52 protein-coding genes, 1 tRNA gene and 2 pseudogenes (2 of these 55 running past the window's edge) are annotated in these 57671 nt (G+C 68.3%); 8 read left to right on the top strand and 47 right to left on the bottom strand.

Annotated features, from left to right (window positions below):
- The 8 genes from gap to coaE form a co-directional block, all read right to left on the bottom strand.
- A protein-coding gene (gene gap, locus CPY97_RS07210) for a type I glyceraldehyde-3-phosphate dehydrogenase (protein WP_096421426.1) crosses the window boundary here: on the bottom strand, window positions 1-255 show its 5' end (the start). Its footprint begins 750 nt before the window's first position; the window shows 255 of its 1005 coding nt (coding positions 1-255); its start codon is at window positions 253-255; its stop codon lies beyond the left edge, outside the window.
- Window positions 256-361: 106 nt separating this feature from the next.
- Window positions 362-988, bottom strand: a complete 627-nt coding sequence (locus tag CPY97_RS07205; protein ID WP_096421424.1) for a superoxide dismutase — start codon at window positions 986-988, stop codon at window positions 362-364.
- A gap of 168 nt (window positions 989-1156) precedes the next feature.
- Window positions 1157-2137 (bottom strand): DNA-binding protein WhiA, encoded by a 981-nt coding sequence (whiA, locus tag CPY97_RS07200; RefSeq protein ID WP_096421422.1) that lies wholly within the window; start codon window positions 2135-2137, stop codon window positions 1157-1159.
- Between the two features lie 55 nt (window positions 2138-2192).
- Entirely contained in the window at window positions 2193-3065 is an 873-nt protein-coding gene (gene rapZ, locus CPY97_RS07195) for an RNase adapter RapZ (RefSeq protein WP_096423480.1), read from the bottom strand.
- A gap of 49 nt (window positions 3066-3114) precedes the next feature.
- Window positions 3115-4989 (bottom strand): excinuclease ABC subunit UvrC, encoded by a 1875-nt coding sequence (gene uvrC, locus CPY97_RS07190; RefSeq protein WP_096421420.1) that lies wholly within the window; start codon window positions 4987-4989, stop codon window positions 3115-3117.
- Window positions 4990-4991: 2 nt separating this feature from the next.
- Window positions 4992-7889 carry an excinuclease ABC subunit UvrA gene (uvrA, locus tag CPY97_RS07185; protein WP_096421418.1) on the bottom strand — a complete coding sequence of 966 codons (2898 nt, stop codon included), beginning with the start codon at window positions 7887-7889 and terminating at the stop codon, window positions 4992-4994.
- 38 nt (window positions 7890-7927) lie between these two features.
- Window positions 7928-9994 (bottom strand): excinuclease ABC subunit UvrB, encoded by a 2067-nt coding sequence (gene uvrB, locus CPY97_RS07180; RefSeq protein ID WP_096421416.1) that lies wholly within the window; start codon window positions 9992-9994, stop codon window positions 7928-7930.
- Window positions 9995-10040: 46 nt separating this feature from the next.
- Window positions 10041-10652 carry a dephospho-CoA kinase gene (gene coaE / locus CPY97_RS07175; protein WP_096421414.1) on the bottom strand — a complete coding sequence of 204 codons (612 nt, stop codon included), beginning with the start codon at window positions 10650-10652 and terminating at the stop codon, window positions 10041-10043.
- Window positions 10653-10724: 72 nt separating this feature from the next.
- On the opposite strand from coaE, the gene CPY97_RS07170 reads away from it, so the two are divergent.
- Entirely contained in the window at window positions 10725-11348 is a 624-nt protein-coding gene (locus CPY97_RS07170; protein ID WP_096421412.1) for a DUF4126 domain-containing protein, read from the top strand.
- A 42-nt stretch (window positions 11349-11390) separates the two neighbouring features.
- Here the strand turns inward: CPY97_RS07170 and rpsA are convergent, their stop codons facing one another.
- The 4 genes from rpsA to polA all read right to left on the bottom strand — a co-directional run bounded on the left by rpsA (window position 11391) and on the right by polA (window position 18296).
- Window positions 11391-12836 carry a 30S ribosomal protein S1 gene (gene rpsA / locus CPY97_RS07165; protein WP_096421410.1) on the bottom strand — a complete coding sequence of 482 codons (1446 nt, stop codon included), beginning with the start codon at window positions 12834-12836 and terminating at the stop codon, window positions 11391-11393.
- Window positions 12837-12980: 144 nt separating this feature from the next.
- Window positions 12981-13937 carry an epimerase gene (locus CPY97_RS07160; RefSeq protein WP_096423478.1) on the bottom strand — a complete coding sequence of 319 codons (957 nt, stop codon included), beginning with the start codon at window positions 13935-13937 and terminating at the stop codon, window positions 12981-12983.
- 14 nt (window positions 13938-13951) lie between these two features.
- The gene (locus CPY97_RS07155; protein ID WP_096421408.1) at window positions 13952-15625 is read right to left on the bottom strand and encodes a DUF885 domain-containing protein; all 1674 of its coding nucleotides are present in this window, start codon (window positions 15623-15625) and stop codon (window positions 13952-13954) included.
- A gap of 10 nt (window positions 15626-15635) precedes the next feature.
- Window positions 15636-18296: a DNA polymerase I gene (gene polA, locus CPY97_RS07150; RefSeq protein ID WP_096421406.1), complete on the bottom strand. Its 2661-nt coding sequence runs from the start codon at window positions 18294-18296 to the stop codon at window positions 15636-15638.
- Window positions 18297-18362: 66 nt separating this feature from the next.
- Between polA and CPY97_RS07145 the strand changes: the two genes are divergently transcribed.
- Entirely contained in the window at window positions 18363-18788 is a 426-nt protein-coding gene (locus CPY97_RS07145) for a hotdog fold thioesterase (RefSeq protein ID WP_231923872.1), read from the top strand.
- Window positions 18789-18815: 27 nt separating this feature from the next.
- Here CPY97_RS07145 and CPY97_RS07140 read toward each other — a convergent pair whose 3' ends face one another.
- Complete coding sequence (locus tag CPY97_RS07140) at window positions 18816-19445, bottom strand: ANTAR domain-containing response regulator (protein WP_096421404.1); 630 nt, start codon at window positions 19443-19445, stop codon at window positions 18816-18818.
- A gap of 54 nt (window positions 19446-19499) precedes the next feature.
- Between CPY97_RS07140 and CPY97_RS07135 the strand changes: the two genes are divergently transcribed.
- Window positions 19500-19582 (top strand) — tRNA-Leu (locus CPY97_RS07135).
- A 124-nt stretch (window positions 19583-19706) separates the two neighbouring features.
- On the opposite strand, the gene CPY97_RS13715 is transcribed toward CPY97_RS07135, so the two are convergent.
- The 3 genes and pseudogenes from CPY97_RS13715 to CPY97_RS13705 all read right to left on the bottom strand — a co-directional run bounded on the left by CPY97_RS13715 (window position 19707) and on the right by CPY97_RS13705 (window position 20804).
- Window positions 19707-20123, bottom strand: a complete 417-nt coding sequence (locus tag CPY97_RS13715; RefSeq protein WP_231924083.1) for an integrase core domain-containing protein — start codon at window positions 20121-20123, stop codon at window positions 19707-19709.
- Between the two features lie 18 nt (window positions 20124-20141).
- Window positions 20142-20351, bottom strand: a pseudogene (locus CPY97_RS13710) (IS481 family transposase); the annotation flags it as partial.
- 72 nt (window positions 20352-20423) lie between these two features.
- On the bottom strand, window positions 20424-20804 hold the full coding sequence (locus CPY97_RS13705; protein WP_231923871.1) for a helix-turn-helix domain-containing protein: 381 nt from the start codon (window positions 20802-20804) through the stop codon (window positions 20424-20426).
- 159 nt (window positions 20805-20963) lie between these two features.
- Between CPY97_RS13705 and CPY97_RS13700 the strand changes: the two are divergent.
- From CPY97_RS13700 to CPY97_RS07120, 3 genes and pseudogenes are all read left to right on the top strand, one after another.
- Window positions 20964-21230 (top strand): annotated as a pseudogene (locus CPY97_RS13700) (transposase); the annotation flags it as partial.
- A gap of 68 nt (window positions 21231-21298) precedes the next feature.
- Window positions 21299-22456: an IS30 family transposase gene (locus CPY97_RS07125; protein WP_036284757.1), complete on the top strand. Its 1158-nt coding sequence runs from the start codon at window positions 21299-21301 to the stop codon at window positions 22454-22456.
- Window positions 22440-23453 carry an IS3 family transposase gene (locus CPY97_RS07120; protein WP_096421402.1) on the top strand — a complete coding sequence of 338 codons (1014 nt, stop codon included), beginning with the start codon at window positions 22440-22442 and terminating at the stop codon, window positions 23451-23453. Before CPY97_RS07125 ends, CPY97_RS07120 begins: the two co-directional genes overlap by 17 nt.
- Before the next feature lie 308 nt (window positions 23454-23761).
- Here CPY97_RS07120 and CPY97_RS07115 read toward each other — a convergent pair whose 3' ends face one another.
- From CPY97_RS07115 to CPY97_RS07080, 8 genes are all read right to left on the bottom strand, one after another.
- The gene (locus CPY97_RS07115; protein ID WP_096423302.1) at window positions 23762-25012 is read right to left on the bottom strand and encodes an IS256 family transposase; all 1251 of its coding nucleotides are present in this window, start codon (window positions 25010-25012) and stop codon (window positions 23762-23764) included.
- A 207-nt stretch (window positions 25013-25219) separates the two neighbouring features.
- A complete protein-coding gene (locus CPY97_RS07110; protein ID WP_096421401.1) occupies window positions 25220-26572 on the bottom strand; it encodes a type II toxin-antitoxin system HipA family toxin in 1353 nt (450 codons plus the stop codon).
- Entirely contained in the window at window positions 26565-26786 is a 222-nt protein-coding gene (locus CPY97_RS07105) for a helix-turn-helix transcriptional regulator (protein WP_096421400.1), read from the bottom strand. Before CPY97_RS07105 ends, CPY97_RS07110 begins: the two co-directional genes overlap by 8 nt.
- A 236-nt stretch (window positions 26787-27022) precedes the next feature.
- Window positions 27023-27208 (bottom strand): hypothetical protein, encoded by a 186-nt coding sequence (locus tag CPY97_RS07100; RefSeq protein WP_150129218.1) that lies wholly within the window; start codon window positions 27206-27208, stop codon window positions 27023-27025.
- Window positions 27209-27239: 31 nt separating this feature from the next.
- Complete coding sequence (locus CPY97_RS07095; protein ID WP_096421398.1) at window positions 27240-27827, bottom strand: hypothetical protein; 588 nt, start codon at window positions 27825-27827, stop codon at window positions 27240-27242.
- Between the two features lie 31 nt (window positions 27828-27858).
- Entirely contained in the window at window positions 27859-29157 is a 1299-nt protein-coding gene (locus tag CPY97_RS07090) for a type II toxin-antitoxin system HipA family toxin (RefSeq protein WP_161494095.1), read from the bottom strand.
- Between the two features lie 71 nt (window positions 29158-29228).
- Complete coding sequence (locus CPY97_RS07085) at window positions 29229-29528, bottom strand: helix-turn-helix domain-containing protein (RefSeq protein WP_269457815.1); 300 nt, start codon at window positions 29526-29528, stop codon at window positions 29229-29231.
- 112 nt (window positions 29529-29640) lie between these two features.
- Window positions 29641-30447: a metallophosphoesterase family protein gene (locus CPY97_RS07080; protein ID WP_096421395.1), complete on the bottom strand. Its 807-nt coding sequence runs from the start codon at window positions 30445-30447 to the stop codon at window positions 29641-29643.
- Between the two features lie 171 nt (window positions 30448-30618).
- On the opposite strand from CPY97_RS07080, the gene CPY97_RS07075 reads away from it, so the two are divergent.
- Window positions 30619-31512 carry a restriction endonuclease gene (locus CPY97_RS07075; RefSeq protein ID WP_096421394.1) on the top strand — a complete coding sequence of 298 codons (894 nt, stop codon included), beginning with the start codon at window positions 30619-30621 and terminating at the stop codon, window positions 31510-31512.
- Between the two features lie 6 nt (window positions 31513-31518).
- Here CPY97_RS07075 and CPY97_RS07070 read toward each other — a convergent pair whose 3' ends face one another.
- Window positions 31519-31890 carry a helix-turn-helix domain-containing protein gene (locus CPY97_RS07070; RefSeq protein WP_096421393.1) on the bottom strand — a complete coding sequence of 124 codons (372 nt, stop codon included), beginning with the start codon at window positions 31888-31890 and terminating at the stop codon, window positions 31519-31521.
- Window positions 31891-32259: 369 nt separating this feature from the next.
- Here CPY97_RS07070 and CPY97_RS07065 point away from each other — a divergent pair, with 369 nt between their 5' ends.
- Window positions 32260-33507, top strand: a complete 1248-nt coding sequence (locus CPY97_RS07065) for an IS701 family transposase (RefSeq protein ID WP_150129217.1) — start codon at window positions 32260-32262, stop codon at window positions 33505-33507.
- Window positions 33508-33619: 112 nt separating this feature from the next.
- On the opposite strand, the gene CPY97_RS07060 is transcribed toward CPY97_RS07065, so the two are convergent.
- The 22 genes from CPY97_RS07060 to coaBC all read right to left on the bottom strand — a co-directional run.
- A complete protein-coding gene (locus CPY97_RS07060; RefSeq protein ID WP_150129216.1) occupies window positions 33620-33868 on the bottom strand; it encodes a hypothetical protein in 249 nt (82 codons plus the stop codon).
- A 124-nt stretch (window positions 33869-33992) separates the two neighbouring features.
- The gene (pyk, locus tag CPY97_RS07055) at window positions 33993-35450 is read right to left on the bottom strand and encodes a pyruvate kinase (protein ID WP_096421390.1); all 1458 of its coding nucleotides are present in this window, start codon (window positions 35448-35450) and stop codon (window positions 33993-33995) included.
- A 55-nt stretch (window positions 35451-35505) separates the two neighbouring features.
- The gene (locus tag CPY97_RS07050; protein ID WP_096421389.1) at window positions 35506-36963 is read right to left on the bottom strand and encodes a glutamate synthase subunit beta; all 1458 of its coding nucleotides are present in this window, start codon (window positions 36961-36963) and stop codon (window positions 35506-35508) included.
- Window positions 36956-41530 carry a glutamate synthase large subunit gene (gene gltB / locus CPY97_RS07045; protein ID WP_096421388.1) on the bottom strand — a complete coding sequence of 1525 codons (4575 nt, stop codon included), beginning with the start codon at window positions 41528-41530 and terminating at the stop codon, window positions 36956-36958. Before gltB ends, CPY97_RS07050 begins: the two co-directional genes overlap by 8 nt.
- A 124-nt stretch (window positions 41531-41654) precedes the next feature.
- Window positions 41655-42671: a prolipoprotein diacylglyceryl transferase gene (lgt, locus tag CPY97_RS07040; protein WP_419866098.1), complete on the bottom strand. Its 1017-nt coding sequence runs from the start codon at window positions 42669-42671 to the stop codon at window positions 41655-41657.
- Window positions 42672-42737: 66 nt separating this feature from the next.
- The gene (gene trpA, locus CPY97_RS07035) at window positions 42738-43517 is read right to left on the bottom strand and encodes a tryptophan synthase subunit alpha (protein ID WP_096421387.1); all 780 of its coding nucleotides are present in this window, start codon (window positions 43515-43517) and stop codon (window positions 42738-42740) included.
- Window positions 43514-44728, bottom strand: a complete 1215-nt coding sequence (trpB, locus tag CPY97_RS07030) for a tryptophan synthase subunit beta (protein WP_096421386.1) — start codon at window positions 44726-44728, stop codon at window positions 43514-43516. Before trpB ends, trpA begins: the two co-directional genes overlap by 4 nt.
- The gene (trpC, locus tag CPY97_RS07025; protein ID WP_096421385.1) at window positions 44725-45501 is read right to left on the bottom strand and encodes an indole-3-glycerol phosphate synthase TrpC; all 777 of its coding nucleotides are present in this window, start codon (window positions 45499-45501) and stop codon (window positions 44725-44727) included. The genes trpB and trpC overlap by 4 nt, the downstream gene beginning before the upstream one ends.
- Window positions 45502-45732 (bottom strand): DUF6704 family protein, encoded by a 231-nt coding sequence (locus tag CPY97_RS07020; RefSeq protein ID WP_096421384.1) that lies wholly within the window; start codon window positions 45730-45732, stop codon window positions 45502-45504.
- Window positions 45733-45768: 36 nt separating this feature from the next.
- On the bottom strand, window positions 45769-46344 hold the full coding sequence (locus tag CPY97_RS07015) for a Trp biosynthesis-associated membrane protein (protein WP_096421383.1): 576 nt from the start codon (window positions 46342-46344) through the stop codon (window positions 45769-45771).
- Window positions 46341-47882, bottom strand: a complete 1542-nt coding sequence (locus CPY97_RS07010) for an anthranilate synthase component I (RefSeq protein WP_096421382.1) — start codon at window positions 47880-47882, stop codon at window positions 46341-46343. The genes CPY97_RS07015 and CPY97_RS07010 overlap by 4 nt, the downstream gene beginning before the upstream one ends.
- Window positions 47879-48283: a phosphoribosyl-AMP cyclohydrolase gene (gene hisI, locus CPY97_RS07005; RefSeq protein WP_096421381.1), complete on the bottom strand. Its 405-nt coding sequence runs from the start codon at window positions 48281-48283 to the stop codon at window positions 47879-47881. Before hisI ends, CPY97_RS07010 begins: the two co-directional genes overlap by 4 nt.
- A complete protein-coding gene (gene hisF, locus CPY97_RS07000) occupies window positions 48280-49041 on the bottom strand; it encodes an imidazole glycerol phosphate synthase subunit HisF (RefSeq protein ID WP_096421380.1) in 762 nt (253 codons plus the stop codon). Before hisF ends, hisI begins: the two co-directional genes overlap by 4 nt.
- Entirely contained in the window at window positions 49041-49880 is an 840-nt protein-coding gene (hisG, locus tag CPY97_RS06995; protein WP_096421379.1) for an ATP phosphoribosyltransferase, read from the bottom strand. Before hisG ends, hisF begins: the two co-directional genes overlap by 1 nt.
- 49 nt (window positions 49881-49929) lie before the next feature.
- Window positions 49930-50193, bottom strand: a complete 264-nt coding sequence (locus CPY97_RS06990; protein WP_096421378.1) for a phosphoribosyl-ATP diphosphatase — start codon at window positions 50191-50193, stop codon at window positions 49930-49932.
- Window positions 50194-50239: 46 nt separating this feature from the next.
- Window positions 50240-50608 carry an FKBP-type peptidyl-prolyl cis-trans isomerase gene (locus CPY97_RS06985; protein ID WP_096421377.1) on the bottom strand — a complete coding sequence of 123 codons (369 nt, stop codon included), beginning with the start codon at window positions 50606-50608 and terminating at the stop codon, window positions 50240-50242.
- Window positions 50605-51276 (bottom strand): ribulose-phosphate 3-epimerase, encoded by a 672-nt coding sequence (gene rpe / locus CPY97_RS06980; protein WP_096421376.1) that lies wholly within the window; start codon window positions 51274-51276, stop codon window positions 50605-50607. Before rpe ends, CPY97_RS06985 begins: the two co-directional genes overlap by 4 nt.
- A 14-nt stretch (window positions 51277-51290) precedes the next feature.
- Window positions 51291-52673 (bottom strand): RsmB/NOP family class I SAM-dependent RNA methyltransferase, encoded by a 1383-nt coding sequence (locus CPY97_RS06975; protein WP_096421375.1) that lies wholly within the window; start codon window positions 52671-52673, stop codon window positions 51291-51293.
- Complete coding sequence (fmt, locus tag CPY97_RS06970; protein ID WP_096423472.1) at window positions 52670-53590, bottom strand: methionyl-tRNA formyltransferase; 921 nt, start codon at window positions 53588-53590, stop codon at window positions 52670-52672. Before fmt ends, CPY97_RS06975 begins: the two co-directional genes overlap by 4 nt.
- A 33-nt stretch (window positions 53591-53623) precedes the next feature.
- Window positions 53624-55654 (bottom strand): hypothetical protein, encoded by a 2031-nt coding sequence (locus tag CPY97_RS06965; protein ID WP_096421374.1) that lies wholly within the window; start codon window positions 55652-55654, stop codon window positions 53624-53626.
- A gap of 23 nt (window positions 55655-55677) precedes the next feature.
- Entirely contained in the window at window positions 55678-56871 is a 1194-nt protein-coding gene (gene metK, locus CPY97_RS06960) for a methionine adenosyltransferase (RefSeq protein ID WP_096421373.1), read from the bottom strand.
- Between the two features lie 47 nt (window positions 56872-56918).
- Window positions 56919-57671, bottom strand: the 3' portion of a protein-coding gene (gene coaBC / locus CPY97_RS06955; RefSeq protein ID WP_096423470.1) for a bifunctional phosphopantothenoylcysteine decarboxylase/phosphopantothenate--cysteine ligase CoaBC. 426 nt of this gene lie beyond the right edge of the window; 753 of the gene's 1179 nt are visible here — the last part of the coding sequence; the start codon falls outside the window, past its right edge; the stop codon is at window positions 56919-56921.

The following is a 57671-nucleotide window of genomic DNA, read 5'->3' as shown; positions in this document are numbered from 1 at the left end:
CGGGAGGTTCGCGGGGTCGCGGTCGGCGAGCACGGTGATCGGCTTGCCGTTGACCACGATGGTGTCCCCGTCAACGCTGACCTCGGCGTCGAGGCGCCCGGTGATCGAGTCGTACTTGAGGAGGTGCGCGAGCGCCGTCGTGTCCGTCAGGTCGTTGACGGCAACGATCTCAAGGTTGCTGCCCTGGGCGAGAGCCGCCCGGAAGTAGTTGCGGCCGATGCGGCCAAAACCGTTAATACCGATCTTCACGCTCACGAAGAACTCCTGTGGGGGTGCGGGGGCAGCAGACGCTGCGGTGTGGTGGTGGTGGGGTGAACCGCGCGCGGCCGGGGCGCGAGCGCCCCGGCCGCGTCGCCGTTGATTACGACAGTAGCAGGAGGCCGTCCGTCGTCGACCGGGCCGCGGCAAAGCGATCGGCCACGTTCTGCCAATTGACGATGTTCCAGAATGCCTTGACGTAGTCGGCCTTCACGTTCACATAGTCGAGATAGAACGCGTGCTCCCACATGTCGAGCTGCAACAACGGCACGGTGGTCTGTGCGGTGTTGCCCTGCTGGTCGAACAGCTGCTGAATCACGAGTCGGCGACCGATCGGGTCCCACGAGAGGACGCCCCAGCCGGAGCCCTGGATTCCCATCGACGCCGCCGTGAAGTGCGCGACGAACTTGTCGAACGAGCCGAAGAACTCGTCGATGGCGGCCGCGAGCTCACCGGTCGGCTTGTCGCCGCCCTCGGGCGACAGGTTGGTCCAGAAGATGGAGTGGTTGACGTGCCCGCCGAGGTGGAAGGCGAGGTCCTTCTCGAGGCGGTTGATGTTGGCGAAGTCGCCCGACTCGCGCGCGGCGGCCATGCCGTCGAGTGCGGCGTTCGCGCCGGCCACATAAGCGGCGTGGTGCTTCGAGTGGTGCAGCTCCATGATGCGGCCGCTGATGTGCGGCTCAAGTGCACCGTAGTCGTAGCCCAAATCGGGAAGGCTGTAGGTGGTCATCGACGTGTCATCTCCTCCGTGACGGATGCCGGGGCCTCCGGTCGGCGACCCCGCTGACTGGTCGTCAGTCTAGTGACGACAACTCGCCGAACCCCGGCCCTGTTCCCGATACTGCGGTGATGCCCAGGGTGCTTCATGTGCGCGCCCCCGGCTCATGACCACGGCCGCTCAGTCGGCGTCGAGGCCCTCGGGCAGGTTCGCCTCGGTGCCTGGCACGCCGAGCTGTTCGGCACGCTTGTCGGCCATGGCCAGGAGGCGGCGGATGCGCCCGGCGACAGCGTCCTTGGTCATGGGCGGGTCGGCGTGATGACCCAGTTCGTCGAGGCTCGCGTCGCGATGGGCGAGCCGCAGCTCGCCGGCGTAGCGGAGGTGCTCGGGGACGTCGTCGGCGAGGATCTCCAGTGCGCGCTCGACGCGCGAGCACGCCGCGACCGCAGCCTGCGCCGAGCGGCGGAGGTTCGCGTCGTCGAAGTTGACCAGTCGATTCGCGGTGGCGCGCACCTCGCGGCGCTGACGCATCTCTTCCCACGCCCCGACGGTTTCGTCCGCACCCATCAAACGCAGCATGTCGCTGATCTTCTCGCCGTCGCGAATCACCACGCGGTGGACGCCGCGCACCTCACGTGCCTTCGCGGGGATACCGAGTCGACCCGCGGCGCCCACCAGAGCCATCGCTGACTCGTTGCCGGGACAGCTGACTTCGAGGGCCGCCGAGCGACCGGGGTCGGTGAGCTGGCCGTGCGCCAGGAACGCTCCGCGCCAGATGGCGGCCAACTGCTCGGGGCCGCCCGTCGTGAGCTTGTTCGGCAGGCCGCGGACCGGACGCCGGCGTGCATCCAGAAGGCCGGTCTGCCGGGCGAGCGTCTCGCCGCCGTCAACGACGCGTACCACGTACGCGGGGTTCTTGCGGGCGCCCCCGGGCGACAGGATGGCACCGTCGCTGCGCATGCCGTACAGCTCGGCGATGTCGCGGCGAACCCGGCGGGCCACGTTCGGCGAGTCGAGCTCGACCTCGACCGCGATGCGGCCCGAGATCATGTGCAGGCCGCCGGCGAAGCGGAGGATCGTGGCGAGTTCTGCCGCCCGCACCGTCGTCTTCGTCGCTGCCAGTCGAGCCAGCTCCTCTTTGACGTCGGCGGTCAGTGCCACAGGCGAACCTCTCTCTTGCGAATTCATGTCAGAGCCCTCGGGGCGACAGTCGAGCCTACTCGCGTCCGAGGTCGCGATGTTTCACCGTGACCGCGATCGACGGGATGGCGCGCAGACGAGCAGCCAACTGCTCCACCATCGCGACCGAGCGATGCTTGCCGCCCGTGCAGCCGATCGCGAACGTCGCGTGGCGCTTATTCTCGCGTGCGTAGCCGGCAAGGACCGGCTTCAGCATCGCGACGAGACCCTCAAGGAAGTCGTCGGCGCCTTCTTGGGCGAGAACGTAGTCGCGGACGGGCTCGTCGAGTCCCGTCGAGCCGCGCAATTCGGGCTGCCAGAACGGGTTCGGAAGGAACCGGGCGTCAGCGATGACATCGGCGTCCGTCGGGGTGCCGTACTTGAAGCCGAAGCTCTCGATCGTGACCTTGACATCGGCGGTGTCCTGCGGCGCGAAAATGTCGGACACGGTCGTCGCGAGCTGGTGAATGTTGAAGCTGGTGGTGTCGATAACGATGTCGCTGAGCTCGCGCACCTCGAGCATCCTGGTTCGTTCGCGCGCGATTCCGTCGAGGAGCGTGCCGTCCTCTTGAAGCGGGTGAGGGCGGCGGACCTGCTCAAAACGGCGCACGAGGGCATCGTCGGTCGCCTCGAGGAACACGACGCGCAGGTTCGTGCGCGCGCGCAACTCGTGCACGATGTCGACGAGGTCGGCGAACAGCTTGCCACCGCGCACGTCGACCACGGCCGCGAGCGAGGGCAGCTGACTTCCGGGGTGTACGGCAAGGTCGACGAGCGGACGCAGCATCTGCGGGGGAAGGTTGTCGACGACGTACCAGCCCAGGTCTTCGAGGGCGTTCGCGACCGTCGAGCGGCCCGCCCCCGACATGCCGGTGACGATCAGAACATCGTGCGCGGGAGTATCGGTCATCGCCTCAGCCTGCGATCGGGTCGTGGACACTGCCAGCCTACCCGCCACCTCACGCGCCGAGCGCCCGGCGAATCTCGCTCGCCAGCGCCGGCCCGATGCCGTCGACCGCGGTCAGCTCGGCCTCGTCGGCCGCGCGCAACCGGGTCACCGAGCCGAAGTGCGTCAGCAACTTCTGAATGCGGGCGGGCCCAAGCCCCGGCACGTCGGCCAGCTGGGTGCGAATATCTCGCTTGCGCGTCGTGCGCTGGTACCGCAGTGCGAACCGGTGCGCCTCGTCACGCAGGCGCTGCAGCAGGAACAGCGCGTCGGATGCACGGGGCAAGATGACGGGGTACCCCTCCCCCGGTAGCCACACCTCTTCCAGCCGCTTCGCGATGCCGCAGACCGCGATGTCGGTGACTCCGGCGTCGGCCAACGCCCGTGCCGCGGCGTTCACCTGCGGCTCGCCGCCGTCGATCACGAGCAGGCCCGGCCGGTAGTGGAAGGCCGCCCGTGTGCCGGTGGGCGGCGGAGCATCGGGATCCTCGGCCTCGTCGGTCAGGTAGGCGAGCCGGCGACGCAGCACCTGGTAGATCGCGTCGGTGTCGTCGCGCGCATCCTCGATGGCGAAGCGCCGGTACTGGTCTTTCTTCGGCAGGCCGTCTTCGAAGACGACCATCGACGCGACCTGGCCTTTCCCGCCAAAGTGTGACACGTCGAAGCACTCGAGCCGGAGGGGGGCCTCGGCGAGGCCGAGCACCTCCTGAATGTCGGCGAGTGCTTGCGACCGGGCGGTGAAGTCGCCGGCGCGCCGCGTCGTATACTGCACGAGCGCCCCGTGGGCGTTCTGGCGGACGGTCTCGGCGAGCGCGGCCTTGTCGCCGCGCACGGCAGTGCGCACCTGCACGCCCCCGCGCTCGCCCGCCGCGCGTCGACGGTCGCCGAGCACCTGCTGCAACGCGGCCGCGTCGTCGGGCAGGGCGGGCACGATAATCTCGCGGGCCGGTACGAGCTCGTCGTAGGCGTTCTGCAGGGCCGTGTCGACGAGGTCGCCGAGAGACACGTCCAGCTCGGTGTCGACCACCCACCCGCGCACGCCGCGAATGCGGCCCCCTCGGACGGTGAACAGTTGCACAGCGGCCGACAGTTGGTCGTGGGCGATGCCGAACACATCGGCGTCGACGTCCTCCGCGAGAACGACGGTGCTCTTCTCGAGCGCCGTCTCGAGCGCCCCGATTTGGTCGCGGATGCGCGCGGCCGTCTCATAGTCGAACTCGGCGGCCGCCTCGCTCATCTTCTTCTTGAGACCGCGCACGTAGGAGACGTCGTTGCCGGCCATGAAGCTCGCGAAGTCGAGCGCGATCGACTTGTGCTCCGACTTCGATATCCGTCCGACACAGGGCGCCGCGCACTTACCGATGTCTCCGAGCAGGCACGGACGGTTGGTGCTCTCGGCCCGCCGGTACACGGAGTCGGAGCAGGAGCGCATGGGAAACGCCTTGAGCATCGTGTCGACCGTCTCGCGGACCGCCCAGACCTTCGTGTACGGGCCGAAGTAGCGGGCGCCGCGGATGCCGCGCGTGCGGGTGACCATGACGCGGGGCACCGCATCCCCCAGGGTGATGGCGAGGTAGGGGTACGTCTTGTCGTCGCGAAACTTGATGTTGAACGGGGGCGCGAACTCTTTGATCCAGGTGTATTCGAGCTGCAGTGCCTCGAGTTCGGTTCCGACGATCGTCCACTCGACTCCGCGGGCGGTCGTAACCATGCGGCGCGTGCGCTCGTGCAGGGAGTGCAGGGGCTGGAAGTAGTTCGTGAGCCGGGCGCGAAGGTTCTTGGCCTTTCCGACGTAGAGCACGCGCCCCGCCTCGTCACGGAAGCGGTAGACGCCGGGCGCAGTCGGGATCTCGCCTCGCCGCGGCCGCCAGTCGTCGCGCGAGACCACGATTAGGCTCCGACGACCTCGAGCGCGGGCAGAAGTTCGCGCAGGAAGGCTCCGGTGTGGCTCGCATCGACCCGGGCGACCTCCTCGGGCGTGCCGGTCGCGACGATCGTGCCGCCGCCCGCACCGCCCTCGGGCCCGAGGTCGATCAGCCAGTCGGCTGCGCGGATCACATCGAGGTTGTGTTCGATCACGATGACCGAGTTTCCCTTGTCGACCAGGCCGTTCAACACGACCAGAAGCTTGCGGACGTCCTCGAAGTGCAGGCCGGTCGTGGGCTCGTCGAGCACGTAGATGCTGCGGCCGTTCGAGCGCTTCTGCAGCTCGGTGGCGAGCTTGACGCGCTGCGCCTCACCGCCGGAGAGCGTCGTGGCGCTTTGACCGAGCCGGACGTAGCCGAGGCCGACGTCGACGAGGGTCTTCAAGTACCGGTGAATGGCGCTGATCGGCTCGAAGAACTCGGCGGCCTCCTCGATCGGCATGTCGAGCACTTCGGCGATGTTCTTGCCCTTGTAGTGCACCTGCAGGGTGTCGCGGTTGTAGCGGGCCCCCCCGCACACCTCGCACGCCACGTAGACGTCGGGCAGGAAGTTCATCTCGATCTTGATCGTGCCGTCACCCGCACAGTTCTCGCACCGGCCGCCCTTGACGTTGAAGCTGAAGCGCCCCGGCTGGTAGCCGCGCGCCTTCGCCTCCAGTGTCTCGGCGAACAGCTGGCGAATGCGATCGAAGACGCCGGTGTAGGTGGCCGGGTTCGATCGCGGGGTGCGACCGATGGGCGCCTGGTCGACGTGCACCACCTTGTCGAGGTGTTCGAGCCCGGTCACGCGCACGTGCTTGCCCGGCACCTGACGCGCGCCATTGAGCTTGTTGGCGAGCACCTTGTAGAGGATGTCGTTCACGAGCGTCGACTTACCAGACCCGCTGACGCCCGTGACGGCGACGAATGCCCCGAGCGGAATATCGACGGTGACGTCTTTCAGGTTGTTGGCCTTCGCGCCGATGACCGTGAGCATCCGATTCTCGTCAATCGGACGGCGTTCGACGCGTTCAATCACGTGCCGGCGGCCCGCGAGGTAGTCACCCGTGATCGACTTCGGATTCTCGATCAGTTGCGCGTAGGAGCCGGAGTGGACGACGCGGCCGCCATGCTCGCCCGCACCCGGCCCGATGTCGACTACCCAGTCGGCGGTGCGAATGGTGTCTTCGTCGTGCTCGACGACGATGAGCGTGTTGCCGAGGTTCTTCAACTTCACGAGGGTGTCGATGAGGCGGCGGTTGTCGCGCTGGTGGAGCCCGATGGAAGGCTCGTCGAGCACGTAGAGCACCCCGGTCAGCCCCGACCCAATCTGGGTTGCCAGGCGAATGCGCTGCGCCTCGCCGCCCGAGAGGGAGCCCGCGGCCCGCGCCATCGTCAGATAGCCAAGACCGACTTCAAGAAGGAACTCGAGTCGCGCGCGAATCTCGCGCAACACGGCGGCTGCGATCGCCGCTTCGCGCTCGGTGAGCGTCAGGGACTCCATGAACGCGTACGCATCCTGGATGCTCAACTCCGCGATCTCGGAAATCGATCGCCCTGCAACCTGCACCGCCAACACCTCGGGCTTCAACCGGGCGCCGTCGCACTCGGAGCAGGGCACCTCGCGCAAGTACTCGGCGAAGCGCTGCTGCGACCAATCACTCTCGGCCTCGGCATACTTGCGCTCGATGTAGGGGATAACCCCCTCGAAGCCGGTGGAGTACGACACGTCACGGCCGTAGCGGTTGCGCCATTTGACGCGAACCTCGAAGTCGTTGCCGTGAAGGATGGCCTGCTGGGTGCTCTCTTCGAGCTCACCCCACGGGGTGTCGAGAGAGAACCCCAGGTCGCGCGCGAGGCCGGCAAGCAGTTTCTGGAAGTAGCTGTAGAGGCCCTTGCCTTGCTGGTTCCACGGCAGGATGACGCCGTCGTTCAGCGACAGGCTGGGGTCGCCGATCAGCAGCTCATCGTCGACGGCCATGCGTGTTCCGAGACCTGAGCACACGGGGCACGCGCCGAACGGCGAGTTGAACGAGAACGTGCGCGGCTCAATCTCTGTCAGTTGAAGCGGATGGCGATTGGGGCAGCTGAGCTTCTCGCTGAATGTGCGCGTCTTGTCGGTCGCCTTCGCGTCGCGGTCGACGTAGTCGATCACGACCAGCCCGTCGGTGAGGCCGACCGCCGTCTCTAGCGAGTCGGTGAGGCGCTGCAGCAGGTCGGACTTCGCCACGAGGCGGTCGACGACGACGGAGATGTCGTGCTTGTTCTGCTTCTTCAGCGCGGGCGCCTCGGCGAGCGAGATGGTCTCTCCGTCGACCACCGCGCGCGAGTAGCCAGCCTGTGCCAACTCTTTGAAGAGGTCGACGAATTCGCCCTTCTTCTGGCTGACCACCGGCGCAAGAACCTGGTACCGGGTGCCCTCCTCCATCTGCATGAGCTCGTCAGCGATCTGCTGCACGGTCTGTCGCTGGATGCGCTCGCCGCACACGGGGCAGTGCGGGATACCGACGCGCGCCCACAGCAGACGCATGTAGTCGTAGATCTCGGTGATCGTGCCGACCGTCGACCGCGGGTTGCGGTTGGTCGACTTCTGATCGATGGAGACGGCGGGGCTGAGACCCTCGATGAAGTCGACGTCGGGGCGATCAACCTGCCCGAGGAACTGCCGCGCATAGGCCGAGAGCGACTCGACGTAGCGACGTTGCCCCTCGGCGAAGATGGTGTCGAAGGCGAGCGAGCTCTTGCCCGAGCCCGACAGTCCGGTGAACACGACGAGGGCGTCGCGCGGAATGACGAGGTCGACATCGCGCAGGTTGTGCACGCGCGCGCCGCGCACACTCAGGTGGGGGGCTGATTCAAGAGGGGTTGCCGGCACTCGCGTCATTCTAGGCTCCGCCTCCGACACGGATGCCCGGCCGTCTCTCAGCGGACGTGTCCGGCCTCGGACATCTGTCGCAACTCGCGCTTCAGCTCTTGCACTTCGTCGCGGAGGCGCGCGGCGAGCTCGAACTTCAGCTCGTCGGCTGCGGACAACATCTGCGCCGTCAGATCGGCGATGATCGTCTCGAGCTCGGCGGCGCCCTCGGCCGCTTTGCCCTCGCGTCGCTTCACTGGAGTAGCTGCCCGTTTGCCGGAATCCCGGCCAGCGAGGAGTTCCTTCGTGTCCTCACCCTCGCGAATGAGCTGGTCGGTGATGTCGGCGATGCGCTTGCGCAGGGGCGTCGGGTCGATGCCGTGTTCGGCGTTGTAGGCGAGCTGCTTGTCGCGGCGCCGGTTGGTTTCGTCAATGGCGTGGGCCATCGAGGGCGTCACGACATCGGCGTACATGTGCACCTCACCGGACACGTTGCGGGCCGCGCGACCGATTGTCTGGATGAGCGATGTCGACGAGCGCAGGAAGCCCTCCTTGTCCGCGTCGAGAATGGCGACGAGCGACACTTCGGGGAGGTCAAGGCCCTCGCGCAGGAGGTTGATGCCGACGAGCACGTCGTACACGCCCTGACGAAGCTCACGCAGCAGCTCGACGCGGCGCAGCGTGTCGACGTCGGAGTGCAGGTAACGCACCCGCACGCCGGCCTCCTCGAGGAAGTCGGTGAGCTCTTCGGCCATCTTCTTGGTGAGCGTCGTGACGAGCACGCGCTCGTCACGCTCGACGCGTTGCCGAATCTGTTCGAGGAGGTCGTCGATCTGCCCCTTCGACGGCTTCACGACGATCTGCGGGTCGACCAAACCGGTCGGGCGGATGATCTGCTCGACGACGCCGTCGGAGACCCCGAGCTCATACTTGCCTGGCGTCGCCGACAAATACACCTTCTGCCCGGTTCGCTGGAGGAATTCCTCCCACCGCAGGGGACGGTTGTCGAGGGCGCTCGGCAGTCGGAAGCCGTGCTCGACAAGGGTGCGCTTTCGGCTCGCGTCGCCCTCGTACATCGCGCCGATCTGCGGCACGGTGACGTGACTTTCGTCGATGACGACGAGGAAGTCGTCGGGGAAGTAGTCGAGGAGGCAGTGCGGCGGCTCACCCGGAGCCCTCCCATCGATGTGCCGAGAGTAGTTCTCGATGCCGTTACAGAAGCCGATCTGCTCCATCATCTCGAGGTCGTACGTCGTGCGCATGCGCAGCCGCTGCGACTCGAGCAGCTTGCCCTGCCGGTCGAGCTCTGCCAGGCGCTCGTCGAGCTCGTCGCGGATCGTGCCGATGGCCCGCTGCATGGTGTCGGGCGACGCCGCGTAGTGCGTGGCGGGGAACACGGAGACCGACTCGAGGGTCTTGATGACGTCTCCGGTCAGGGGATGCAGGGCGTACAGCGCTTCGATCTCGTCGCCGAACATCTCGATGCGAATCGCGAGTTCTTCGTAGACCGGGATGATCTCGATCGTGTCGCCCCGCACGCGGAACTTTCCGCGCGAAAAGTCGACGTCATTGCGCTGGTACTGCATCGCGACGAACGCGCGGATGAGCTGGTCGCGCGAAATGGTCTGCCCCACCTGAAGCGCAACCATCGCCTCCAGGTACTCTTCCGCGGCGCCCAGGCCGTAGATGCAGGACACCGTCGACACGACGACAACGTCGCGTCGGCTCAGTAGCGCGTTGGTTGTCGAGTGGCGCAGCCGCTCGACCTCGGCGTTGATCGAGCTGTCTTTCTCGATGAAGGTGTCGGTCTGCGGCACGTACGCCTCGGGTTGGTAGTAGTCGTAGTACGACACGAAGTACTCAACCGCGTTGTGCGGCATGAGCTCGCGAAACTCAGTCGCGAGCTGCGCGGCGAGCGTCTTGTTGTGGGCCAGCACGAGGGTCGGCCGTTGCACCTGCTCGATCAGCCAGGCGGTCGTGGCGCTTTTGCCGGTGCCCGTCGCACCGAGCAGCACGATGTCGGTTTCGCCGGCGTTGATGCGCCCGGCGAGTTCTGCGATCGCCTGGGGTTGGTCGCCGCTGGGCTGGTAATCGCTGACCACCTCGAAGGGGCGCACGGAGCGCGTAGCTTGCATGCCGAAAGCCTAGGCCGCACCCCCGACATCGATGCTGGGCGGGTGCTCAGCGAGCGTCGCGTTCGGCGACCAAGCGCCGCCAGAGCGCGTCCGTCTGCGCGATCGTCTCGTCGATCGTGCCCGCCGAGTCGATGATGACGTCGGCCATGGCGCGCCGGTCGGCGTCGCTCACCTGGCTGCCGACCCGATTCTCGGCCTCCTCCCGGTCCATGCCACGCAGCTCAACCAGGCGCGCGATGCGCACATCGGCGGGAGCATCCACGACGACGATCGTGCCAAACTCGTCCGCCGCCCGTGCCTCGGCGAGCAGGGGCACGTCGTACACGATCACGGCGTCGGGGTCGTTGGCACGAGCATCCGCCACGGCTTCGGCGTACAGCCGGCGAACTTCGGGATGCACGATGCCGTTCAGCGCGCGTCGCGCCCCCTCGTCGGCGAACACGATGCGCCCGAGCGCGGCTCGATCGAGCGAACCGTCGTCGCCGAGGACGGCGTTGCCGAAGCGCTCGACGATGGCGGCGAGCCCGCGGCTGCCCGGCGTGACCGCCTCGCGGGCGAGATGATCGGCGTCGATGACGACGGCGCCAAGCTCAGCGAACCGGCGGGCGACGGTCGATTTTCCGGCGGCGATGCCCCCCGTGAGGCCGACGACATCCATACCCGAAGGCTAACGGGCGATCGTGAGCGCGCGGGTTTAGCATGACCACCATCGACACCGTCAGGAGGCGCCATGCTCGAACTGCTCACCGGCGCGGGGCTCGCGGTGTCGGCTGGCTTGAACGCGTACATACCGCTGCTGATCCTTGGCCTCGCGGGGCGCTTCTTCGAAGGTGTCACCCTGCCGAACGGGTGGGCGTGGCTGAGCAACGAGTGGGTTCTCGGCATCATCGCCGTCTTGCTGGTTTTCGAGCTCGTGGTCGACAAGATTCCGGCAGTTGATTCGATCAACGACTGGATTCAGTCGGTCGTACGCCCCGCCTCCGGCGGCATCGTCTTTGGGGGCGGCGCTGCCACCGAAACCGTCGCGGTCAGCGATCCGGCCGCGTTCGTCGAGTCGGGTCAGTGGGTGCCGATCGCGATCGGCGTTGCCATCGCACTTATCGTGCACCTCGTGAAGGCACTCGTGCGGGTCGCCGCGAACACGCTAACGGCGGGAGCTGCTGCCCCCGCGCTGTCGACGGCGGAGGATATCACCGCGGTCACACTCAGTGTTCTCGCCCTTGTGCTGCCGATTCTGGTGCTCGTCGTCATCGTGGGTCTCGTCGTCGCGACAACGGTGGTGCTCCGCCGGGCGCGCGACCGCCGTCGCCGCGTTCCGCAGCCAGAAACGGCGACGCGGGCCGCCTCCACCTAGGAGACGACCCGCGTCGGGTGCGCGCCGTACAGCGCGCCGGCCCTAGTTGCCCGAGAGCTTCTCGCGCAGAGCGGCGAGCGACTCGTCGTCGGCGAGGGTGCCGGAACCAGCCGAGTCCGAGCTGAACGAGCCAGCGGCCGGCGCGGCCTCCAGCTCAGCCTCGTCGGTGATCGACTGGGCGACCTGCTTCTTGTGAGCTTCCCAGCGCGCCTGGGCGGCAGCGTAGTCCTGCTCCCACTTGGTGCGCTGCTCCTCGAAGCCGTCCTTCCACTCGCCCGACTCGGGGTCGAAGCCGTCGGGGTACTTGTAGTTGCCCTGCTCGTCGTACTCGGTCGGCATGCCGTAGACGGCCGGGTCGAACTCGGTGCCCTCGGGGTCGACGCCCTCGTTGGCCTGCTTGAGGCTCAGCGAGATGCGGCGACGCTCCAGGTCGATGTCGATGACCTTGACGAACACCTCGTCGCCGACCGAGACAACCTGCTCGGCGAGCTCGACGTGCTTGCTCGACAGCTCGGAGATGTGCACGAGACCCTCGATGCCGTCGGCGACGCGAACGAACGCACCGAAGGGAACGAGCTTCGTGACCTTGCCCGGAGCGATCTGACCGATCGCGTGCGTGCGGGCGAACACCTGCCACGGGTCTTCCTGGGTGGCCTTGAGCGACAGCGACACGCGCTCGCGGTCGAGGTCGACCTCGAGGATCTCGACGGTGACCTCCTGGCCCACCTCGACGACCTCGCTGGCGTGCTCGATGTGCTTCCAGCTGAGCTCGGAGACGTGGACGAGACCGTCGACGCCGCCAAGGTCGACGAACGCACCGAAGTTCACGATCGACGACACAACACCCTTGCGCACCTGACCCTTGGCCAGCGCGTTGAGGAAGTTCGAGCGGCTCTCGGACTGCGTCTGCTCGAGCAGCGCGCGGCGCGACAGGACGACGTTGTTGCGGTTCTTGTCGAGCTCGAGGATCTTCGCCTCGATCTCCTGGCCGAGGTACGGGGTCAGGTCGCGAACGCGGCGCAGCTCGATGAGCGACGCGGGGAGGAAGCCGCGCAGGCCGATGTCGACGATAAGGCCGCCCTTGACGACCTCGATGACGGTGCCGGTGACGACGCCGTCGGAGTCCTTGATCTTCTCGACGTCACCCCAGGCGCGCTCGTACTGGGCGCGCTTCTTCGACAGGATGAGGCGGCCTTCCTTGTCCTCCTTCTGGAGAACGAGGGCCTCGACCATGTCGCCCACCGAGACGACCTCGGTCGGGTCGACGTCGTGCTTGATCGACAGTTCGCGGGAGGGAATAACACCCTCGGTCTTGTAGCCGACGTCGAGGAGAACCTCGTCGCGGTCGATCTTCACGACGGTTCCTTCGATGAGGTCGCCGTCGTTGAAGAACTTCAGGGTCTCTTCGACCGCCGCCAGGAAGTCTTCGGCAGACCCGATGTCGTTGATCGCGATCTGCTTGGGGGCGTTGGTCGTTGCGGTTGTCATGTAGTGGTTGCTCCGATGCGGACAGGGTTCAGGCCCGAAAGACGTGGTGCAGAATGGATGTCGTCCGGGCAAGCGGACAGGATCGTCGTCAAATAGACGACTCTCCAGCCTAGCGTGGCGAGCGGGCAGGCGGCAAACGGCGGGCTACGCCCGATTCAGGATGCTCGCGAGCGCCTCATCGAGGTCCGGATACGCGAACGAGAATCCCGCTTCTTCGAGCCGCTCGGGAAGCACCCACCGGCTCTTCAGCACCAGCTCCGGCTCGGTGCGCAGCACCGCCATCGCCGGCTCGAGCATGAAGCGGAAGGCGGGCAGGCCAATCGGTCGTCCCACGCGGTGGCGCACGGTTTTCATGAGCGTGCGGTTATCGACGGGGCGGGGCGCGGTGATGTTGACGGCACCTGCGATGTCGTCACGCGCATCCAAAAATCGAAGGGCTGCGATGACGTCGTCGATGTGAATCCAACTGACCATTTGCCGGCCGCCAGACGTGCCGGGCTGCAGATGGATGCCTGCGGCGCGGCGTGACGGGGTCGACATCCAGGGCCCGTCGTGCTGTGGTCCGCCGAGTCCGAGGCGGGCGAGCCGGACGATCGGGGGTAGCGCTCCCCCGTCGGCTCCGAACACGATCGACAAGCGCAGGGCGACGCGCCGCGTGCCAGGAAGGTCGCCGTCAAACAGCGCCGACTCCCAGGCCGACGCAACCTGTTCACTGAACCGCGTACCAATGTCTCCCTCCGACTCGGTCTGCGGGCGGTCGGTGGCATGGCGATAGATCGTGGCCGTCGACGCGTTGAGCCATAGCCGCGGCGGATGATCGACCGCGCGCACAGCGGCGTTCAACTGCCGGGTCGTGTCCACGCGCGACGACAGGATGTCGGCGCGGTTCTTTGCGGTGTAACGACAGTTGACGCTGCGCCCGGCGAGGTTGATGAGCGTGTCAGCGCCATCTACAGCCTCTATGACGGCGGCCTCGTCGCTCCACGCGACGGGACCGCGGCGGCCGATCGTCACGATCTGCCAGCCGCGGTCCGCGTAGTCGCGGGCGACCGCATCGCCGATGAAGCCGGATGCCCCGGCGATCACGACGCGCGGCGTCACGGTCACCGGTCCGCTCAGCCGAGCAGGGCGAACTTCAGCGTGTCGAGGCCGACACCGCCGATGTCGAGGGCGCGCTTGTGGAATGCCTTGTCGCTGTAGTCGGCGCCCTCGCGCTGCTTGATCTCGGCGCGCAGGTTCTCCCAGATGCGCTGACCGACCTTGTACGACGGCGCCTGTCCGGGCCAGCCGAGGTAGCGGTTCACCTCGAAGTTCACGAAGCCATCGTTCATGTTCACGTTCTTGCGCATGAACGCGAACGCGTCGTCGCTCGTCCAGACCTGACCCGTCTCGGGGTGGATCTTGCCGAGGTGCACGCCAATGTCGAGCACGACGCGAGCGGCGCGCATGCGCTGGCCGTCCAACATCCCGAGGCGGTCGGCCGGGTCATCGAGGTAGCCAAGCTCCTCCATAAGGCGCTCGGCGTACAGGGCCCACCCCTCGGCGTGGCCACTCGTACCGGCGAGCAGGCGACGCCACGAGTTCAGCTGCGCGCGGTTGTAGACGGCCTGGCCGATCTGCAGGTGGTGACCCGGAACGCCCTCGTGATAGACCGTCGTCGTCTCGCGCCACGTGTCGAACTCGTCGACCCCCTCCGGAATCGACCACCACATGCGGCCCGGGCGAGAGAAGTCGTCGGTCGGGCCGGTGTAGTAGATCGCGCCGCCCGGCGTGGGGGCGATCATGCACTCGAGCTTCTTGACCGGCTCGGGAATCTCAAAGTGGGTGCGCGACAGCTCATCGACGGCCGTGTCGCTCAGCTGCTGCATCCACTCGCGCAGCGCCTCGCGGCCGTGCAGTTTGCGCGTCGGGTCCTTTTCGAGGTGCGCAATGGCCTCCTCGACGCTCGCGCCCGGCAGGATCTGGTCGGCAATGCGCGTCTGCTCGTCGACCATGCGGCGCAGTTCCTCGATGCCCCACTCGTACGTCTCGTCAAGGTCGATCGTCGCGCCGAGGAAGCGGCGCGACAGCAGCTCGTAAAGCTCGCGACCGACCGGGTCGTCGGCGCGCGCGGCGGGCGCCAGGTCGTTTTCGAGGAAGTCGCCGAAGCGACCGTAGGCTTCTGCAGCCTGACGCGCGCCGTCGAGCAGATCTCTCTTCAGGGCGTCGGGCACGTCGGCCCCGGTGGCGAGTTCGTGGAAGAACCCGTCGGCGGACGCGTTGGTGCGCACCTGGGTGAGCACCTCGCGCACCTGGCGCACGGCCGGCGTGTTGCCGTTCGCGATGCCTTCGCGCAGCGTCTCGGCATAGCCCTCGAGGGCGTCGGAGACGCGGGTGAGCTTCTTCGCGATGGTCGACCAGTCATCGTCGGTGCCGGTGGGCATGAGGTCGTAAATCTCGCGGATGCCCTGGGCCGGCGACGCGAGGACGTTCAGGTCGCGCGCCTCCCACCCGGCGTCGTCGAGTTCGAGGTCGAGTCGGAGCTCAGCGAGAAGGTCGGTCTTCGTGACACGGTCGGTGTCGTCAACCGGGTCGACCGCCTCGAGTTTGCCGATCGTCGCGAGAGCTGCGCCGCGGATGGCGGCGCGGCCGTTCGGCGAGTAGTCCTGGTACCGCTCAAGGTCGCCGTCGGCTCCGATATAGGTGGCCAGCTCGGGGCTGAAGGCGACGAGGGTATCGACCCATTCCTCAGCAATGCGGTCAATCTCGGTGGGCGTGCGCGCTTCGTGAGCGCCGGTGCTCTCAGTCATGGATTCGAGCCTAGTGCGCGGCCTCGTTCCAGTTCTGGCCCACCCCGACCTGCACGTCCAACGGCACCGACAGCTCGGCCGCGCCGCCCATCCGGGAGCGCACGAGTTCTTCCAGCTCGTCGCGCTCGCCGGGAGAGACCTCGAAAACGAGCTCGTCGTGCACCTGCAGCAGCAGACGCGACTGCAGTCCACGGTCGCGGAGGTCATCGGCCACCCCGAGCATCGCGATCTTGATGATGTCGGCGGCCGTTCCCTGAATGGGCGCGTTCAGCGCAGCGCGCTCGGCGTTCTCGCGCAGCACCCGGTTCGGCGAATTCAGGTCGCCGAACGGCCTGCGGCGACCGAATATCGTCTCGGTGTATCCGTCGGCGCGGGCCTGGTCAACGACACTGCGCAGGTAGTCACGCACAGCCCCGAAGCGGGCGAAGTAGTCGGTCATGAGCTGCTTCGCCTCGGCCGTCTCGATGCCCAGCTGCTTGCTGAGCCCGAACGCGCTCAGGCCGTACGCGAGCCCGTAACTCATGGCCTTGACTTTGGTGCGCATGGTGGGCGTCACCTCGCTGGGCTCGACGCCGAAGATACGGGCGCCCACGAATCGGTGCAGGTCTTCGCCCGTGCGGAACGCTTCGATCAGCCCCTCATCTCCCGACAGGTGCGCCATGATGCGCATCTCAATCTGCGAATAGTCGGCCGTGAGCAGGCTCTCGAATCCGTCCCCGGCAACAAACGCGGCGCGGATACGGTGGCCCACCTCGGTGCGCACCGGAATGTTCTGCAGGTTCGGATCGGTCGACGACACGCGACCGGTCGAGGTGCCCGTCTGCTCGTAGGTGGTGTGAATGCGACCGTCATCGCGCACCGCCTTGTCGAGGCTCTCGACGATCTGCCCAAGCTTGGTCGCGTCGCGGTGCTCGAGCAGGATGCCGAGGAAGGGGTGCGGGTGCTTCGCCTGCAGCTCGGCCAGCGCTGCCGCGTCGGTCGAATAGCCGGTCTTCGTTGCGCGGGTCTTCGGCATACCGAGCTCATCGAACAACACCTGCTGCAGCTGCTTGGGCGAACCGAGGTTCACCTCGCGGCCGATCTCGGCGAATGCGCGCTGTGCTAGGCCCGCCGCGGTCTCGGACAGCTCGCGACGCAGGGACTGCAGACCGTCGCGGTCGACGGCGACGCCCATCGCCTCCATGCGGGCCAGTACAGGCGCAAGCGGCACCTCGATGTCGGTGAGCACACGGGTCGACCCCTCGTCGAGACGCTCACGCTGCGCCTGCGCGACCCGCAGCAGGTACCACGCGCTGGTTGCGGCCGGCACGGCCTCGGTGTCGGGCAGCAACTGGTTGGGGTTGGCCTGCGGCAGGGTCTCCCCCAGCACGTCGTCCACGATCTCCGCGAGGTTTGCGGTGCGCGTGCCGGGGGCACGCAGCCACGCGGCGAGCTTGGCGTCCCATGTGATGCCGGCAACGGGCATCCCGACGGGGTCGAGCAGTGCGGTGAGCTGCTTGGCGTCGGCGACAACCTTGGGGCTGTCGCTCGCCAGCCACTCCTCGAGGGCAGCGTAATCGGGTCGATGCGCGGCCCAGTTCACCTGCACGGTCTCGCGATCGTTCGCGAGCCCGATGGCGCGCAACTCGCCGCCGTCCGCTTCGGCGACGAGCGCCAACTCACTCGCGCCGTTCGCCCGCAGCCACGCGGCAAGCTCTTCGTCGACGAGGGTGCGTACGGCAGGGGCAGCATCGCGCGCGGCGGCTCCCGCATCGACGGCCTCGCCCATGTCGGCGCCCTCTGCCGCGGCGATCTTGAGCACGCGCTCGGTCAGCGTGCGGAACTGCAGGCGCTCGAAAACGCTCTTCACCGCGGGCACGTCCATGGGCTTGCGCTCGAGATCGCTCGGGCCGACCGGCAGCTCCACGTCGGTCACGAGGCGGTTCAGCCGGCGGTTGCGCTCGGCGCGGTCGCGCTGTTCACGCAGGTTGTTGCCGACGACGCCCGTGATCTCGTCGGCGTGCTCGAGCAGACTCTCGAGGGACCCGTACTGGGTGATCCACTTCACCGCCGTCTTCTCGCCGACCTTGTCGACGCCCGGCAGGTTGTCGCTGGTCTCGCCCACGAGCGCCGCAATCTCGGGATACTGCTCGGGGTTGATGCCGTAGCGTTCCCGAACCGCGTCCGGGTCGTAGCGCTTGAGTTCACTCACGCCGCGGGCGTTCGGGTAGAGCAGAGTCACCCTGTCGTTGACGAGCTGAATCGTGTCGCGGTCGCCTGAGACGACGAGCACGTTGAATCCCTGCTCGGCACCCTGGGTGGCGAGGGTCGCGAGGATGTCGTCGGCCTCGTAGTCCTCCTTCGTGATGGTGGTGACACTCATCGCCTCCAGCGCCTCCTGCAAGAGCGGCACCTGGCCAACAAACTCCGGCGGCGTCTCACCGCGCGTGCCCTTGTACTCGGGGTACTCCCGAGTGCGGAAGGAGTGTCGGGAGATGTCGAAAGCGACGGCGACGTGGGTCGGCTTCTCTTTCGCGAGCAGCCCCAAGAACATCGAGATGAAGCCGTGGATGGCGTTCGTGTGCTGCCCGTCGCGCGTGACGAAGCTGTCCACGGGGAGGGCGTAGAAGGCCCGAAACGCCAGCGAGTGGCCGTCGACAATGAGCAGAGTAGGCTTTGCGGAGTCCGTCACGCCCGCCAGCCTAACGGCGTGCGCCGACGCGGCCCCGAGACCGCCCGACGCCCGCGAGGAGAACCTGTGACGCGCATCCCCGATGACCTCGACCCGGAGCTCGTTGCCCGTCTCGTGGAAACCGGCGGGGGCGCCCTCACTCGGAAGATGGGGATCGAGTTTCTTGAACTGTCCGCCGAGAAGTCGGTCGCGACGATGCCGGTCGAGGGCAACACGCAGGTCATCGGATTGCTGCACGGCGGCGCGCACGTCGTGCTCGGCGAGAGCCTCGGCTCGATCTCGTCGGCGATTCACGCCGGCCCCGGTCGCTACGCGGTCGGCATCGAGATCAACGCGACGCACTCGCGCTCGGTGACGAGCGGCGTCGTGACGGGAACGTGCACGGCGCTCGTACTCGGGCGCACGCTCGCGACCCACGAGATTGTCATCCGCGACGAGGAGGGCCGCCGGCTCTCGACCGTGCGCATGACGAACATGCTCCGCGACCGGTAACGGTCGGGATGCGCGGGGCGCGAGCTACTACTGGTCGTCGTCCTTCTTCGGCGCGTCCTTCTTCGGCGCCAGCTGGTCGATGATCGCCTGGGCGACGGCCTGCATCGTCGTGCGACGGTCCATCGACGCCTTCTGGATCCAGCGGAACGCCTCGGGCTCGGTGAGGCCCATGCGCTCGTTGAGCAGACCCTTGGCGCGGTCGACGAGCTTGCGGGTCTCGAAACGCTCGGCCATATCGGCGATCTCGGCCTCGAGGGTGATGATCTGCTGGTATCGGCTGAGGGCGATCTCGATGGCGGGAAGCAAGTCATTCTGCGTGAACGGCTTCACGACGTAGGCGAGCGCGCCGGCTTCGCTGGCCTGCTCGACCAGCTCCTTCTGGCTGAACGCGGTCAGCAGCACGACGGGCGCGATGTGGTTCTCGCTGAGGCGCTTCGCGGCCTCGATGCCGTCGAGCTTCGGCATGCGCACGTCCATCACGACGAGGTCGGGGCGCAGCTCCGTGGCGACCTCGACAGCGGCCTCGCCGTCGCCCACGTCGGCGACGACGTCGTAGCCGTTGTCGCGCAGGATCTCGACGATGTCCATCCGAATCAGCGACTCGTCTTCGGCGACGACGACACGGCGGGGGGCGGTGGTCTGCTGCTCATCACTCACGACGAGAAGCCTACGGTATGGTCACTACGCGAGCATCGATGGGGATGCACGCAAGCCGGCTTGGCGGAATGGTAGACGCGACGCACTCAAAATGCGTTGTCCGAAAGGGCGTGTGGGTTCGAGTCCCACAGCCGGTACGAGTGTGATGTCTCAGGACATCGTGGACGGGTGAACCCCCAGTGTGGGGGTTCACCCGTTTTTCATGTCTTGGCTTGGTAGCCCTTGTCGGGGTCGATGAGGTGCTCGGCGATGACGTCGCCGTCAGGGGTGATGGTGATGGCATAGAGGCCGTGGATCAGGACGATCACGGCGGTGCGGGCCAGGGCGCGCCCGTATCCCAAATGCATCATCCGGTTGCCGAATCGGTCGGAGGGCCACTTTCCCGTGCGCGTCGATGGTGTCGTAGCGGACCCGCCAAATGTTCGGATCGTCCGGGCGGGTCGGTGCCGCTTTCGGGATCAGCCCGTAAGCGAAGGCGGGCGTGCGCCGGTTGAGTGCTCGGTGGGGACGGTTGTTGTTGTAGTGGTCGACGAAGTCGTCCAGTTCGCTTTGCAGATCCTCCAGGCTGTTCGCCGGACGCATCGTCAGGCACTTCTTAAGCGTCTGCCAGAACCGCTCGATCTTGCCCTGCGTGGTCGGTTTGTAGGGGCGGCCGTTCTTCTGGGTGATGCCCTGCAAGGCCAAGAGCGTCTCGAACGCGTTGCCGGAGGTGCGGGCCTTCAGGCCGCCGGCGAAACGAGTGGTGAAGATGTTGCCGTTGTCCGTCAGCGTTGCCGCCGGGAAGCCGTGCACGGCGGCCGCTTGCTGGAAAGTGTCGGTGACGGTGCGGCCGGTGACGCGTCGATGGCATGACAGGTGGGTGACGAAACGGGAGTGGTCATCGAGCCAGCCGATGATCTCCACCTCGGTGCCATCAGCAAGACGCCAGTGGGTGGTGTCGGATTGCCAAAGCTCGTTGGGTTGCTCGGCGCAGAAACGTTACCAGGAAGAACGGGGGCGTTTCTGCGGCTGCGCAGTGATCACGTCCGCAGCTCGCAGGATGCGCCAGATCGTCGACCTCGACACGGTCACCTGCTCGGCAGCGTGCAGGGCGCCGATCGTGTCAGCGCCCGCATCGAGACCGTCAGCAATCAACTGAACGCGCAGCTGCAGGATGCGATCACGGACCGCATCGGGTGTTCGCGACGGGCGGGATCGTGGAGCCCTGGAGCGGGGCGTGAACGCGGCCTCACCCTCGGTAAGCCACCGCTGGTGCAACTTGTGAACCAGCGACTTCGACACCCCATGGATGCGGGCCGCTTCGCGGTAGGACAGGCCCTGCACGGTGACGGCGAGGATCAACACTTCCTGTTTGCTCACCCATCGACCCTGACCGGGTGTCCACGATGACGTGAGACATCACGACGGAGAACACGTCACTGTCCACGATGACCTGAGACAGGTGTCCACAATGTGCTGAAACCAGACTGAGTCACCCCGGTGTGTTCGGAGGCAGGATTCCTTGGAAGGATCTGTCTCATGGGACGTCCCAGCAAGTACCCGCGCGAGCTTCGTGAGCGCGCTGTCCGTATGGTCGCCGAGGTGCGGCCCGATTATCCGAGCGAGTATCAGGCGATGACCGCTGTCGCTGGGATGCTCGGCATTGGCTCACCGGAGACGATCCGCACCTGGATCCGCAGGCAGCAGGTCGATGCCGGCAACCGGCCCGGTGTCACGACCGATGCGGCGGTGGAGATCAAGCGGCTGCGGCGTGAGAACGCCGAGTTGCGGCGGGCGAACGAGATGGCGGATTCAACCGGTCAGCGCAATGAGTGCTGTGAGATGAAGCAGACGCTGATCTCGGGAGGCATTCGTTGCAGGGCAAGCATGGTCATCTCAGTCGTGAGCAGAAGCAGCTCGCGCTCCGTCTCCACTCGAAGGGGTGGCGGCTCATCGATATCGCCCGCGAGATCGGCTGCACGGCCCCGATGGTCGGCCGCATGGCGCGGGAAGGGCGTCACCTCGACGGGAAGCCGTTCGGCTGGGAGCCGCGCGAGGGGCATCTGACGGTCTTCGATCGTGAGGAGATCCTGGTTGGTCTCGCGCGCGGTGACACGTTGACCGCGATCGCGCTCGCCCTGGGACGGGCGGTGTCGACGGTCAGCCGCGAGGTCAAGCGCGGCGGCGGGCGGGAGGGGTACTCGGCGTGGCGGGCGCATGAGGACGCGCGAGAGCAGGCCCGCCGACCGAAGCCGTTCAAGCTTGACGGTGGACGGCTGCTCGAGGTTGTCGCGACGCAGCTGGAGCAACTGTGGTCTCCGCAGGAGATCGCCGCCCGCCTACGGTTGGAGCATCCCGACGACCCGGAGATGCACGTGAGTCACGAGACGATCTACCAGTCCCTGTTCGTGCAGGGACGCGGGCAGTTGCGCCGCGAGCTTGCCCGCTGCCTGCGGTCAGGGCGTGCGGCACGGAAGTCGCGGACCGCGACGGACCGGCGAGGCCGGCTGCCAGGGATGGTGATGATCAGCGAGCGCCCCGCGGAGGTCGAAGACCGCGCCGTGCCGGGGCATTGGGAAGGCGACTTGATCCTCGGTGAGAACAGTCGCAGCGCCGTGGGAACCCTCGTTGAACGCAGCACCCGCCTCACACTTCTGCTGCACCTGCCCGACGGGAAGAGCGCCGACAAGGTGGAGGCCGCAATGCGCGAGGCGATCACCGCGTTGCCGGCGTCGCTGGCGCGGACGATCACCTGGGATCAGGGCGCCGAGATGGCCAAGCATTCCGAGTTCACGACAGCGACCGGCATCCCGATCTACTTCTGCGACCCGCACTCCCCGTGGCAGCGCGGAAGCAACGAGAACACCAACGGACTGCTACGCCAGTACCTGCCGAAGAGCACCGATCTGAGCATCGTCACCCGCGCTGAGCTGACCGCGATCCAGGACTCGCTCAACGGACGACCACGCAAAACGCTCGGCTATCTGACACCATCGGAGAAGTTCACAGAACTCGTTGCGACCACCGGTTGAATCCGCCGATTCTGAAGGCGGCCTCGGCTTTCTTCGCGGCCGAACTCGACCGGCCACACAAGCGATAGTCGCGTTCATCGACGAGCACAAAGACCGCCGCGATGGTGGGCTGCGATGGGGTGTCGAGTCGATCTGCACTGTGCTGAGCAAGCACGACGTGAGGATCGCCCCATCGACCTACTACGACGCGAGAGGACGCGGCCCGTCCCCACGGGAACTCTCGGATGAGCGGTGGAAGCCGATCATCCTGGCGACCTGGCAGGCGCAGCGGAAGGTCCTCGGCGCCCGCAAGCTCTGGCTGAGGCTGCGTCGCGACGGGCACGACATCGCCCGCTGCACGGTCGAACGCCTCATGCGGGACCTCGGAATCGCCGGCGTCGTGCGTGGGAAGCGGAAGCGGCCGGTCGATTCGGATCCGCGGGAGACCAGACCGGCTGACCTCGTCGACCGGCACTTCGCGAGGTTCCGCACCGATCAGCTCTGGGTGGCCGACTTCACGTACGTCTGGACGTGGTCCGGGTGGGTCTATGTCGCGTTCGTGTTCGACGCGCACTCCCGCCGCATCCTCGGCTGGCGCGCCGCCACGTCGATGGCCACCCTGCTGGTGCTCGACTGCCTCGAGATGGCGCTCTGGACACGTCGTCGAGAAGGCGTCGACGGATTCGCTGGGCTCACGCACCACACCGACGCCGGCAGCGCCTACACGTCGATCGCGTTCACCGACCGCCTCGTCGAGGAGGGCATCGACCCCTCCGTCGGGTCCGTCGGCGACGCGTATGACAACTCCCTCGCGGAATCGCAGATCGGGCTCTACAAGTCCGAACTCATCCACCACGAGGGCCCCTGGCGAGACGTCGATCAGGTCGAGGCAGCGACAGCCGGCTGGGTGCACTGGTTCAACACCGAGCGCACCCACGGCTCGATCGACGACCTCACCCCCGTCGAGCTCGAGCAACTCGACTACGCTCTCACCGAACCCCTCGAAAGAGCGGGCTGACACCAGCAAAACGCTCTCCGAACACACCGGGGTGACTCAGACACCGTCAGGATCGCGATGACCGGGGCGCAGACTGCGTGGCTGCGCCCCGGTCATCAGCTTGCTCGGAACAGCCTCAGCTGCGGACGTTGCGCCGACGAACCGACACGATCGCTGCAATCGTGAGCATGACGGCGACGCCTCCCAAGGCCCAAAGCCAGGAGTTGGGATTACCCATGAGGGCTCCAATTCCGCTTCCCAGAACGAACGCGCCGAGGACAGCCAATGGAGGGAGTGTCCGTTAAACGGTGTGTGAGGTCCGGCGGTTTTCAGTGATTGGTTCTGTCGAACCGTCCGGCGAAGGTGATCGCGAACGCGTTGAGCGCGGGCTTCCACCTGATCGCCCAGCGTGCCCTGCCGCCCCCGGTGGGGTCAAGTGACCGGGTCACAAGGTAGAGACACTTCAGCGCCGCGGCCTCGTTCGGGAAGTGTCCGCGGGCGCGGACCGCTCGCCGGTAGCGGGCATTGATCGACTCGATCGCGTTGGTCGTGCAGATCACCTTTCGGATCTCGACGTCGTACTCGAGGAACGGCACGAACTCGGCCCACGCGTTCTCCCATAGCTGCACGATCGCCGGATACCTGCCGCCCCACTCGGCCGCGAACTCGGCGAACCGGTCCCGGGCCGCAGCCTCGGACGGGGCTGTGTAGACGGGTCGGAGTCCCTTCACGATCGCGTCACGGTGCTGGCGGCCGGCGTAGCGGAAGCTGTTGCGGATCAGGTGCACGATGCACTGCTGCACGACCGTCCGCTCCCAGGTGGTATTGATCGCTTCGGGGAGTCCCTTCAGCCCGTCGCAGACGGCGATGAACACGTCCTCGACGCCACGGTTCTTCAGCTCGGTGAACACCTGCAGCCAGAACCTCGCGCCTTCTGCGCCGTCGCCGGCCCAGATCCCGAGGATGTCGCGTTCCCCGTGCACGGTGACGCCCATGACGACGTAGAACGGGGTGTTGCGGACCTGCCCGTCACGGACCTTGACGACGATCGCGTCGACGAAGATCACCGGGTAGATCGGGTCCAACGGTCGGGAGGACCATTCCGCGAGCTCACCGGCCACCTTCTCCGTGATCCGGCTGATGGTGTCTTTGGAGACCTTCGCGTCGTAGACCTCGTCGAAGTGCGCGGCGATCTCCCCGGTCGTGAGTCCGCGGGCGCTGAGCGACAGCACGATCTGATCGATCCCGTCCAGGCGACGCTTCCGCTTGGGGACGATCACCGGTTCGAACGACCCGTCGCGATCCCGGGGGACCTCGATCTCCACGGGGCCGATCTCGGTGAGAACCGTCTTCGTCCGTGTCCCGTTGCGCATGTTCGACCCGGCAGGCGTCCCGCCATGCTGGTGCCCGAGATGCTCGGTCAGCTCCGCGTTCAACGCCGTCTCGAGGACGTTCTTCGTGAGCTGGTTCAGCAGCCCTCCCGGGCCGACCAGGCTCACGCCCTGCTCCTTCGCCTGCGCGAGCAACCGCTCGGCAAGGTCCTTCTGATCGATAATCTCTCCCGTCACGGGATCGATCATCGCGTCTTCCAACAACTCGGTCGTGTCAGCCACGGCCGTCTCCTTTCGGATCAGGCCGGACCCCACACACCGTTATTCAGACAGTCCCTCGTCCGTGGGAGTGTCCGTTGCGGGCGCGTCGTGTCGTGCCGCGGTCGGGGCGGTGACGGGCGGGTTCAGTTGTTGCAGTTTTTGCGACAACTGATCCGGCGCGTCCACCGTGACGATTCAGCTGAGGGTGATGTCTGATTCGGGTCGGTCGCGGTGGTCGTATTGGCCGCCGTCGGGGCGGCCGCGGCTGACGCGCGGTTGGGGTGTGCCGAGGCGCGGCATCAGCATCGGCGGGGTGGTTGTGTCCAGGCGTGCGGGTTTACCGGCGGCGAGATTCTGCGCTTGACCGCGAATGTAACCGGGGGTGTGCTTCTCGATGGAGTCGTGCGCCGGGACGGCGTAGGTGGCATCGGTGAGCCGTGCGAGGGTGTCGTCGACGATGTCGCGAGCGCGGTGTTCGTCGATGCCCCAGCTCGTGGCTTCGACGGCGAGGTCGACGGCGGTGACATCGGCGAGATGCCAGATACCGTTGACGGTCATCGACATCTGCTGTGAGGCTTCGAAGCGAAGCCCAAGCGGTGTGATGTCGTACAGCGGCGCCAAGCGGGTGCGGCCGTCGGCGTCGTGGATGAGGGAGAAGTTCTTGGCGTGCGCGTCGGTGTTGCCGCAGGCGACGTTGACGGTGACGTAGCGCAGCAGCTGCTCTTTGTCGGTGCCGGGGGCGAACACGGTTGCGTCGGCGTCGAGCTGTTCGGCGATCGCGGCGAGGTTCGCAGCCGGTTGCCGCCATTGGAACTTCTCGTCGCCGCCGGGCGCGAGGCCGAGAGCTTGGGCGAAGTCTTCCTGGTGGATGCGGTCGATTGCGCCGGACTCTGTGCGGACGCGGTCGTAGCGTTCGACGACGAGAACAACGAGGTCGTCGATGTCTTCCACTCGGGCGTCGAAAGTAGTCAGGCCGACGTGACGGGCAAGGGCGAGGCAGTATGCCTCGGCGTCGACGGCGGCGCGGAAGTCGGGGTTGACGGGCTTCAGAATGTGGGTGGATGCGACCCTGCCATTGCCGCGAATCCAGACGCCGTCGTCGCGGGTGAGGGTGAGCTTGCGTTGGAACCCTGGCAGTGCCGACCCTCCGCCGCCGACGAGGTAGCCGGGCGCGCGGCGAAGCAACTCTCGAAGCTCCCCCGCGGTCAACGGCTCGGGGTCGATGGCGTCGCGGGGCTCACCGATGCGGAGCGCGCCGGCAAGGTCGGCGCCGACGACGGCGAGCATGCCGACAAGATCCTTCGAGCTGGTCTTCGTCTCCCTGGCAAGGTCATCCAGGTGAACGCCTTCGGGAAGGAGATTCCCGAAGAACGACTCGGTCGCGTCGGAATCCTCGACGCCGACACGGAGGTGCCGGGACAGGACCGGTGAGTTCAGGCGCCACTTACCGGCGGGGTTCCACCGCAGAATAGGGCGGCCATCGGCGGCGTCGGTGAGGGTGCCGATGTGGTGGCCGTACAGATGGACGGGTAGCTCGCGGTCAGCCATCACGGACCTCGCCAATCAGGCGGATGCCGAGCTTGCGGAGGATGGCGTAGAAGTTGTCGTCCGCCCGCTTTGGCAGACCCTTCTCGAGCTCGTACACGTACCGTTGGGAGCAGCCGATCGCATCAGCGAGCTGCCGCTGGCTGAGGCCGTGGCGTTCACGAACACGGCGCACGAGGTCGCCGAGATCGCGACCAGATTCCAGCTCGGCTTGCATGTCTCACCCTTCACCGCGAATACGGATACCCCTTCAGCGTACCAACGACTACCGACAAGTAGTCACTCCGCCCAAGAAGACGGAACGGTAGTCACGGCACGCGACGCTCACCCGCGCTTCGCGCCGCACCGTCCTTCACGACCAACTGCCCGGAATGTCCGGGTAGTTGGCGCTGCCGCCGCGACATCGACGACAAGTCGCGGCGCCGGCTGGGCTGGCGAGACGTTATCGCGCCGTCACCCGACGGACAGCACGGCGTCGAGGTTGAAGCGCTCGAGGGTGCGCTGCACGTCGCGTGAGCTTTCCCGGCGAACCGACAAGAAATCCTTGTGGGTTGATGCCACATCCAGCTCATCATCGGCGTGGATGTTCTTGAGGTGCACGCTGATGTTCTGCTGGGTGGTCTGAAACAACTCAGCCATCTGCGCTTGCGTGAGCCACACCGTCTCACCGTCACCACTCAGGCAGCCGCTCCTTCCACGGATGCCCCGGCGGCAGGCCGACCCGCTCGAGCTGCGCGTTGGCGCGCATCCAGCCGGGCAGCAGCACGGGCACGTCGTCGGTGTGTTCGGCGTGCAGCAGATCCCAGCGGCCTTCGTAGGCGGCGAAGATACTCACCCCGACTCGGGATTGGTCGGGGCCGACGTTGCGTTTCCCTGGCGGAACGTCCGGGTCGGTCCGCCACGTCTCGTGGCCGATCCATGCGGCTGCGGCGACGTGGTCGCGTGGGATGACGAAGCTGCGAAGCGGCGCCGACACGTCTGTCGGGGCGCCAACGAGGACGAACCATTCGCGCGGCGACATTGCCGGCTGCTGCGCCTTCACACCGAGCAGCCAGTTGAACCGCTCGGGCTTGTTCAACGTCGTCTTCACCTGCACCTCGATCATCGACCGGCGTTCCTCATCGCGGGTGTGCACGGCGAGCAAATCGGTGCGGGCAAGCCCGTCCCGGGTGAGAGCTGCCGCCCAACCGTGACGGGCGAGCTCGGCAGCGACGTAGTGTTCGCCGATCGATTTAGTCAGCTTCGTGTCGGTGGCCATACGGGCAGTCTGGCGGGAAGGTCCGACGCTGTCACGGCCGATTCTTGCTACTGGCGTTGCGGTGATGCCCCCTGACGGGCTTGCCATTTCGGGTGTGGGGCGGCACCCACGTGGGGATTCGTCCGGGCGCAAGGCTGTCGGGTGCGGGTCTGTTCAGCGCGTAGTCCAGTTGAGCCTCATCGAACGCGACCGACATTTCGCCGATTTCGTCGCGGTCGATGCCAACGTCTTCGGCGATTTTCTGCCACTGGGATACGGCGTGACCGACCCGGTGAAGTGTTTCGTTGGCTTCGTCTTCGGTGAGGGAGAAATATCCGCGCGAATCGAACAGGTTCCGCAGGTCACGTGCGCGGGGGTCGTCGTCGTCGTCGATCGGTCGCGACGTGATGATCCCCGTTGAGCGCGAGGGGTTCACATCGAACACGGGCGACAGCGTCCATCCTTCGCGGCCGCGGAGCAGTCCGTGGTTTCGCCAGTGATCGTCGACGTTGTTGATGAGGACGGTCAGCGCTATCCGCCCGTATAGCTCCCGAAGGTCTTCGCGTGAGGTCAGTGTCGCAATCGTGTCGGCGTAATCGACGTAAGTCCGATGCTGCTGGTTGTGTTCGCCGAGGCCAAGTGCTGTGGCCGCCGACATGTATCCGTAGCGCCGCTCGGCGTCGTCACGGTCGAAGCGTTCGGTGATAAGCACTGACTTCGCTGGCCCGACGCGTCGCAGCGTGAATGCAGGGGTGTGGAGGTGGGCCTTGGATGCGATGGTGAGCGCGACCGCTTCCCACGCTTCGACGTCGATGTTGCCGTCTTTGGAGTGCGGTAGTTTCGCGATCGCGAGACGACCCGCGTCGGTGATCACGTTCGCTTTGGGGCGGGCCCCGCCGGGGCTTGTGGCGATGCCGGAGAGGTAGGCGACGTCGTCGTCAGTTGCGGCGTTTCGTTCGTATCGTTCGGCGGCCGCGATGACCTTTGAGAGTGCGTGCATGTTCGCAACACCCGAATCCTCCGACAGCCAAACGGTTCCGCCTGCAGTTTGGAATCGAAGTGATCCAATCCGTGTCCGATCGGACACTCCCAGGAGGTAGTCGAACGCGCCGAGGCGGCGAGGGCGGCTGGGATCGGTCTTGCGCAGCATGGCGTTGTTCGCATCGATGATGCGCTGTCCCCACTCGTCCGGGGCAGCGTCGTTGAACGCGCCAAACATCGTTCGGGATTCGTCAGTGTAGGTTCGCGCGGTTCGCAGCGGCAGCTCGGGCGAGATTTCGTAGCTGCCGGGGTGTTTGAGGTAGTCCGACGAGTAAGCGAACGACGCGCCGGCGAGCGTGTGAGCACCCATGAATGACGGCTCGAGCGTTCCTGCGAAAACGGGAGCGTCGTCGATGCCGTCGATGTAGACGCGGACAGCGGTCATAGTTTCTTCCCGGCGGCGAGCATTCTGTCGATTCGCGCGCGTGCGGCTTCAGACTCGTACGGGTTGCTAGCTGCAACGACACGATCTGCGATACCGAGCGCGGTCAGCACGGCCACGACAGAGTCGAGGCGAGGACTTCCCACGCCCCGCTCGATGTTCCGCAGCGTCTCTCGGGTGATGAATGCGCGCTCGGCCAACTCCGCGGCGGTCATCCCGTTGACCTTCCGCCATCGACGAATGTTTTCGCCTAAGTCCCGAAGTTGCCGCTGCTGACGCGGCGAGACTCGCTGAACCACACCTTCACCCCCAACTGACTGATAGCTGTCACTGCCAGACTAGACCAAAATGGCAGGTTTAGCTATCAAATTGGCTATGCGCGGCATCGTTCCTCACTGCAACCCCGCACCGTCACCACGCCAACCGCAGTTCCTCTTTCGTCAACGTCCGCACGTCGAGCGTGTCGGCGTCGAGGAACGCGATGTTGCCGTGGCGGCGTTCGTTGGTGAGGGCGAGCGTGCGGACGGGACCGTGGTCGGTGTCGACGTCGCCGATCTCGTGTACGTGGGTGTGGCCGTGTACGTGCAGGAGAGGTCGCACGGCGGCGCGCACGGCATCAATCTGCCGGGCGGAAGCGTGCACGTAGGCGGCGTCCTCTGGGGCGTCTTCGCCGTTTCTACGGTCGAGGACGGCCGCGACCGCGGGCAGCACGGTGGTGGGGACGTCGTGGGTGACGAGCAGGTCTGCCGATCCCCCGCCGACGGCCGCTGCCACCTCGGCGTCCGTGGCGATTTCCTGCGGCCACCAGATCGGATGCTTCGACCGTTGCGTGCGCCGCCACGCGCGGTCGTGACTGGCGGCGCCGCCGAAGCTGACCGCGGTGCGGTCCCCGACGGTGAACCGGAATCCGCGAGGCAGGAACGTCACCCATTCCGACACGCGCGCGACGTCGCCGCGGCCGAACGGCGCCTCGAGCTGATCCCAGTCGTCATGGTTGCCCGGGGTCACCCACAGGCGAAGCCCTGTGCGTTCAGCCCAGTAGTCGACCGCGTCGAGGTACGTGTCCGCCGGCCACAGCCCGAAGTCTCCGACATGGAGGACGTCCCTCACCTCAGCGTCAGCGCGACGAATCGAAGCCAGCACGGACTGCACCCACACGCGTGAGCCGTGCCAGTCGCCCGCAACCGCGACGCGGGACGGGAGGGCGAGAGAGTCCATGACGGGACTGTGCGCGGCGCGGGCGCGAGCACAGGCCGGAACGGGCAATCCGGGCGCGGATTCTCAACTCAGTTGAGATCGCTATCCACTTAGTTGAGACACAGCGACAACGCATCACGCGTTGCGGCCAGCGCCAGTGCCGCGTCGCCGGTGCCGCGTAGTCTGCCGATTGTGACCGAACTGACCAGCCGTGAGCGATCCGTCAAGCTCGCTGCCGAGAACGAGGGGCGACGTTTCGCCGACGCTGCGATCGCGGCCGGCGACTGGGATGACGAGGACGGCGCCATCGCCGGCCGAATGGTGGAGACGGCGCGGCGGCTCGCGGACGGCGCCTACTTCCGAACCGGCACGTGGCTGGCGGCGGCGATCGTCGCGTTCATGGCGGCGTTCCTGGTGCCGGATCTCGGGTGGCTGGTTGCGCTCACGGCAGTGGCACTCGGCGTGGTGTGGATCGTGCTCACCGTTCGCCGCGCCAAGGCGGTTCCCGCCCTGTACGAGAAGGCGTACTACTGGGGTATGGCGAGCGTGCGCGAGCACTTCGCGGCACGCCTTGAGCAGCTGCAAACCGAACGTCGTGTGGAGCGGGAGGCGGAGCAGGCCCGGCTTCGCGCTCTTCGCGAAGCGCATCTGGCGGAACGTCGCCGCGCTGCGGAAGCTGCCGGTGTCGCCGTCGGTGATCTGAGGGGCCCGGAGCCGCAACCGTTCGGGGTGTCGCCGCAGGGCGCCGAGCGGCTTGTCGCGCAGTGGATGCGGTCGCTTGGCGATGTCACCGCGGACGTCACGCAGTACACGTCCGATGGCGGCATCGACGTCGCCTCCCAGGATTACATCGCCCAGGTGAAGCACTACACCGGCATGGTTGGCGTCGGCGAGGTCCGCGAACTTGCCGGCGTCGCCTCTACCGATCACCGCACGGCATTGTTCTTCACGTCGACCGGATACGCCGCCGGCGCGATCGAGTTCGCCGACAGAGCTGGCGTCGCCCTGTTCGTCTACAGCGCCGAAGAAGGCACCCTGCGGCCGGTCAACGAGCTCGCAGCTCAGTTCTACGCATCGGGGCTCTGACCTCGATCACGCCGCGGTGACGCGCCGCTTCCCGCGAATGGAGCGACCCCAGGGGTTCTCGGCGCGTTCTTTGGCGCGCGCGGTCATCGCGGCGATCGCGACCGTGCGGGCGGCCTCGAGTTCGGCTTCGGCGAGCACAACAGCTGCGGCGGCCTCCTCCGGGGTGGGAGGTTCGGGCCGAACCGCTGCTTTGCGGTTCTCGTCGATGAACTCGGTGATCTGGTCGGGGGTGACCATCACCTTGCGGCCGATGCGGACACAGCCGAGCTCCTTGTCCGCGATCAGTTTCCGCAGCGTCGTCGCGTGAACCCGCAACCGGCCGGCGGCTTCGTCGACGGTGAGCAGCATCGGGCTGTCGTCGAGAGTGGTGTCGGTCATACCCGGGTCTATGCGCGGATGTTCCGGCAGCCGGGATGGCGGTCACCGCGGCGGGCGCCTCGGGGCGCGCCGACGCCTTTGCGGCGCGGGGAATGTCACCGTCGCGGCGTAGGCTGGAAGATGAGCGTCGATACCCCCAGGGGGATGCCGATTTTGTGTGATGGCCGTGTGGTACGTGCCACAAAAGTGTTGCAAAACTAGGTTTCGGACACCTTCAGCGCCTCACAAAAACCGCGGAATTACGCGGATTTTGGGTGCGACACGCCGGTCAAATGTGGGTTCGAGTCCCACGGCCGGTACTCACAACACCCCCTAGTAGTACTTGGTTAGGTTCTTGTTAATGGTCCTGCGGACTGTTAACCTCACGGCGTGCGGGCGGATGAGATCGAGCGGGTGCGGGCTGAGCTGGACAACTTCGTGGGCGACGTGTTCGCGTCGCTGGCGCGGAAGGATCAGCGGGCCAAGGGCGGCCTGTATCTCCAGGGGCTGATGCTCGAGGGGCGGCGCAAGTCGATGCAGCCGATGGGCGACCGGCTTGGAATCGATTACCAGCAGTTGCAGCAGTTCGTGTCCTCGTCGCCGTGGCCGGTCGAGCCGGTGCGTCGCCTGCTGGCCCGCAAGGCGGTCTCCGTGATCGGGCCGGAGGCGTGGGTGGTCGATGACACCGGGTTCGTCAAGGACGGCCCTGCCTCGCCGGGGGTCGCAAGGCAGTACTCCGGCACGCTCGGGAAGATCGGGAACGTGCAGATCGGTGTCTCGATCCACGCGGTCACCGACCAGGCATCGTGCCCGCTGGACTGGCGGTTGTTCCTGCCCGAGGCGTGGGACGACACCTGCTCGGACACCAACGAACACGCCGCGCAGGTCGCGGCCCGGCGGATCAAGGCGCAGATCCCCGACACGCTCCGGCACCGCCCGAAATGGGAGCTGGCGCTGGAGATGATCGACGAAGCCGCGACCTGGGGGCTCACACCGCCGGTGATGGTCGGCGATGCCGGGTACGGCGAGATCGGCTACTTCCGCACCGGGCTCACCGAACGGGAGATCCCGTACGTGGTGCAGGTGAAGTCATCCACCAGCCTCCACGACGCTGACGCCCGGTTCGAGATGCCCGCACCGACCGGGAAGAAGGGCCGGCCGTTCAGCATCGCGAGCTACCAGACCGCCCCGGTCCAAGCGAAGACCTACGCCCAGGGCCTGCCCGCAGACGCGTTCGAGAACGCGTCCTGGCGGCAAGGCTCCAAAGGGACCATGACCAGCCGATTCGCCGCGTCTCGGGTCCGTCCCGCGAACCGGAACCTCCCCAAGAACCCCGACGGATCACTGCCCGACTGCTGGCTACTCGTCGAATGGCCCGACGACGCCGCCGAGCCGACCGACTACCGGCTCTCCACCCTCCCAGAGGACACCCCGATCGCCGAGCTGGTCCGGCTCGGGAAGATCCGCTGGCGCATCGAGCACGACTACCGCGAACTCAAACACGGCCTCGGCCTGGACCACTTCGAAGGCCGCACCTTCCCCGGCTGGCACCACCACGTCACCCTCGTCACCGCCGCGCACCTGTTCATCACACTCCAGCGCCTCACCGCCGACCCAAAAGCCCGCGGGGCAGCCTGACGTTCTACGAGACTCTCCGCGAACTCCAAACCGCGGTCATCCGTCTCATGTCATGCTGCCCCTACTGTCAACGAGCCGGACCAACCTAACCAAGTACTACTAGGGGTGAGAATCAGCCGCTCGGCTCGTCCGTGCTTCGGCCAAACACGCCGTGCGCGAGCAACGCTACCCCCGCCATGAGGACGAAATATGCGCCAATCTGCGCCACCCACCCCAGGGCAGAGTCCATGGCGACAAGGGGCCGAATCGCGTCGTTTTGGCGCAGCACGAGCCACGCCACGAAGACGCCGACGAGAACGACTCCCCCGCCCACGGACACAATTCGGAGGGTGACGGCACGTCGCGAACGGATCGGAGACATCCTCAAACCCTATCGAGCACTCAGCCACCGCGCCGCGGGAGTGCACAGACGTCACGACAACGGCCCCGACCGCGCCTGATGGCGCTGATCGGGGCCGTGTCGTGTTGCGGGATGCGCGCGGCGGCTACTCGACGCTCGCGCCGGCCAGCCACGCCGGCAGCTCAGTGCCGATCGTGTCACCGACGGTGTGCACCCGGATGTCGTTCGTGCCGCCCGGGATTCCGGGAGGCGAACCCGAGATCACAACGACCTTATCGCCCTTCACCGCGAGGTTGTTGCCGAGCAGCGCCTCGTCGACCTGGCGGTACATCGCGTCGGTGTGGGTGACGCGCTTGACGAGGAACGACTCGATGCCCCAGGTCAGCGCCATGCGACGCTGAATGGCCGCGTCGGGCGTGAACGCCTTCATGGGAATGCGGAAACGCAGGCGGCTCATGCGGCGAGCCGAGTCTCCCGACTCGGTGAACACGCACACGTACTTCGCCTCGACGAAGTCGGCCACCTCGGCGGCGGCAAGCGTAATCACCCCACCCTGGGTGCGCGGCTTCGTACCAAGCGGCGGGATGCGCTCGAGGCCGTGCTCCTCCGTCGAATCGACGATGCGGGCCATGGTCGACACCGTGATCACCGGGAACTCGCCCACGCTGGTCTCGCCCGAGAGCATGACGGCGTCGGCGCCGTCGAGCACCGCGTTCGCGACGTCGGAGGTCTCGGCGCGCGTCGGAATGGGGCTCGAGATCATCGACTCGAGCATCTGGGTAGCGACGATGACCGGCTTCGCCATGCGGCGGGCGAGCTCGACGGCGCGCTTCTGCACGATCGGCACCGCCTCGAGCGGCAACTCGACCCCGAGGTCACCACGGGCGACCATGATGCCGTCGAAAGCGTCGACAATGCCCTCGAGCGCGTCGACCGCCTGCGGCTTCTCGATCTTCGCGATGACGGGGATGCGGCGCCCCTCCTCGGTCATGATCTCGTGCACGCGCGTGATGTCGTCGGCGTTGCGCACGAAGGACAGCGCGATGTAGTCGGCGCCCAGCTTGAGGCCCCAGCGCAGGTCGTCTTCGTCCTTCTCTGACAGCGCGGGCACGTTGACCGCGACACCGGGCAGGTTGATGCCCTTGTTGTTCGACACGGGGCCGGCGACGACGACCTCGGTGCGCACGCGCACACCGTCGGTGTCGATCACGCGCACCTTGACCTTGCCGTCGTCGATCAGCAGGAAGTCGCCCGGCTTCACGTCGTCAGGGAGGCCCTTGAAAGTCGTCCCGACGAGCTCTTTCGTGCCCTCGACCTCTTCGGTCGTGATCGTGAAGATGTCGCCCTCGGCCAGTTCGTGCGGGCCGTTCGCGAACTTGCCCAGGCGGATCTTCGGACCCTGCAGGTCGACGAGGACCGCAACCGCGCGGCCCGCGTCGGCCGCGGCCTGGCGCACGTTGCGGTAGACCTCTTCGTGCACGGCGTAGGTGCCGTGGCTGAGGTTCATGCGGGCGACGTTGACGCCCGCCTCGATGATGGCGCGAATGTTCTCGTAGCTCGACGTCGCCGGCCCGAGGGTCGCGACGATCTTTGCTCGTCTCATGGGGTCCTTCAGTGAGTTGGGGTGGTGGTAGACACGGCGGCGAGCCGCCGTGGTGTCAGACCGCGATGGGGCGGTCTGTGGCCCGCACGGGTGCGGGAAGATCGGTGGTGCCCTGCAGGTAGCGGTCGATCTCGGCGGCCGCGGCGCGGCCCTCCGCGATCGCCCACACGATAAGCGACGCACCGCGTCCCGCGTCGCCTGCGACGAAGACGCCCGGCTCGACCGTCGTGTAGTCGGCATCCCGGCGGATCGTGCCGCGCGCATCCACGGGCAGCGGGAACTGTTCCGTGAGCGTCGCGGTCTCGGCTCCCGTGAAGCCGAGCGACAGCAGGACGAGGTCGGCCGGCAGCTCACGCTCGGTGCCCGGCTTCGGCACGCGGCGGCCGTCGACGAAGTCGGTCTCGGCCACCACGACGGCGCGCACCTCGCCCGCGTCGTTCGTGAGGAACTCGACGGTCGAGGCCAGGTACATGCGCTCGCCGCCCTCCTCGTGGGCCGACTGCACCTCGAACAGCGTCGGCTGCATGGGCCACGGCTGGTTCTCGGGGCGCTCGCTCGGCGGTTGCATGCCGATGGCGAGGTTCGTCACGCTGAGCGCGCCCTGGCGGTGGGCGGTGCCGATGCAGTCCGCACCGGTGTCACCACCGCCGAGCACGATGACGTGCTTGCCCTCGGCCGTGATCTGCTCGGCGACGGTGTCGCCGGCCTGCACACGGTTGGCCTGCGTGAGGTACTCCATCGCGAAGTGCACGCCGAGCGCGTCGCGGCCCGGGATGGGAAGGTCCCGCGGAAGCGGCGCGCCCGTGGCGACCAGCACGGCGTCGTAGCGGCGCCGTAGCTCAGCCCAGGTGATGTCGACGCCGATCTCGACGCCGGCGCGGAAGCGCGTGCCCTCGGCCTGCATCTGCGTCAGGCGCTGGTCGAGGTGGCGCTTCTCCATCTTGAAGTCCGGGATGCCGTAGCGCAGCAATCCGCCGATGCGATCGTCCTTCTCGAACACGGCGACCGTGTGTCCGGCGCGCGTGAGCTGCTGGGCGGCAGCGAGCCCCGCTGGGCCGCTTCCGACGACGGCGACGGTCTTGCCGGTGAGTCGCTCGGGCGGAGCGGGCTGCACCCAGCCGTTGTTCCAGGCGTTCTCGATGATCGACGCCTCGACCTGCTTGATCGTCACGGCCGGCTGGTTGATCGCGAGCACACACGACGACTCACACGGCGCCGGGCAGAGCTTGCCGGTGAACTCCGGGAAGTTGTTCGTCGCGTGCAGGCGCTCGATCGCCTGGCGCCCCTCGCCGCGCCACGTCAGGTCGTTCCACTCGGGGATGAGGTTGCCGAGGGGGCACCCCTGGTGGCAGAACGGGATGCCGCAGTCCATGCAGCGCCCCGCCTGGCGGCGGAGCTGCCCGGGGTCGCCCTGCTCGTAGACCTCTTTCCAGTCCATGAGCCGGATCGGCACGGGGCGCCGTGGCGGGAGCTCCCGCTCGGGCACGTTCAGGAATCCGCGGGGGTCAGCCACCGGTCACCTCCAGGATGCGGCCCCACACGATGTCCCCATCGGGGTCGAGGCCTTCGTCGAGCGCCGTCTGGCGCGTAGCCAAGACGGCGGCGTAGTCGCGGGGCAGCACCTTCACGAAGCGGTCAAGCGCGGCGTCGCCGTCCGCGAGGAGACGCTGAGCCAGCGCCGACTCGGTCTCGTCGTGGTGCTTCTTCAACAGCTCGGTCACGAGCGCGCGGTCGTTGTCATCGAGCGCGCCGAGCGTCAACTCGCCGCTCGTCAGGCTGTCGCGGTTCACCCGGTCGTCCGTCAGGTCAAGCACGTAGGCCGTGCCGCCCGACATACCCGCGCCGAGGTTGCGGCCGGTCTCGCCGAGAATGACGGCGACACCGCCCGTCATGTACTCGAGCGCGTGGTCACCCACGCCTTCGACAACGGCCGTCGCCCCCGAGTTGCGGACCAGGAAGCGCTCGCCGACGATTCCGCGAATGAACAGCTCGCCGCTCGTCGCGCCGTAGCCGATCACGTTTCCGGCGATGACGTTGCGCTCGGCGTGGAACACGGCCTCGCGTGCGGGGCGCACGATGACGCGGCCGCCCGACAGGCCCTTACCGACGTAGTCGTTGCTGTCGCCATACAGGCGCAGGGTGATGCCGCGCGGCATGAACGCGCCGAGGCTCTGGCCGGCCGACCCGGTGAGCGTGACGTCGATCGTGTCGGGGGCCAGCCCCTGCTCGCCGTAGCGTGCCGTCACGGCGTTGCCGAGCATCGTGCCGACCGCGCGCTCGGTGTTGCGCACCGGCAGGTCGATGCGCACCGGCTGGCCGTGCTCGAGGGCATCGGTCGACAGGCGAATCAACTGGTTGTCGAAGTGTTCATCGAGCTCGTGATCTTGCCCCACTCGACGCGTGCGCGCCGCGTCGGCCGGGAACACGGGGCCCGAGAGGATCGGGGCGAGATCGAGTCCGTCGGCCTTCCAGTGCCGTACGGCGCGGTCGACGTCGAGGAGTTCGGCGTGCCCGATGGCCTCCTCGAGGCTGCGGAAGCCGAGTTGAGCGAGGTACTCGCGCACCTCCTGAGCCAAGAACTCGAAGAAGTTGATGACGAACTCCGGCGTGCCCGTGAACCGCTTGCGCAGTTCGGGGTTCTGCGTCGCGACGCCGACGGGGCACGTGTCGAGGTGGCAGACCCGCATCAGGATGCACCCGGAGACCACCATGGGAGCGGTCGCGAAACCGTATTCCTCGGCTCCGAGCAGCGCCGCGATGATCACGTCGCGCCCGGTCTTCATCTGGCCGTCGACCTGCACCGTGACGCGCTCACGCAGTTGGTTCAGCATGAGCGTCTGCTGCGCCTCGGCGAGGCCGATCTCCCACGGCGTGCCCGCGTGCTTCAGCGAGTTGAGGGGGCTGGCGCCCGTTCCCCCGTCGTGGCCCGAGATCAGGATCACGTCGCTCTTCGCCTTGGCGACCCCGGCGGCGACCGCACCGATGCCCGACTCGCTCACGAGTTTCACGTGGATGCGCGCCTTCGGGTTCGACCGCTTCAAGTCGAAGATCAACTGCTTGAGGTCTTCAATCGAGTAGATGTCGTGGTGCGGGGGCGGCGAGATGAGGCCGACACCGGGGGTGCCGTGGCGCAGGCGCGCGATCCACGGATACACCTTGTTGGCCGGCAGCTGGCCGCCCTCGCCGGGCTTCGCACCCTGCGCCATCTTGATCTGGATGTCGTCGGCGTTCGTGAGGTACATGCTCGTCACGCCGAAGCGGCCAGAGGCGACCTGCTTTATCGCGCTGCGACGCTCGGGGTCGAGCAGACGCTCGACGTCTTCGCCGCCCTCGCCCGTGTTGCTGCGGCCGCCGATGCGGTTCATCGCGATGGCGAGGGTCTCGTGCATCTCGGGGCTGATGGCGCCCATGCTCATCGCGCCGGTCGTGAAGCGCCGGACGATCGACTCGATCGGCTCGACCTCGTCGAGCGGCACGGGAGCGCGCAGTCCGTCTGTGAAGCGGAACAGCCCGCGCAGCGTCATGAGCTTCTCGGCCTGCTCATCCACCGCCTTCGTGTACTCGCGGAAGATGTCATAGCGGCCGGCCTTCGTCGCGTGCTGCAGCTTGAAGACCGTTTCGGGGTTGAAGAGGTGCGGAGGACCCTCGCGGCGCCACTGGTACTCGCCACCGCTCGGCAGCCGCTCGTGCGGGTTCGACGGCGAGGAGGCCGGGTAGGCCAGGGCGTGCCGGCGCGCGTTCTCTTCGGCGATCGTGTCGATGCCGACCCCGCCGAGGATGCTCGTCGTTCCGGTGAAGTAGCGGTCGACGAACTCTTGGCTGAGCCCGACGGCCTCAAAGGCCTGGGCTCCGGCGTACGAACCGACCGTCGAGATGCCCATCTTCGACATGATCTTCAGCACGCCCTTGCCGAGCGCCTTGATGACGTTCGCCACGGCCTTCTCGGGAGTGATGCCGGTGATCATGCCGCTGCGGACCAGGTTCTCGACCGTCTCCATCGCCAGGTACGGGTTGATGGCCGAGGCGCCGTAGCCGATGAGGAGCGCGACGTGGTGCACCTCGCGCACGTCGCCGGTCTCGACGATCAGGCCCACGCGCATCCGCTTCTCGGTGCGGATGAGATGGTGGTGAACGGCGGCAAGCATCAGCAGCGACGGCACCGGCGCGAGGTCGGCCGTCGAATCGCGGTCGCTCAAGACGATGAACTCGGCGCCGTCGTCGATCGCTTCATCGACCTCGTCGCACATCGCTTGGATGCGCTTTTCGAGCGCGCGGGGCCCCTTGTCGACGCGGTACAGCCCCTTGATCGTTGTCGTCAGGGCGCTGCCGGGCCGTGGGTCGATGTGCTGGATCTTCGCCAGCTCGTCGTTGTCGATGACGGGGAAGTCGAGGGTGACCTGCCGCGCGTGTCGCGGGGTGGCGGCCAACAGGTTGCGCTCGGGTCCGAGGCCGAGCGCCATTGACGTGACGACCTCTTCGCGGATCGAGTCGAGCGGCGGGTTCGTCACCTGGGCGAACTGCTGGGTGAAGTAGTCGAACAGCAGGCGCGGGCGGTCGCTCAACACTGCGATGGGCGTGTCGGAGCCCATCGCGCCGAGCGGCTCGGCGCCGGCCTTCGCCATCGGAGCGAGAAGGACGCGCACCTCTTCCTCCGTGTACCCGAAGGTGCGCTGGCGACGCGTGATCGAGGCCGGGGTGTGCACGATGTGCTCGCGCTCGGGCAGTTGGGAGAGAGCGATGCGGTTGCCCGCGAGCCACTCCCCCCACGGCTCGAGTTCGGCGAGCTCACGCTTGATCTCGTCGTCTTCGATGATGCGGCCCTCGGCCGTGTCGACGAGGAACATGGCGCCCGGGCGCAGACGGCCCTTGCGAACCACGCGGGCAGGGTCGATGTCGAGGACACCGATCTCGCTCGCCAGCACGACCAGGCCGTCGTCGGTGACGAGGAAGCGTCCGGGGCGCAGGCCGTTGCGGTCGAGTGTCGCGCCCACCAGCGAGCCGTCGGTGAACGACAGGGCGGCCGGCCCGTCCCACGGCTCCATGAGCATCGAGTGGTACTCGTAAAAGGCGCGCAGCTTCGGGTCGAGACCCGTCTGGTTCTCCCACGCCTCCGGGATCATCATCATGATCGCGTGCGGCACACTACGACCCCCGAGGCTCAAGAGCTCGACGACCTCGTCGAAGGAGGCCGAGTCGCTCGCGCCGGGCGTCACGATGGGGAACACGTCGCGGAGGTCGCCGAGCAGGTCGCTGACCAGCTGGGACTGGCGGGCGCGCATCCAGTTGCGGTTTCCCTGCACCGTGTTGATCTCGCCGTTGTGCGCGATCATGCGGAACGGCTGGGCGAGGGGCCACGACGGGAAGGTGTTCGTCGAGTAGCGCGAGTGCACGAGCGCGAGCTTCGACGCGAAGCGCTCATCGCTCAGGTCGGGGTAGAACGGCTCCAGCTGGAGGGTGGTGACCATGCCCTTGTAGGTGATGGTGCGGCAGCTCAACGACGGGAAGTAGGCGCCCAGCTCGCGCTCGGCGCGCTTGCGCGTACGGAAGGTCTGACGGTCGAGCGCGATGCCGGACAGCGGCGCCCCGGTCGCGTCGGCTCGGCCAGAGGCCAGGAAGAGCTGCTCGATCGCGGGCATGGCCTCGCGGGCGAGCGCTCCGACCTGGCTCGGGTCCACCGGCACCTCGCGCCAGCCCAGCACCGTCAGGCCCTCTTCGGCGGCGATCGCCTCGATGCCGGACTTCTCGCGCGCGCGCTCGGCGGCGTCGGTCGGAAGGAAGGTGGCGCCGACCGCGTACGCGCCCGCCTCGGGCAGCGTGAAGGGGACGACCGCGCGGAAGAACGCGTCGGGGATCTGCGTCAGGATGCCGGCGCCGTCACCGGTGCCCGCGTCCGAGCCGACGGCACCGCGGTGCTCGAGATTGCGCAGTGCGTCGAGCGCGTTCTGAATGATGTCGTGACCAGCGGTTCCGCGCAGGGTCGCCACCATGGCGAGCCCGCAGGCATCGCGCTCGCGCTCGGGGTCATAGGCACCCTGCTTCTCGGGGATGCTCGAAAATCGGCGATACGGGCTGTGAGTCATGCGCGGACCGTCCTCACATGGGTTGGTGCTGAGGTGCGGGACGTCGCTGGCCCAGGGACTGTGTGCGCGGAATCGCGCGCCGCGGAGCGGGGAACCGGGATCAAGGTGGTGGCGATCCGTGCGGTTACGCGTTCGCGGCGGGTCCGCTTGTGGCGGAAGGTGCGCCGGATTTCTCGGCGACCAGAGCGGCGTCGTTGCCGGCCAGGTCCGTCTCGGTGTAGACGGCTTCGGAGTCTACCCCAGCCTCCGGCGTCCACCCTCGACCAGCGACGTAGGGGCCGGGTTCGGCGCCAGGATGCCGGCGACGCTGCACGATCACGATGATGATGCCGAGCAGCACCGCAGCCCAGGCAGCCCACACGTTCACGCGCACGCCCAGGAAGAGTTCGCTTGGGTCGAGGCGGATCGTCTCGAAAACGCTGCGACCCACGCCGTACCAGATGAGGTAGCCGCCGAGCAGCTTGCCCCACTGCACGCGCAGGCGCGCGTCGATGAGCAACAGCAGCGCGGCACCGGCCAGGTTCCAGACGATCTCGTAGAGGAATGTCGGATGGAACAGGACGTCCTCCGGCAGCCCCACAGGGATCGCCGCGTTCGGACGGTCGATCTCCAGCCCCCATGGCAGGTCGGTGGGCAGGCCGAACAGTTCCTGATTGAACCAGTTGCCGAGCCGGCCGAAGGCCTGCGCGATGAGGAGTCCCGGAGCGAGGGCGTCGGCGAACGACCAGAAGCGGATGCCCGTGACGCGGCAGCCGATGTACGCGCCGACGGCGCCACCGATGAGGGCGCCGAAGATCGCCATGCCGCCCTCCCAGATGTACAGCACGCGCAAGAGGTCGGCGCCGGGGAAGAAGTAGTCGGCGGGATGGGTGACCACGTGATAGATGCGTCCGCCGATGATGCCGAGCGGAACGGCGAACAGGGCGATGTCGAGCACAATCCACGGCTCGGCGCCGCGCCGCGTCAGGCGCACGTGGGTAAGCCACACGGCGGCAGCGATGCCGAGCAGGATGCAGAGCGCATAAGCGTTGATCGTGATGTCGAGCGAGAACCACGACAGGCCGATGTCGCGCAGCCACTGGCCGAGGTTGAACGCGCGCCACTCCTCGCCGGGACTCGGGATGCTGAGGGCAGAGATCACGGATGCGGGCCTTTCGGGAGGGTGAGAACGCGTGCCAGCCTACTGGCGACCGGCCGGATACGGAGGCTAGCGGGTGCCGGTGGCGAGGTCGGCCGCAACGCGGGCCGCCTCGGTGACGCCCCCCTCGCTGAGGGCGGCGACCAGGCGGGAGCCGACGATCGCGCCGTCGGCGTAGCTCAAGACATCGCGAACCTGATCGGCAGTCGAGATGCCAAGCCCCACACACGTGGACGTGCATCCCGCATCGCGCAGCCGGGAAACGACGCCGCGCGCGGCGGCGTCAACGTCCGAGCGGGCGCCGGTGATGCCCATCGTCGAAACGGCGTAAACGAATCCGCGACTCGCCTCGACTGCCTGCCGCATACGGGCATCGGACGACGACGGGGCCGCGAGGAACACACGGTCGAGGTCGTGGGCCTCCGACGCGGCCATCCAGTCGCTCGCCTCGTCGGGGATCAGGTCAGGCGTGATGAGGCCCGCTCCCCCGGCGCTCGCGAGGTCGGCGGCGAAACGGTCGACGCCGTACTGCAGCACGGGGTTCCAGTAGGTCATGACGAGGACCGGCGCGTCCACGGCCGCGCGCACCTTCTCGACGGCGGTGAAGCCGTCGCGCAGGCGGAAGCCGTTCTGCAGTGCGGTCTGGGTGGCCTTCTGAATGGCGGGCCCGTCCATGACCGGGTCACTGTAGGGAAGGCCCAGTTCGAGGATGTCGACGCCGTTCTCGACGAGCGCGATCGCGGCAGCAATGCTGTCATCGAGAGTGGGGAACCCGACGGGAAGGTAGGCGACGAGCGCGCCCGATCCGGCCTCGCGGCGCGCACGGATGGCCTGTTCGACCGCGCTCACCGCGCATCCTCGGTTTCGCCATCGAGCAGACGGAAGTAGCGCGCCGCCGTCTCCATGTCTTTGTCTCCGCGGCCGCTCAGCGACACAAGCACGATGCCTTCGGGGCCGAGTTCCTTCCCGAGTTCGAGCGCGCCGTGCAGGGCGTGGGCCGTCTCGATGGCGGGGATGATGCCCTCGGTGCGGCTCAGCAGCCGCAGCGCGCTCATCGCCTCGGCGTCGGTGACGCCGCGGTATTCGGCGCGACCGATGTCGGCGAGCCAGGCGTGCTCGGGGCCGACACCCGGGTAGTCGAGGCCCGCCGAGATCGAGTGGGACTCCATCGTCTGGCCGTCGTCGTCTTGCAGCATGAGGCTGCGGGCGCCGTGCAGCACTCCGGGCCGGCCCTTCGAGATCGTCGCGGCGTGGTGCGGAGTGTCGACTCCATCGCCGGCGGCCTCCAGGCCGACCAGGCGCACCGACTCGTCGTCGAGGAACGCGTGGAAGATGCCCATGGCGTTGCTGCCACCACCTACGCACGCGGCGACCGCGTCGGGGAGGCGCCCCGTGAGTTCCCGCACCTGCTCGCGGGCCTCGGTACCGATGACGGCGTGGAAGTCGCGCACCATGGTCGGGAACGGGTGCGGGCCCGCGACCGTGCCGAGCAGGTAGTGCGTCGTGTCGACGTTCGCCACCCAGTCGCGCATGGCGTCGTTGATGGCGTCTTTTAACGTGCGCGACCCCGTCTGCACGGCCACCACCTCAGCACCGAGGAGCTTCATGCGGGCCACGTTCAACGCCTGCCGCTCGGTGTCGACGGCGCCCATGTACACGACGCACTCCATGCCGAACAGGGCGGCGGCGGTCGCGCTCGCGACGCCGTGCTGCCCGGCACCCGTCTCGGCGATGAGTCGCGTCTTGCCGAGGCGCTTTGCGAGCAGGGCCTGGCCGAGCACGTTGTTGATCTTGTGGCTGCCCGTGTGGTTCAGGTCTTCGCGCTTCAACAGGATGCGCGCGCCGCCGGCGTGCTCGGCGAAGCGGGGCGCGTCGGTGATGATCGACGGCCGGCCCGTGTACGTGCGGTGCAGCTCGGCGAGCTCGGCGGCGAAGTCGGGGTCAACTCTGGCCGCCTGGTATGCCGCGTCGAGTTCGTCGAGGGCGGCGATGAGGGATTCGGGCACGAAACGGCCCCCGAAGGTGCCGAAGTAGGGGCCAACCACGTCGCGCAGGGTCATGACACGCTCACAAACTGCCGGGCAGTGGCGACGGGGTCGCCGCCAGTGACGAGGGCCTCACCGACGAGCACCACGTCGGCGCCGGCGCGCCGGTAGTGCTCAACGTCGGCGACGCTGAGGACGGCCGACTCGGCGATGCGGATCGCGTCGTCGGGGATGATCGGGGCGAGCCGACCGAACAGGTCTCGATCGAGCTCGAACGTCGTGAGGTCGCGGGCGTTCACGCCGATGAGGGATGCGCCCAAGTCGACGGCAAGGCGTGCCTCGTCAGCGGAGTGCGTTTCGACGAGCGGGGTCATGCCCCACTCGAGGATGTGCGCGTGTAGCCGGCGGAGCGTGGCTTCGTCGAGGGCGGCCACGATCAGCAGAACCAGGTCGGCCCCCGCCGCGCGCGCCTCGGCGATCTGGTACTCGTCGGCGATGAAGTCTTTGCGCAAGATCGGCGCGTCGACGGCGGCGCGGACCGCCTCAAGGTCGGCGAGCGACCCCTGAAAGCGCCGCTGCTCGGTCAGCACGCTGATCGCGTGCGCTCCCCCGGCTGCGTACTGCGCAGCAAGCTGCGCGGGGTCAGGGATGCTCGCGAGGGCTCCACGCGACGGGCTTGCCCGCTTGACTTCGGCGATCAACTTCACGTGCGAGGCGCGCGCAAGCGCGGCCACGGCGTCGCGCGCCGGAGGCTGAGCGGCGGCCGCAGCCTCGACGGCCGCGAGCGGACGCTCGGCGCGGCGGGCCGCGGCGTCCTCCAGCGCTCCCGCCGTCAGGCCGTCCAGCACTTAGGAGTGTGCCTTCGGGGCGTAGCGCGGGCCCTTTACGCCGTACCCCATCTTCGCCATCACGCCACCGACGATCCAGCCGATGACGACGACGACGGCGCTCGCCCAGACGATGGGAGCGAGCTCGAAGAAGAACGCGACGGTGCCCACGGTGAAGCCGATCAGCATGATGACGACGGCCGTCCAGGCGGCGGGCGAGTGTCCGTGTCCGGGTTCGTTCTGGGCGTTCATGCGTCTCCTGAGTCGGGAACGGGCAGGGCTTACAGTCTACCGGGCTGTCGGGTCATCGCCGTCGCTGAGGGCGTCCCAGTCGCCGAGACGGTCGGCCCGCGACGCCCCACTGCCGTCGGGTGTGTCGTAGCGACGCACGCGCTCGGGCCACCGGTGAGCCGTGACCGCCGTCACCACGCCGCTGAGCGCCGCCAGGGCTCCCGCGACGAGGGCGAGCGTGACCCACCCAGACACACTGGAGGCGACGACGAGCGCGGCGATCCCCGCATCACCGTCGACGCCGGTGACGCCGGTCACGGCGGGACCGCCGCGGCCAACGGGATCGGCAAGAACCGCCGCGGATGCGGCGATGATTCCGACGCCGAGTCCGAGCTGCACGATGCCCAGCAGGATGCGGGGGGTGCGACCGACGAGGGCAAGGGCGGCGGTGAGCGCGAGCAGCGCGAGGGCGAGGGCGGGAACCGTGTTCGCGGCGGTCTCGCCGCGGGCGTCGACGGTGAGGCCGCCGCCGAGATCAAGCACGACCCAGACTTGGGTCCACGCCAGCAGGCCAAGGGCCGCCGCGGCGAGCGGCGCGACGATGGCGAGCAGCCGAAGACGGCGGGGCGTCACGGGGTTCCCTCGTCGCCCGTAATCGGCGTTAGCGCGTTCGCGATGGCGACCGCCCGTAGCGGCGCGGCGGCCTTCGCCACCGTTTCGTCGAACTCGGCCTGCGGCTGCGAATCGGCGACGAGCCCCGCGCCCGCTTGCACGCGGGCGACGCCGTCGGCGAGAAATGCGGTGCGAATCGCAATCGCGAGGTCGAGGTCGCCCGAGAACGAGAAGTATCCGACAACGCCGCCGTACACGCCGCGGCGGGCGGGCTCGAGGTCGTCGATGATTTCCAGTGCTCGCGGCTTCGGGGCGCCGCTCAGCGTGCCTGCCGGGAACGTGGCGCGCAGCACGTCGATGGGGCTCGCACTCTCGCGCACGTCCCCCTCGACGCTCGACACCAGGTGCATGATGTGACTGAACCGCTCGACCTGCATGAACTCGGTGACCTCGACACTGCCGGGCGTGCACACCTTCGACAGGTCGTTGCGCGCGAGATCGACGAGCATGAGGTGCTCAGCCTGCTCCTTGCGGTCGGCGAGCAGCTCGTCGGCGAGCGCGGCATCGTGCTCGGGGGTAGACCCGCGCGGGCGCGACCCGGCGATCGGGTGCGAGAACGCGCGCCCATCCTGCACCTTGACGAGCGCCTCGGGCGAGGAGCCCACAATCGCGTACGGCTCGCCGGCGGCGCTCGTCAAGCTGAGCACGTACATGTAGGGCGACGGGTTCAAGGCTCGCAGCACCCGGTACACGTCGAGGGGTGCGGCGGTGACCGGGTGGTCGAAACGCTGCGAGATGACCACCTGGAAGACGTCCCCGTCGCGAATGTGCGCTTTCGACGCGGCGACCGCTCCGAGGAACTGTTCGGGCGTCGAGCGGTGCTCGGGATGCGGCGTCACCGTGGTGTCAATCAGCGCGGGGGCGGGGGCAATGGGGCGCGTGAGGGCGTGCGCGAGCGCATCCAACCGGCCCTGAGCATCCTCGAATCGCCGCCCGATTTCGGCATCGTCGGGATCGCCGTCGAGCAGCAGCGCGGTGACGATCTGCACGGTCCCCGTGCGGTGGTCCATGACGACCAGTTCGCTCGTGAAGGCGACGGCGAGCTCCGGTACGGCGAAGTCGGCGGGGGGCGCGTCGGGGAGGTGTTCGACGCGGCGCACCGCATCCCAGCCGATGAAGCCGACGAGGCCGCCCGTCAGCGGCGGATGCGCGGGGTCGGCCGGGGTGCGCCAGCGCGCGTGAAGGACATCCAGCGCCTCCAGCGGGTCGTCGGGGATCGGGCCGCCGAACGCGCGCTCGGCGTCGATGCCGGTGTCGAGCCAGCGGGTTACGCCCTCGTGCTCGGTCAGCACGCCGAAGGATGCGACGCCGATGAACGAGTACCGTGACCAAATGCCGCCCTGTTCGGCCGACTCGAGTAGGAAGGTGCCCGGCCGATCATTCGCGAGCGCCCGGTAGAGCCCGACCGGGGTCGCGGCGTCGGCGAACAGCTCGCGAATGACCGGGACAACGCGGGCGTCGTGACGGCGCGCCACGACGTCGGCAAGGGTCGTGGTCACGACTCGGCTCCCTCCGTGATGACGGGGTCGACGTCGAAGCAGCGCCGGGCACCCGTGTGGCAGGCCGGGCCCACCTGGTGGACGCGGACGAGAAGGGTGTCGCCGTCGCAGTCGAGTGCCGCCGAGCGCACCAGCTGAATGTTGCCGCTCGTGTCGCCCTTACGCCAGAATTCGCTGCGCGATCGGCTCCAGAACGTGACGCGTCCCTCCGTCAGGGTGCGGCGCACGGCTTCGGCGTTCATGTAGCCGAGCATCAGAACGGCGTTGTCGTCGTGCGACTGGATGATCGCGGGCAGCAATCCGTCGGAGGCGAACTGCGCGCGCTCCACGACAGCGGCGGCCTCGTCGTCCGAAAGGCGCGCAGCCTCGTGGGGCGAAGGGATGGCGGGCTCAGTGGTCATCGAATCAGCACCCCCGCGTCGGCGAGCGACTGCTTGACCTCGCCGATCGTGAATTCCGCGTTGTGGAAGACGCTCGCGGCGAGAACGGCGTCAGCGCCCGCGGCCACCGCCGGCGCAAAGTGCTGGAGCGCGCCCGCGCCCCCGGAGGCGATCACTGGCACCGACGCCACCTCGCGCATGGCGGCAATGAGCTCGAGATCGAAGCCAGCTTTCGTTCCATCGGCGTCAATCGAGTTGACCAGCAGCTCGCCGGCGCCGCGCTCGATCGCTTCGACCGCCCAGGCGATCGCGTCCAGCTGGGTGCGGGTGCGCCCACCGTGCGTGGTCACGACGAAGCCGCTCGGGGCCGCGTCGTCGCGCGTGACGTCGAGCGACAGCACGCACACTTGGGCGCCGAAGCGGTCGGCGATCTCGTCGATCAGCGCCGGGCGGGCGATCGCCGCACTGTTGACGCCGATCTTGTCGGCGCCGTGGCCGAGGAGTCGTGCGACGTCCTCGGTCGAGCGCACTCCCCCGCCCACCGTAAGGGGAATGAACACCTGCTCGGCCGTCGCGCGGACAACGTCGTAGGTCGTCTCGCGCTGGTCGACCGTCGCCGTCACGTCGAGGAAGGTGATCTCGTCAGCGCCCTGCTCAAAGTAGCGACGCGCGAGCTCGATCGGGTCGCCCGCGTCGCGCAGGCCCATGAAGTTCACGCCCTTCACGACGCGGCCGCCGGCCACGTCGAGGCAGGGGATGACCCGAACGGCGACGGTCATCAGAGGCGGGCGGCGTGGATCGAGCCGACAAGGATTGCGCGGGCGCCAAGGTCGTACAGCTCGTCCATGACGTGGTTGACGTCGGCGCGCGGAACCATGGCGCGCACGGCGACCCAGCCGCTGTCGGCCAGCGGGCTGACCGTCGGCGACTCGAGGCCCGGCGTGATCGCCTGCGCCCGCGCGAGCAGCTCGCGGGGCAGGTCGTAGTCCATCAGCACGTACTGCCGCGCGACAAGCACGCCCTGCAGTCGACGCTGCAGCGTCGCGATCCCCGGGCGATCGGGCTGGGCGCTGATGAGCACGGCGGTCGACTCGAGAATGACGGGGCCAACGATCTCGAGGCCCTGTGCGCGCAGTGTCGCGCCGGTCGAGACGACGTCGGCGACCGCGTCGGCGACACCCAGGCGCACGGCCGACTCCACCGCGCCGTCGAGGCGGATGAGGTCGGCGGTGACGCCGTGCCGGGCAAGGAAGTCGCCGACGAGACCGGGGTAGCTCGTCGCGACGCGCATCCCGCCCAGATCGTCCAGCGTGCGCACCGTGTTCGGCGGGGCGGCGAAGCGGAACGTCGAGCCGCCAAAGTCGAGCGCCTGAATCTCGCGCGCCTCGGAGCCCGAGTCGAGCAGCAGATCACGGCCCGTGATGCCGACGTCGAGTGCTCCGGAGCCCACGTAGGTGGCGATGTCGCGGGGCCGCAGGTAGAAGAACTCGACCCCGTTACGGGCGTCCGCGCTCGTCAGGGCGCGCGGGTCGCGACGGCCCGTGTAGCCGGCCTCCGCGAGCATGTGCGCGGCCGTCTCGGACAGCGATCCCTTGTTGGGCACCGCGATTCTCAGCATGCGGGTGTCTTCCTCGAGTGCGCGCGTCGCGCATCCGTCGTCGGCGGGCTTACAGGTGACGGTAGACGTCGGCGGGCGTGAGGCCTTTCGCGAGCATCAGCACCTGCAGGTGGTACAGCAGCTGCGAGATCTCTTCGGCCGCAGCCTCGTCGCTCTCGTATTCGGCGGCCATCCAGACCTCGGCGGCCTCCTCGACGATCTTCTTGCCGATCGCGTGCACGCCCGCGTCGAGCTGGGCCACGGTTCCGGAGCCCACGGGGCGCGAGCGTGCCTTCTCGGCGAGCTCGTCGAACAGCTGGTCGAACGTCTTCACGCGCTCAGCGTACCGGGCGCGAACTGCGTGTTTTCGCCGCTCGGGGTCAGGAGACGCCGAGCAGGTCGATCACGAAGACGAGTGTCTTGCCCGACAGGCGATGGCCGCCGCCGGCGGGGCCGTAGGCGAGGTGCGGCGGGCAGACGAGCTGGCGACGACCGCCCACCTTCATGCCCGGAATGCCCTGCTGCCACCCGGCGATGAGGCTGCCGAGGGGAAAGTTGATCGACGCGCCGCGGTTCCAGGAGGCGTCGAACTCTTCGCCGGTGTCGAACTCGACACCGACGTAGTGCACGTCGACCGTCGCGCCGGGGGTGGCCTCGGCTCCGTCTCCGACAACGAGGTCGGTGATGACGAGCTCGGTGGGGGCGGGCCCCTCGAAGAAGTCGATCTCGGGCTTGCTCAGCTGGCTCATGGTTCCATCCAAGCAGACTGCGCGCGCTCGCGCAGACGGCTGATCGCCTCCGCCGGGTCAGCGGCCCCGTACACGGCGGAGCCCGCCACGAAGGTGTCGGCACCGGCCTCCGCGGCGATCGCGATGGTGTCGTCGGCGATCCCGCCGTCGACCTGCAGCCATGTGTCGACACCGAGGCGGGCTCGGGCCTCGCGCAGCGCCCGCAGCTTCGGCATCGTCTCGGGCATGAACGACTGACCACCGAAACCGGGTTCCACCGTCATCACGAGCACCTGGTCGAACTCGGGCAGCAGCTCGAGATACGGCTCGATGGGGGTGCCGGGCTTCACCGCGAGGCCGGCGCGTGCGCCACGCTCGCGGAGCGCGCGGGCGACAGCCACCGGGTCGCGGGCCGCCTCGACGTGGAACGTCACCGAGAATGCGCCGAGTTCGGCGTAGCCGGGCGCCCAACGGTCGATGTCCGCGATCATCAGGTGTACATCCAGCGGAATGGGCGACACGTCCTGCACGCGGCCGACCATCTGCGGGCCGAACGTGAGGTTCGGCACGAAGTGGTTGTCCATGACGTCGACGTGCACGTAGTCGGCGGTCGCGATGCGGCCGAGATCGCGCTCCATGTTGACGAAGTCGGCCGACAGGATGCTCGGATTGATGCGCGCGCTCGCCATGCGACCCAGCGTAGTCAGCGGCGGCGTTCGAACAGTTGGATGAACATCGCGTCGCTCGCGTGCCGGTGCGGCCACAGTTGCACCGCCGTGCCGCGGTCGCCGAGGTCGAGGGGCGTGCGGGTGACGCCGGCGAGAACCGCCCGGGTGTCGATGGCGACCGCGTCGTCTCGCGCGCCCAGAACGGCGTCGACGACGTCGCGGGTCTCGGCGAGGTGCGGCGAGCAGGTCACGTAGGCGACGACTCCCCCGGGCGCGGTGGCATCGAGGGCCGCGGTCAGCAGCTCGGTCTGCAGGGTGGCGAGGGGTGCGACGTCGTCCACCGTCTTGCGCCACCGCGCCTCGGGACGGCGGCGCAGCGCGCCAAGGCCGGTGCAGGGCGCGTCCACGAGCACGCGGTCGAACGATTCGGCCGCGTCGCGGGCGATGCCGCGGCCGTCGCCGACGCGTACCGTGAGGGAGGGATCGACGGGGGCAAGGGCACGCCGCACCAGTTCGGCTCGTGCGGGCACGGCCTCGTTGGCCGTGAGGGTGGCGCCGGCCGTGCGCGCCTCCGCTGCCAGCAGGGCCGCCTTGCCGCCCGGCCCCGCACAGAGGTCGAGCCAGCGCTCGCCCGCCCGGGCGGGGCGCACCCTGCTGAGGGCCAGGGCAGCGAGCTGGGAGCCCTCGTCTTGCACGCGGCGCGTGCCCGCAGCGACCCCGGCGTCGGCCGCCGGGTCGCCGGCGGCGGCGCGTATCCCGAGCGGTGAAAAGGCGGTGCGTTCGTCGCGGTCGTCGTCGGGGGCGTCCGCGAGGCCGGGCAGGGCGACGAGGGTCACGCGCGGCGGCGCGTTGTCCGCGGCGAGCAGCGCATCCAGCTCGTCCTCGCGCCCCTCGGCGGCGAGAGCTGCGCGCAGGGCGCGCACCACCCATTCGGGATGCGCGTGGCGGATCGCAAGCAGTGCATCCGGATCGCTGATGCCTCGGCTGAGTTCGGCGCGCCACGAGTCGAGATCACGCTCGCTCACGCGGCGGAGCGCCGCGTTGACGAAGCCCGCGGCGCGCGCCGAGCCGACCTGCCGAACGAGACGTACCGACTCGTCGACGGCCGCGTGCGGCGGGGTTCCCAGCGTGAGGAGTTGGTGGGCGCCCAGGCGCAGCACATCGAGCACGGGTGAGTCGATGCGGTCAACAGCGCGACCGGTCGCGCGCTCGATGACGGCGTCGTAGAAGCCGCGCCCCCGCAGGGTGCCGTAGGTCAACTCGGTCGCGAAGCCGGCGTCGGCGGCGCTCAGTCGGGCCTCGCGCAGGCGCCCCGGCAGCAGCAGGTTGGCGTAGGCGTCGTCGGTCGACACGGCGTGCACGACGTCGAAGGCGACGCGGCGTGCGCTTCGGGCGGGGCTGTCGGGGCGGGGGTTCATGCGAAACGGCGGGTCTCGCGATCGCGGAGGCCGCGCATCCAATCGAGGGCGGACATGGCCTGCTTGCCGGCGGGCTGGACGGTGACGAGTTCGAGCGGGCGGTCGGCGGTGCCGACGAGAGCGCGGCGCCCGTCGAGCGCGAGGGCACCCGGCGCCAGCGGTGCTCCGTCGTGGCCGATGGTTGCATCGAGCACCTTGACCACGGTGCCGTCGTCGAGCTCACCGAAGGCGCCCGGCTCGGGGGTGGTGCCGCGCAACCGCGCAGAGATCGTGCTCGCCGACTCCGTGAAGCGGAGACGCCCGTCGGCCCGGTCCAGCTTCGGCGCGAACGTCGGTTGACCCTCCTGCGGGGTGGCCTCGATCGTTCCGGCGGCGAGCCGGTCGACGACGTCCGCGACGACGCTCGCACCCTCGATGGCGAGGCGGTCCAGCAGACTGCCGGCGGTGTCGTGGGCGCCGATCGGATGCGGGCGCTGCGCGTACAGGTCGCCCTCGTCGAGCCCCTCCGTGAGGTGGAAAACGCTGAGCCCGGTCGTCGTCTCTCCGGCGATCAGGGCGTGCTGCACGGGCGCTGCACCCCGGTAGGCGGGCAGCAGCGAGAAGTGCAGGTTGATCCAGCCGAGTCGCGGTGCGCTGAGGAGCGGTTCACGGACGAGTCCTCCGAAGGCGACGATGACGCCGAGATCGGCCTCGCGTTCGATCAGCTCGTCCTGCAGCGGGGTGAGGCTGCGGGCGTGCAGCACCGGCAACCCTCGCTCGACGGCACTCACCTCGACCGGTGTCGGAGTGAGGATGCGTTTGCGCCCCTGCGGCGTGGGTGGTCGCGTGATGACAGCGTCGATCGTGTGCGGGCCGCCCGCGAGGGCCTCGAGGGTGGGAACGGCCGCCCGGGGGCTTCCGGCGAAGAGCAGGCGCAGGGGGGCGGTCACCCGTCGATTCTGCCGCACCCGTCAGGCGGGCGCGTCGTCAGCGCTGAGGTCGAACGCGCTGGGGTCGTCGAGGCGTGCGCGGAGGGTCGAGCGTCGACGCTGCGCCCGCGCGGTCGCCGCCGCGACGAGCGCTGCGCGCAGCTCGCGCGCGACGTCAGCTCCGCGGGCGTAATCGAAACGCACGATGGCGCGCGCGGCTCCGGGCCCTCGGTCGACGGGACCCAGTACGTCGACGCCGCTCAGTCCGCTGAGCGGCTGCAGGGCGACTCGCACCTCGTCGGCGGTGCCGGTGACCGTCGCGGAGCGCACGGCGGGCGGGAAGCGCAGACGCCGACGGTCGGCCAGCTCTGCGGCGATCAGCTCGTCAGTTGTCCCGGTCGCGAGGGCGGACGCGACGGGGCCGTCCACTCCGACGAGCAGAACGGGGGCGTCGTCGGAGGCGAGAGCCGCGGCGTTCTGCCACCAGCGGAGACAGTCTTCGACGACCCGCAGGCTGTCGCGGGCGAGCATGCGTTCGCCGTCGAGCAGCAGAACAGCGCGGTAGCCGCCATCGACGAGGGGCTCGGCCCCGCGCGTGGCGACCACGATGGTGCGGCCGGGAGCGATGCGCTGGTGCGTGTGCTCGCCGTCGGAGACGATGACGCGCGCGCCGGGAAACGCCCGGCCAAGCTCGTCGGCGGTGCGTTGCGAGCCGGGCAGCGTCGGGCGGCGGCGGGTCCCGTTGCAGCGGGGGCAAGGCGCTGCGGGGGCAATCGCTCCGCACCAGTGGCACGAGGGCGACGCGTTCGCGCGCCGCACCCCGACGGGCCCGGAGCACGTGCGACACCGGACGGGATCGCCGCAGTCGGCGCAGACCAGCCGCGGGTCAAAACCGGGGCGCGCCACCTGCAGCAGCACCGCACCCTCGGCGAGGGCCTCGGTCGCCGCCCGCCACGCCATCGACGGGATGCGCGCCCGCGCCCCCGGATCGTCTCCCCCGGTCGCCTGCGCGGTCGGCCGGATGCGTCGTCGCGCCGCGCGCGCCGGGGTGATGGCCGTGAGGTAGCCGAGCTCGACGAGGCGCTGCACCTCGGCCGACCGGGTGTGGGCGGCGAGGACGAGGCTGCACCCGCTGTCGTCGTGCCGAAGCAGGGCGAGGTCGCGGGCGTGCACGCCGGGCGCGTGCTGTTCGGCGTGCAGGGGGTCGCCGTCGTCCCAGATGGCGATCATCCCGAGTCGGTGGGCGGGCGCGGTGACCGCGGTGCGCGTTCCGATGACGAGGGTGGGGCGCTTCTCGAGCGCGCGAAGGAAGCCGCGATAGCGCTCAGCGTTGCCGCGCCCCGCGTCGACCCGCGCGACGGCGTCAGGCGGCAGCAGGCGGGCGGCGGCATCGGCCACGAGGTCGAGGTCGCGGTAGTCGGGTACGGCGATGATGGCCGAGTGCCCGGCAGCGAGGGTGCGGGCGGCGAGGGCGACGAGGTCGGCGAGTCCGACGGGGAGCCACAGCGGATTGCCGTCGATCTCGGACGGCGGCAGCTGCGTCAGTCGCGCGGGGGCGGTCACCGCCACGCGGCGAGCGGTTGCGGGCTCTGCGGTGTCAATGAGCCGGGCAACGATGTCGTCAGGAATCGTCGTGACGGCGGCCTGCGCGGCGCGTGCCGTATCCGACGGATCGAGCCCCGGCCCGGTGCGCCCGTGCGCGTCGAGCGCGGCGAGCCAGGCCTTCTCGATGCGGACCTGGCGGGCCGGCACGGCGAGGCGCACGAGGTCGCTCGCCGTTCCGGCGGCGCGGTCGGCCGCGCGTCGGGCGAGGCGCGCGACCTCGGGCGTCAGCACGCGCGCCGCGGACACCACCTCGCTGATCTCGGTGAGGATGCCGGCGAAGCTGGGCTCGGCGACCCGGTCGACGAGGTAGCCCTTGGCCTGGCGCTGTCCTCCTCGCAGGGGCACGATCACCCGCACTCCGGGCTTCGCGTCGCGGTCGAGCGCCGCCGGGATGCGGTACTCGAGCAGTCGGTCGAGCTGCGGCAGGGGCGAGTCGATGAGTACCCGCGCGATGGGCTCGGCGGTCATCGCTGGCCTCGGCACATCGTCGGCTACAGCCGGGCGTGGCGGCGCAGCTCGTCGACCTTCGTCGTCTGCTCCCACGTGAACTCGGGCAGCTCGCGGCCGAAGTGGCCGTAGGCGGCGGTCGCACCGTAGATGGGGCGCAGCAGGTCGAGTTCGCGCACGATCGCGCCGGGACGCAGGTCGAAGGTCTCGCGAATGGCGCGGATGATCGTCGCCTCGTCGACGTGGGCCGTTCCGAAGGTCTCGACGTACATGCCCACTGGTTCGGCCGCGCCGATTGCGTACGCGACCTGCACTTCGAGGCGGTCGGCGAGCCCCGCGGCGACCGCGTTCTTTGCAACCCACCGCATGGCGTACGCGGCCGAGCGGTCAACCTTCGAGGGGTCCTTTCCGCTGAACGCGCCGCCGCCGTGACGGGATGCGCCGCCGTAGGTGTCGACGATGATCTTGCGCCCGGTGAGGCCGGCATCGCCCTGCGGGCCGCCGATCACGAATCGACCGGTTGGGTTGATCAGGATGCGCGGGGTCGCGTCGCCGAATCCGGCGTCGGCCAGCACGGGGCGGATGACCTCGCGCTCGACGTCGGCGCGAACCTGAGGCGTCTCGATGCCCTCACGGTGCTGCGTGCTGACGACGATCGTCTCGACCGTGCGCGGAGTGTTGCCGTCGTAGCCGGCGGTCACCTGCGTTTTGCCGTCGGGGCCGAGGTAGCCGAGCGTGCCGTCTTTGCGTACCTGGGCGAGCCGCTCAGACAGGCGGTGGGCAAGCCAGATCGGAAGCGGCATCAGTTGTGGCGTCTCGCGCGTGGCGTAGCCGAACATGAGCCCCTGGTCGCCGGCGCCCTGCTGATGCTCCGCAATGTCGCTCGCCTCTTCGCGGGCCTCGTATGCGCTGTCGACGCCCTGGGCGATGTCGGGCGATTGCCCGCCGATCGAGATGGAGACGCCGCAAGAGCGGCCGTCAAACCACACGTCGCTGCCGGTGTAGCCGATGTTGGTGACGGTCGTGCGCACGATGCCCGGGATGTCGACATAGCCGGACGTCGTGACCTCTCCGGCGACGTGCACGAGGCCGGTCGTCACGAGCGTCTCGACAGCTACGCGCGCGCCGCGGTCCACCGTCAGCAACGCATCGAGGATGCGGTCGCTGATCTGGTCGCACATCTTGTCGGGGTGCCCCTCCGTCACAGACTCCGAAGTGAACAGGCGCAGCGCGGTCATGGAACTCCCGTCGAGTGGATGGGTGCGGGGATACGGACGCGGCCGTATCAGCCGAGAGCGTCGAGAATACGGTGGGCCACCGACATCTTGTCGGCGGAGGCCCGCCCCACCACGCTACCGGTCGGCGTCACGATGATGACGTCGTTGGTCGCACGGCCGAAGCCGCGATCGTGCCCGACGCGGTTCGCGACGATAAAGTCGGCGCCCTTGCGCGTCGCCTTGTCTGCGGCGAGGCGAATCAACTCGGCCTCGTCGTCGACGGTCTCGGCCGCGAAGCCGACAATGCGCTGGCCGTCGCGGCGGGACTTCGCCAGGGAGGCAAGGATGTCGTCGGTGCGTTCCAGCGCGATCGTCGGGGGCTCGGCCCCGTCGACCTTCTTGATCTTCACGGGGCTCTGCGCGACGGGCCGAAAATCGGCCACGGCCGCCGCCATGATGACGACGTCCGCGGCACCCTGGTGCTCGCGCATGACGGCGAGCATGCGCTTCGCCGTGCCCGCCTCGACGACAGAGACGCCCGCCGGTGCCGGCACCTCCAGGTGCGCGGCGACGAGCACCACGTCGGCTCCCCGGGAACGGGCGGCCTCCGCCAACGCAACCCCTTGGCGACCGCTCGAGCGATTGCCGAGATAACGAACGGGGTCGATCGGTTCGCGGGTTCCTCCGGCCGAGACCAGCACGCGCCGACCGGCCAGATCCTGCGGCCGCAGCGCGTCGAGCGACGCGCGCACGATCTCGTCGGGCTCCGCCATCCGGCCGGGGCCCGAATCGTCACCGGTGAGACGGCCGGTGGCAGGCCC

It is taken from the genome of Microcella alkaliphila, assembly GCF_002355395.1.
Lineage (GTDB): Bacteria > Actinomycetota > Actinomycetes > Actinomycetales > Microbacteriaceae > Microcella > Microcella alkaliphila_A.
Note: the sequence above shows the minus strand (reverse complement) of the source record. Positions and strands in the feature narration are given on the sequence as shown.

What these genes read in the sequence shown, in the direction of transcription:
- rpsA (WP_096421410.1), bottom strand. Translation starts at nt 12,836, where the DNA reads ATGACAACCGCAACGACCAACGCCCCCAAGCAGATCGCGATCAACGAC.
- uvrA (WP_096421418.1), bottom strand. Translation starts at nt 7,889, where the DNA reads ATGACGCGAGTGCCGGCAACCCCTCTTGAATCAGCCCCCCACCTGAGT.
- CPY97_RS07100 (WP_150129218.1), bottom strand. Translation starts at nt 27,208, where the DNA reads ATGGCTGAGTTGTTTCAGACCACCCAGCAGAACATCAGCGTGCACCTC.
- trpB (WP_096421386.1), bottom strand. Translation starts at nt 44,728, where the DNA reads ATGACCCTGCGCGACGTGGTTGGCCCCTACTTCGGCACCTTCGGGGGC.
- CPY97_RS07115 (WP_096423302.1), bottom strand. Translation starts at nt 25,012, where the DNA reads ATGATCGATCCCGTGACGGGAGAGATTATCGATCAGAAGGACCTTGCC.
- coaE (WP_096421414.1), bottom strand. Translation starts at nt 10,652, where the DNA reads ATGGATGTCGTCGGCCTCACGGGGGGCATCGCCGCCGGAAAATCGACC.
- CPY97_RS07205 (WP_096421424.1), bottom strand. Translation starts at nt 988, where the DNA reads ATGACCACCTACAGCCTTCCCGATTTGGGCTACGACTACGGTGCACTT.
- uvrB (WP_096421416.1), bottom strand. Translation starts at nt 9,994, where the DNA reads ATGCAAGCTACGCGCTCCGTGCGCCCCTTCGAGGTGGTCAGCGATTAC.
- hisI (WP_096421381.1), bottom strand. Translation starts at nt 48,283, where the DNA reads ATGACCACTGAGCCCGCCATCCCTTCGCCCCACGAGGCTGCGCGCCTT.
- CPY97_RS06985 (WP_096421377.1), bottom strand. Translation starts at nt 50,608, where the DNA reads ATGAGCCAGCTGAGCAAGCCCGAGATCGACTTCTTCGAGGGGCCCGCC.
- CPY97_RS07060 (WP_150129216.1), bottom strand. Translation starts at nt 33,868, where the DNA reads ATGTCTCCGATCCGTTCGCGACGTGCCGTCACCCTCCGAATTGTGTCC.
- CPY97_RS06965 (WP_096421374.1), bottom strand. Translation starts at nt 55,654, where the DNA reads ATGACCGCCGAGCCCATCGCGCGGGTACTCATCGACTCGCCCCTGCCG.
- CPY97_RS07020 (WP_096421384.1), bottom strand. Translation starts at nt 45,732, where the DNA reads ATGAACGCCCAGAACGAACCCGGACACGGACACTCGCCCGCCGCCTGG.
- hisF (WP_096421380.1), bottom strand. Translation starts at nt 49,041, where the DNA reads ATGACCGTCGCCGTTCGGGTCATCCCCTGCCTCGACGTGGCCGGCGGC.
- CPY97_RS07095 (WP_096421398.1), bottom strand. Translation starts at nt 27,827, where the DNA reads ATGGCCACCGACACGAAGCTGACTAAATCGATCGGCGAACACTACGTC.
- CPY97_RS07155 (WP_096421408.1), bottom strand. Translation starts at nt 15,625, where the DNA reads ATGACTGAGAGCACCGGCGCTCACGAAGCGCGCACGCCCACCGAGATT.
- pyk (WP_096421390.1), bottom strand. Translation starts at nt 35,450, where the DNA reads ATGAGACGAGCAAAGATCGTCGCGACCCTCGGGCCGGCGACGTCGAGC.
- CPY97_RS07110 (WP_096421401.1), bottom strand. Translation starts at nt 26,572, where the DNA reads ATGGCTGACCGCGAGCTACCCGTCCATCTGTACGGCCACCACATCGGC.
- CPY97_RS07105 (WP_096421400.1), bottom strand. Translation starts at nt 26,786, where the DNA reads ATGCAAGCCGAGCTGGAATCTGGTCGCGATCTCGGCGACCTCGTGCGC.
- CPY97_RS07070 (WP_096421393.1), bottom strand. Translation starts at nt 31,890, where the DNA reads ATGACCGACACCACTCTCGACGACAGCCCGATGCTGCTCACCGTCGAC.
- CPY97_RS07090 (WP_161494095.1), bottom strand. Translation starts at nt 29,157, where the DNA reads ATGGGTGCTCACACGCTCGCCGGCGCGTCGTTCGCTTACTCGTCGGAC.
- CPY97_RS06975 (WP_096421375.1), bottom strand. Translation starts at nt 52,673, where the DNA reads ATGAACCCCCGCCCCGACAGCCCCGCCCGAAGCGCACGCCGCGTCGCC.
- rapZ (WP_096423480.1), bottom strand. Translation starts at nt 3,065, where the DNA reads ATGACCGATACTCCCGCGCACGATGTTCTGATCGTCACCGGCATGTCG.
- rpe (WP_096421376.1), bottom strand. Translation starts at nt 51,276, where the DNA reads ATGGCGAGCGCGCGCATCAATCCGAGCATCCTGTCGGCCGACTTCGTC.
- metK (WP_096421373.1), bottom strand. Translation starts at nt 56,871, where the DNA reads ATGACCGCGCTGCGCCTGTTCACTTCGGAGTCTGTGACGGAGGGGCAC.
- hisG (WP_096421379.1), bottom strand. Translation starts at nt 49,880, where the DNA reads ATGCTGAGAATCGCGGTGCCCAACAAGGGATCGCTGTCCGAGACGGCC.
- CPY97_RS07080 (WP_096421395.1), bottom strand. Translation starts at nt 30,447, where the DNA reads ATGGACTCTCTCGCCCTCCCGTCCCGCGTCGCGGTTGCGGGCGACTGG.
- gltB (WP_096421388.1), bottom strand. Translation starts at nt 41,530, where the DNA reads ATGACTCACAGCCCGTATCGCCGATTTTCGAGCATCCCCGAGAAGCAG.
- CPY97_RS07170 (WP_096421412.1), top strand. Translation starts at nt 10,725, where the DNA reads ATGCTCGAACTGCTCACCGGCGCGGGGCTCGCGGTGTCGGCTGGCTTG.